We start from the raw sequence: 47,961 nt of genomic DNA, 5'->3' as shown, positions 1-47,961 counted from the left end.
CCTGCTGATTACGGATATTGGTATCGACCATATCCTTGATCACTTGTTTGCAGTCATTCCCCTCGCAAGTGCGGGCTTGGTGCGCAAAGTTGTCCAGCTCATTCACGCTCAGGAAGTTATTCTCAATCGCATTCTTCCCGGCCTGGGCACCGGTGACGGCGCTGCCGGTGGAGTCTCCCGAAATGCCGCCTGCCAGACCTGCTGCCAGAGTGGAGAGGGTGCTGATGGTCTGTTTTTCCTCTTCACTTAAGTCACTGACTTTAGCATTTTCTCCATGAATATGCTTCATCAGTTCCCGGGCGGCCAGTTCACCGCCCGCCGCTCCTGCTGCCCCCGCCAGCGCATTGTTACCGCTGACTTCGGCGGCTACAGCCCCCAGAATGGCATGGGCCAGTGTATTAGTCGCAATATCCACTTCACCGGTTTTCGGGTCGGTAGTCAGGTCTTTAATCACGCCAGCCAGGTAAGGGGAAGCGCCGCCCGCCAGTGCCTGACCAATATTTCCGCCAGCGAGTCCCTGAATGGCCGCAGTAGCAGCTTGTAAAGCAGTGTGGTATTTGCCACCGGTGCCAAAGCCAGATTCATTCAATGCCTGGTTATAGGCAGTCTTGTAAATCTGGTCTTTAATGAGTTCCGGGGTGATGTCGGTTTTACCTTTATCCTCCAGTGCCTTGATGGCCGCTTTTCTATCCGGGTCACTGATGTTCTCCAGTTTGGCGTGGGCGGCTTTGGTGGCGATAATGGCTCCTTCGGTACTGGCGATATCAATCACCTGCGCACTGATTTCGCCAATCAGTTGGGCCTGTTTCAGTCGTTGTTGCTCTTTCTCTTTGTCAAAGATAGGGCTGAGAGCATTGTTAGCATGGTCGGTATCCCGGCTCAGGGTGGTGATATCCTGTTGCTGGTTGTCTTTATCCCGGATAATCAGGGCGCCGTCACTGACTGCGGCATGGGTGGTGCTTTGGGCATGGCCTTCCCGGTTAGCGCCGCCCAGGGTATTGGCGGCCATGTTACTGAGCAACATGCCGCCTGCTGAACCGCCGGTGCTGACACTTACGCTGTGGTGTTCGGTTTTAAAATCCGCTTTGTTTTTTATATCGCCAAAACCCAGAGTACCGGTATCGAGGGTGTTTTTGTCTTTGTCTGCGGTACTGGCAATCACTGCGCCGTCAAGCTGAGTGTGTTCCCCCACTTTCACTTGATAGCCGCCTTGGCCGGCGAACAGTCCGGTCTGCTCCTGTACGGAGTCAAAGTTGCTGTGGATTTTGTCGCGGCTGGCGCTGAGGTTCAATGAACCACCTGAGCCGATAGTGGCACTAACGCCGGCACTGACATTCTGCTGCTTCATATCGTAGCGGTTGCTGTCCTGCTCGCTACTGAGTGTCAGGTGGCGTTTGACGTCGGCGGTAATTTGTTCGCCGCTGACCTGAGCGCCCTTAAGCGTGGCATCTCGGCCGGCATTGATGGTGACGGTTTGCCCTGCATCCAGCGTAGTTTCATTATGGCTGACGTCGTTACCGCTTTCACGGCCTTTGCCGTAGTTGGCGCTGGCGGAGAGGTTGATACCCGTGCCCCCCGGTCCGGCAGTGAAACCGACGCCCAGTGAGCCCCCGCGACTGCTGTTTTTGCCGGTAGTTTGTTCGGTGTTCTGGCTGGAGGCGAGCTGGATATCCCGGCTGGCATTAAGTTGCAGGTCTTTTCCTGCCTGCAACTGGCCGCCCTGAATGCGAATATCGCCGTTCTGATCTGGTGTCCCGGCAGCGGTGAGGGTGAGATTATCCCCGGTCATCAGGCTGCTGCCCTGTTGAGTGGTCTGGTGCTGTTTCAGTTCTGACCGGGAGGACTGGCTGCCGTAGGAGAGGTTAACCCCTATCAGATTGTTATTGGCTTTGTCGTCACCGCCTTTGGCGTTGGCCAGACGGGCTGCCTGAACAGCCTGTACCCCGCTAAGAGCGGCTTTGGTGCCTTGTAAGGCTTTGATACGGCTGTCACTTTCATTGTTGGCGGCTTGAACCGTTTGAACAGCGGAATTCAGGGCCCCGCCTGCGGTGCCGGACAATGCCACGGTCAGACCGCTTTGTTTCTGTTCGGTTTTGGTGATAGCAGTGTGACTGTTTTCCGCACTGGTGATGTTAATGTTTTGACCGGAAAGTTGCATATCGCGGCCAGCTACCACATCACTGCCGTGAAGGTTGAGCTGTTTTCCGGCGTTGAGCGTGACATCACCTTGGCTGCTACCTACGGTGCTGCCTTTGTTGAGGTTACTGTCGATGTCGGTGGTGGATTTTTGGCTGGCTTTGCCGACGGTGAAGCCGATACCCCCGGTGCCCATCAGGCCGGATTTTTTCTCTTGTTTGAAGTGAGTTTCATGACGGGCTTCATCCGCAGTAGTGATGGTGAGCTGATTGCCTGCGGCCAGATTAACATTCTGAGTGCCTGCCACGTTACTGCCGATGATATTCAGGTCATTCCCGGTTTGTACGGTCACGCTGTCGCCACTAAGCGTGGTGCTCTGCGCCCGACGTTCATGCACCTCATCATGGGTTTCGACGGAGGATTTGGAGAGTAAGCCTTTACTGGTCTGTTTGCTGTGTTCTATCAGGTCTGATGAAGCGGTGCCAGCATCTAGAGTGATGTTGTTCCCGGCTTGGGCGGTGAGTTGTTGACCGGCGTTCACATTAGCCGCGGTAGCGTTCAGGTTGTTACCTGCTCGCAGTGCTAGGTTGCCCGCGGTGGTTATCTGGCTGCCAATGTCACGCTCCTGAGTCAGATGGCGATAGTTGTCGCTCCCCCAGTCACTGTTTTCTGTGCGATGAGTGCGCAGGGTGTCCAGAGTCAGGTCGAGGCCTGCCGTTATCTCTGTCTTACCGTCTTTGCCAGCATTATCTACTTCACTGGCAGTGAGGCGGATGTTGTTCAGGGCTTTCAGCGACAAGGTGCCGTTGTCATTCTGGACATAAATGCCAGCCGGCCGATCCAGCCAGCGGTCAATATTATCTTCGCGCAGGGTAGAGGCACTGGTGATATCCCGGTTTGCCAGTGCAGAAACGCGGTCTCGGCCCTGAATTTGTCCGCCGAGGTTGGTGATATTCTGCCGGGCGGTTAAATCCACTCTGCCGCCTTGGATAAAGCCGCTATTGGTCAGATTGTTCGCCGTCAGTTGGGTGACTTCACGTCCGCGGATAGTGCCGCTGTTGGTGATGTCTTTTTGGCTATTTATTGTCACGTTTTTACCGGAGAGCAGGGCGCCGTCACCGGTCAGGTCACCTTTATTCACGCGAGCGTAGACCTGCGGCACGGTGACCACCTGCGTTGTGCCGTTCGGCAGGGTCACGGTCCGGTTGGTCAGCCAGATAATGTCCGAGGTGAGCAGCGCCATTTGCGATGGGCTTAAGGCGATGCCGGGGGTAAGTTGTTGCTGTTTGCTGAAAGCAACGCCGGCTTCCATTAACGCTTTAAACTGGGTTTCATCGTTGTTGTGGCCGGCCAGATAACGCTGACCGGTCAATTGGGTAATTTGATCACGTACCAGACGCTGCTCGTAGAACCCATCTCCTAGGCGTTTGTGCGCCTGTGCTGGGTCACGGGTTAACTGTTGTTGCATGTAATCCGTGCCCAGCCACTTTTTGTATTGGGTGAATTTAGGGTCGGTCTCCACTAAATAATGGCTGTCACTGCCCGGCTGTACGACAAACAGGCTGTTGTCCGGCAGGCGGGTATCTGGAGCAACGATACGGATAAGGGGTTCGACGCTTTGACCTTTGACGGTATCAGACGGTAGCGTCAGTTCAAATTGTTGGCCTGTTGGTAACACCAGCGGGCGATCATCTAATGCACCCCTGTTTGGTAGGGTGACAGTGGCAGGAGGTAGTACCCGTTCAGTTTGTTGAATTGGTGGAAGTACTGGGTGTTCAGTCAGTGCATCTCTGTCTGGTAGTGCCACTGCGCCGGACGATAATATTTGCTCAGTCTGTTGGCCTGTAGGTGAAAGTGTTGGGTGTCCAGTGAGTGCGTCTCTGTTTGGTAATGCCACTGTGCTGGACGATAATACCTGCTCAGTTTGTTGGCCTGTAGGTGAAAGTAATGGGCGATCAATCGGTATATCCCTGCTAGGTAGTGTGATGGTCTCTGTAGGGATAGCCACAGTAGTTCCTAGGCCGTTAACCTGCAATGGTCGGTCGTCAGTTTGTGTCGGGGTACTGAGTGTGATGGTGTTAATAGTGGCGTTTGTCAGCGTGACATTACCCGCTTCTGCCATTCTTGAGAACAGGCTAATTCTGACAGGTGCACTCTGAACACTACTTTCTTGCCTGTCACCTATCGTTATGCCGGTGGCGTCAGGACGGGTATTGCCTTTCCAGGCCAAGGCTTTCAGGTCGATAGTTTCGGTTATCGGTGCCGGGTTATAATCGTCCCAGTCTTTTCCTTGGGAGGTTTTGGTTCCTCTGAATCGACGTTTTTTCTTTTTGGCATACCAGCGGATTTCGCTGCCTTCATCCGTGATAATACGTTCTCCTTTGGTGGAGTTATTGTGCAGTTCGTCAATATCACCGCCCAGTGTTGCGCCTGCCACGATTTGGCTGTCGTTGTTGGTTAGCATTGTGCTGTTCAGGGTCATATTACCCCCGGCCAGGATTTTACCCGGGTCACTCTCTTTTATCTGGGTTTCATTGACGGTACGGGTATATCGGTACTCGTAAAACTCATCATCGCTGCTACCATCCGGCATAACAGCGGTATGTACGCCGTATTTGTTGCTGTAGGAAGTGTCTACTTGTGACCAGTCATAGCGGGTGGTGTGGCCGCTCAATACTGCTTCATGACGCTGGGATTTTTCCGTTTCTACGATATGTGTCACTAGGCGATCGTTGGTATTGCGGATAATAGCGGCATCAATCCTTAGGTTACCGCCGGCTTCAATAGTTGCCGCATGGTTTTTGAGTTTACCTGCTTGACTGGTCGCCGTTAGGTTCTCATCCAGTTGTCCGCCAATGCGCATATCACCCACGCTGTAAATTTGGGCATGATTAAGGTTGTTGAGCGTCCCGGTGGCGATATCCATTCGGTCTCGGGCGGCAATGACGGAGGCTTTGCCATCTTGCGCCGTGTTGTTGAGAGTACCTGTTTCGAGGGCTATTTGATCACCGTAAATACGTCCGGTGCCGGTATTGTTCAGTGTCTTAGTGGTGAGATGGGTGAGCTCGCCGTCAATCAATCCAGTGTTGGTCAGCGTATCGCGGACGCTGACTTCGGTTTTCTTAGCACTGATTTTTGCTGTTTGGGTGTTAGTGAGGTTTTTGGCCTCCAGATGTAATGTTTGCCCAGTTTTTATTGTATTGTCGTTGGTGATATTGCCAGCGGTTTTTAGGGATAAATTACCGTTGGCAGTGATATTGCCGGTGTTGTGGAAATCCTGTTTTAATGCGATCTCCATATCGCCTTGCGATGATACCTGTCCGCTACCACCTAAGGTGCTTGCTTTGATGTTGGCATTTTCACCCGCAATCAGGGTGCCTTGTTGGTTGTCAATGGATAGTTGCTGTGTTTCGTCCTCGATAATGAGCTGTTTGCCACCAGAGATCAGCCCCTGTGTATTATTCAGCTTTTGGCTGATGTTAGTTCGCAGGTGGTTGGCTCCCCGTAATGCGCCTTGGGTGTTATCCACCTGTTGAGCTTTAATTATCAGGTTTTGGGCTTCAATCCCTTGCTCAGAGGAATTGGTTTCTCGGTTGATCAGTTGTGCGGTGGTCAGTGTCAGTTGCTGATTACTGTGGATAAAGCCGCTGGTGTTGTTGGTTTTTGTCTGGATATCGAGTTTAGCGTCTCCCACGGCTTTGATTTGTCCGCGGCGGTTGTCGAGTTGTTGGGTATTCAGGTTCATGGTGTCTGTTGACAACAGTTTACCATCTTGGTTATCTGTATCGGCTTGCCCGGTATTGATAGTGAGCTTCCCGCCTTGAATATGTCCGTGTTGATTATCCAGTTTGCTGCTGGTCACGTTAGTGTTGTCATCGCCAGTAATATGGCCATGCTGGTTGTCCAGTAGCTGCCCGTTTGTGTCAATATTGACGGTTTTCGCTGACTGTAATGTTCCATTGTGGTTGGTAAGCTTCTGGCTATGAATGTCCAGTCCACTGTTGCCGACAATTTTTCCCTTGTTATTGGTGAGGGCGGTGCTGGTAATGTTGGTTTTGCCGTCAGCGGCAATAAAACCGATATCGTTATTTAACTCACCGATACCTAGCGTCAAATCTCCCAGAGCAGAGAATTCACCTGATTTATCTTTGTCACCGTTGTTATCCAAGCGTTGGCCTTGGGTGTTGAGACTCAGGTTTCCATCAGAGTGGACGGTGCCTTGTTGGTTGTTGAATGCTTGGGTGATCAGTTTTATCTGTTGAGTGCCAACAATAGTGCCCTGGGTGTTATTCACGGCAGCAGTATTTAGGGTTGCGATTTTACGACTGGTAATTGTGCCGGCCTGATTATGTAAATCACTACTGGTAATCAGTATATCGTCTTGGCTGTGGATGCCGCCCTGATCACCACTATTGTTATTAGTCAGGGAATGGCCGTGTGTATTGAGAGTCAGCTTACCTTTGGATTGCAACAGACCGCCACTGTTGTCAGTTTGGTTCACCGATAGTGTCAGCTCACTGGTTTCGCTAGAGAGTATTCCGCCCTGGTTTTTCAGTTCACCGCCAGTAATCATCGTTGTTCCTGTACCTTTGATAAGACCATCCTGGTTGTCGATTTCTCCGGTAGTTAGGGTTAATGTACCTTTACTGATAACGCCACCAGTTTTACCGCTTTTGCTAGTGGTCAATTTTTCTCCGTGGGTGTCCAGCGTCATATCGCCGGTAGACTCTATTCGTCCGCTGGTACTGTTAAGTTCTCCACTATCGAGTTGCAGATTTTTCTTACTGAATATGGTACCGGCTAGATTGTTTAATGCCTGTTTATGAGTATCAATGTGAGTTTCATCACCACGGATATAGCCGAGATCATTGGTGAGTTCACCTATAATCAGTTTTAGGCTGTCCTGCGCGATGATTCCATCAAGTTCACCGCTATCGGTATTAGTCAGTTTTTGCTGTTGGGTATCCAGTTTCAGGCTAGCAGTGGATTGTATCAGCCCTCGTTGGTTGTTAACTGCTTTCGTCGTTAGATCTGCCTTGCCCTGCGAGAGGATTTTACCCCCGACGTTTTTGAGGTCCTGGCTAGTCAGTGTAGTTTCACCTTTTGAGCCTATCACACCAGCAGTGTTATCGATTTCACCGGCTGCTAGGGTCAAGTCACTGCCGCTGCGTATGCCAAAGTCATCTCCGCTTTGCGTATTAGTTAGCTTTTGGCCGTGGGTGTTAAGCGAAAGGATTGTTTGGGATTTCAGCAAGCCGCCAGTGTTATTCAGTTCACCGGTATTCATGGTGAGTTGCTGATGTTGGCTGACTATTTTACCGTCAGTGTTATTAACGGTTCCTGATGATGTCACTTCAAGTTGTTGGTTGGCAGCCACAATTCCCTTATGGTTATCGATGGCACCTGCGGTCATTGTCAGCGTTCCTTGGCTTGATATGCCTTGTTTAGGTTGGCTGTTGCGGTTGATTATTGTGCCTTGTAGTCCATCAAGGAGAAGATTTTTACCTGCATGGATAAAACCAGCTTCATTATTGATGCCTTGAGCGGTCAGGTTGACATTGCCTGTACTGGTTACGCCTCTGTTTTTGCCGCTGTTGATGTTGGTGAACAAGCCACCTTGCGTATTCAGTGTCAGGTCACCGGCAGATTTTAGTAAGCCGCCGCTGTTGTCAGTTTGTTTCACCGTTAATGTTAGCGCATCTTTTTCGCTGGCAAGTATCCCGCCTTGGTTTTTCAGTTCACCGCCGGTAACGATCGTTGTTCCTGTACCTTTGATAAAACCCTCTTGGTTGTCGATTTCTCCGGTGGTGAGGGTTAATGTCCCTTTACTGATAACGCCTTTGGTATCGCCGCTTTTGGCGGTGGTCAATTTTTCTCCGTGGGTGTCCAGTGTCATATCGCCGGTAGATTCTATTCGTCCGCCAGTACTGTTGAGTTCTCCACTGTCGAGTTGCAGGTTTTTCTTACTGAATATGATGCCAGCCAAGTTGTTTAGCGCTTGCTGATGAGTGTTAATGTGGGTTTCGTTACCACGGATATCGCCGCGATCATTGATCAGTTTACCGGTAGTCAGTTCCAAAGTATCTTTTGCAACGATCCCGCCGTTTTTACCGCTATCGGTGTTGGTTAGTTCATGCTGTTGGGTATCTAATTTCAAGCTGGTTTCGGATTGTATCAATCCGCTTTGGTTGTTGACTGCTTGTGTTGTCAGATCGGCTTTTCCTTTCGAGAGGATTTTACCGTCGGTATTGTTGAGGTTTTGGCTAGTCAGCAAGGTTTTGCCTTGGGAATCTATCTTGCCAGCGGTGTTATCAATTTCACCAGCTTTCAAGGTCAGGTCACTGCCGCTGAGTATGCCGTGTTTCTTCCCGCTTTGCGTATTAGTCAGCTTTTGGCCGTGGGTATTGAGTGAAAGCGTTGTTTTGGATTGCAGCAAGCCACCGGCATTATTCAGTTCGCCGGTATTTAGTGCCAATTGTTGATGCTGGCTGACCATTTTACCGCCAGTGTTGTTAGCACTTCCTGTTGATGTCACGTTGAGCTGCTTATCGGCGATGATCCTTCCCTGTTGGTTATCGATGGTTCCCGCAGTTATTGTCAACTCTCCCAGGCTTGAGATCCCCTGTTTAGGTTGGCTGTTACGGTTGGTTATGGTTCCCTTCTGCCCGTCAAGGGTTAGGTTTTTATCAGCATGGATTCGGCCTGCTTCATTATTGATACCTTGAGCGGTCAGGCTGACATTGCCCTCACTGATTATGCCACTGGTTTTGCCGCTATTGATGTTGGTCAACAGACCACCTTGCGTATTCAGTATCAGGTCACCGGCGGATTGCAGTAAGCCGTCGCTGTTGTCAGTTTTGTTTACCGTTAATGTCAGTGCGCCTTTTTCGCTGGCAAGTGTTCCGCCTTGGTTTTTCAGTTCGCCACCGGTAACAGTCGTTGTTCCTGTAGCGATAATCACACCGCCTTGGTTGTCAATTTCACCGGTGGTCAGGGTCATTGTCCCTTTACTGATAACGCCGCCGGTTTTACCGCTTTTGGCGGTGGTCAGTTTTTCTCCGTGCGTGTCCAGTGTCATATCGCCGGTAGACTCTATTCTCCCACCAGTACTGTTGAGTTCTCCGCTATCGAGTTTTAGATTTTTCTTACTGAATATGGCGCCAGCCACATTGTTTAGCGCTTGCAGATGGGTGTTAATGTGGATTTCGTTACCACGAATATTGCCGCGGTCATTGATCAGTTTACCGGTAGTCAGTTCCAGGGCATCTTCCGCGATGATCCCACTGTTTTCATCGCTATCAGTGCTAGTTAGTTCATGCTGTTGTGTATCTAATTTCAGACTGGCTGCGGATTGTATCAGCCCACGTTGGTTGTTGACCGCTTGTGTTGTCAGATCGGCTTTTCCTTTCGAGAGGATTTTACCGTCGGTGTTGTTGAGGTTTTGGCTAGTTAACGTGGTTTCGCCTTGGGAATCTATCTTGCCAGCGGTGTTATCAATTTCACCAGCTTCCAGGGTCAGGTCACTGCCGCTGAGTATGCCAAGGTCATCCCCGCTTTGCGTATTAGTCAGCTTTTGGCCGTGGGTGTTAAGAGAAAGGGTTGTCTTGGATTGCAGCAAACCACTTGTGTTATTCAGTTCACCGGTATTCATGGTGAGTTGTTGATTCTGGCTGACCATTTTACCGCTGGTATTATCAACGGTGCCTGTTGATGTCACGTTGAGCTGCTTATCGGCGATAACTCTTCCCTGTTGGTTATCGAGGGTGCCCGCGGTTATTGTCAACTCTCCCTGGCTTGAGATCCCCTGTTTAGGCTGGCTGTTGCGGTTGGTTATTTTGCCTTGTTTCCCATCTAGAGTCAGGTTTTTATCCGCATGGATCCAGCCCGCTTCATTATTGATGCCTTGAGCCGTCAGCTTGACATTGTCTGCACCGATTATGCCCCCGGTTGTGCCACTGTTGAGGTTAGTCAGTAGCTCACCTTGTGTATCGAGTGTCAGATCACCCGCGGATTTCAACAGGCCGCCGCTGTTGTCGGTTTTTTTCACGGTCAATGTGAGTGTGCTGGTTTCACTGGCGAGGGTCCCGCCTTGGTTTTTCAGTTCACCACCGGTAACGGTGGTTGTTCCTCTACCTTTGATAAAACCATCTTGGTTGTCGATCTCGCCGGTAGTCAGCATCAATGTTCCTATACTGATAACGCCACCGGTATCACCACTTTTGGCAGTGGTCAGTTTTTCTCCGTGCGTGTCCAGTGTCATATCGCCGGTAGACTCTATTCTCCCGCCAGTACTGTTGAGTTCTCCGCTATCGAGTTTTAGATTTTTACTACTGGTTATGGTGCCAGCCACATTGTTTAGCGCTTGCTGATGGGTGTTAATGTGGGTTTCATCACCACGGATAGATCCACGGTCATTGATCAGTTTACCGGTAGTCAGTTCCAGGGCATCTTCCGCGATAATCCCACCGTTTTTACTGTTATCAGTGTTAGTGAGTTCATGCTGTTGTGTATCTAATTTCAGACTGGTTGCGGATTGTATCCGTCCGCTTTGGTTGTTGACTGCTTGTGTTGTCAGATCGGCTTTTTTCCGCGAGAGGATTTTACCGCTGGTGTTGTTGAGGTTTTGGCTGGTCAGCGTGGTTTCACCTTGTGAGTCTATCACGCCAGCGGTGTTGTCAATTTCACCGGCTTCTAGGATCAGATCACTGCCGCTGCGGATACCGCGTTTTTCTCCGCTCTGTGCGTTAATCAGTTTCTGGCCTTGGGTGTTGAGCGACAGAGTTGAGCCGGATTTCAGCAGACCTCCGGTATTGTCAACGGTCCCGGATGTCACGGTGAGTTGTTTATCCGCTTCTACAGATCCTTGATGGTTATCAATAGCATTTGCCGTCAGCGTTAAGTCTCCTGAGCTACGGATACCCTGATTAGGCTGGCTGTTGCGGTTGGTTATCGCTCCCTTCTGTCCGTCAAGGATCAGGTTCTTACCCGCATGGATTAGGCCCGCATCGTTGTTAACGCCTTGGGTCGTCAGCTTCATGTTGCCTGTGCTGATTATGCCTCGGTCTTTGCCGCTGTTGGTGTTGGTTAGCAGCCCACCTTGCGTATCCAGTGTCAAATCACCCGCGGATTGCAGTAGTCCACCGCTGTTGTCAGTGTTGTTTACCGTTAATGTTAGTGAGCTGGTTTTGCTGACCAGTTTTCCTCGTTGGTTGTGGAGTTCTCTACCCGTTATCGTTGTCGTCCCTGTTCCAGTGATGGTGCCATCGTGGTTGTCTATCTCGCCTGTCTTTAAAGTGAGTGTTCCCTTACTGGTCACGCCACCAGTGTCGCTGCTTTTTGCGGTGGTGAGCTTTTTCCCGTGGGTGTCTAATGTCATGTTGCCATCAGATTTTATTTGTCCACTGGTACTGTCGAGTTCTCCACTGTCAAGTTGCAGATTTTTCTTGCTCTCTATGATGCCTTTTGGGTTGCTTAGCCGTTGTTCATGGGTGTTGATGTGAATGCCATGACCAAGGATAACGCCCGAGTCATTAGTCAGTTTACCGCTGGAAATACGTAATGAGTCTTTGGCAATAATACCGCCAGTTTTGCCACTGTCGGTATTGGTCAGGGCTTGGTTTTGGGTATCCAGCAACAGGCTTGACTCTGATTGGATCTGTCCACGGGTGTTATTTAATGCCTGTGTGGTCAGTTCCGCCATCTGTTGTGATAAGAGTTGGCCGTCGGTATTGTCAACGTTACCGGCGTTAAGGGTGGTTTTTCCTTTAGCAGAGATGATGCCGGCGGTGTTGTTGATATCCCCTGTACGGAGTTCCAGATTGCCAGTGCTTAATATGGTGCCTTTTTTGATCTCTTTTTCGTCACCATTTTTAGTGTCTTTAGTGTTAGTCAGTTTCTGTCCATGAGTATTGACTATCATGTCATTGCCAGATTGTAACAAACCAGACGTGTTATCCAGTTCACCGCTGTTTAGGGTGAGTTTTTCTTGGGCAATAACTTGTCCCGCGGTGTTGGTGAATTTATGCCCTTTGGTTTGGCTGTCTATCTGTTGAGCCAGTAATGATCCTTGATGGTTATTCAACGCCTGACTTTTTGTGGTGAGCGTCGTTTTGGCTTCGATTCGTCCGTCAACGTTTTCAATGTTTTTCGCAATGATCAGCTCTGTGCTGCCACCGGTTGCAGCGATTTTGCCTTTGCTGTTATCCAAGGTAGTGGCATTGATTTTCAGGTTGCCATTGCCTTTAATCTCGCCATTTTGGTTATCCAGCGTATTAGCAGTCAGGGACATTTTGTCCTTGCCCTGTTGCTGCATTACTCCACTCTGATGGCTCAATGTGTCTGCTTTTATTGTAATTTTGTCGGCAGTAGTGACTGCTTCTTTATTCAGTTGTAGGTTGTGGGCTTGTATATCCAGTTCACCGTTGGAGAGCAGCTCGCCTCCGTCACCTATCCACTGATGGGTGTTGAGTGACAGTTTACCTTTACCGGCGAGTTGAATTGTCCCACCTTCCGTGTTGTTCGCCTCCTTGTGGACGGTTAGGTTCAGATCATCCCCATTATTGGCGATTTTTCCATGACGGTTGTCCAGATTGTTTGTGGTGATAGCCAGCCGTTTCCCCTCATTGAGAATGGTCCCGTTGTGGTTACTCAGTGTTTGGGTGTTCAGTACCAGCTCTCCTTTGCCGGTTTGATTAATTTTCCCCTGCTTGTTGGATAAGTCTGGAGTCGTTAAGTTGATTTCTCGTGCTACCAGTGTGCCGCCGTCATTGTTAAATTGGCCGGGTGTTTTAGCTGTAAAGCGGTCAGCGGTGACTGTAGCGTTGGCGGTGCTAATCTCTTGCTGATTGGCAGCGAGTTGAATGTTGTTGGCAGAAGTTTGGCTGCCGCTGAGATCAATTTTTTTACTCTGTACTTCCAGAGTATTGGTCGCCAGGTTTTGTCCATTGGCCTGAATTTGCTGTTTGGCGGTCAGTGTCAGCGATCCGGGCAGCGTGGCTTTCCCTTTATCATCAATTCCGGCGGCCAGAATACTGCCTTTGGCACTCTGTATCGACTCCGCTTTGATTGTGGTATGACTTCGTGCAGCAATTGTGCCACTATTCTCAATCCGTCCATCAACCGTGAGGCGGACTTCACCGGCGATTGCTCCGATGTGGCCGACGTTACGTACCCCTACACCAAATTCGGTACCCACCAGCACGATTTTATTGGTGTACATGCCACCGAGTGCGGCTACGTCCAGCGTAAATGATGGATTCTTGCTGCCGTCAGCAGATTTTTTCTTAATGTTCTGGTGAGCAGCATCAACGATATTACGTCCGGTTGTGATTTTTAGATCTTTCGCGTGCAGTTTGCCGTTGATTACCACCGAGCGGGCAATAATTTCGGTATAATTTTGTTGTGAACTGTCTATTCCCAGCTCTTCAATGCGCACTTCTCCCCGCTCAATATCAAAGCCTTTCAGTCGGCCTTGTTCCATCATGGCCTGTCCTGTGGTGAGTGTTGCGCGATGGGCGTTAATGAATCCACAACCGTTGCAGGTGATGCCCGCCGGGTTGGCAATAATCACGTCGGCTTTTTGTCCGGCGACTTCTATCCAGCCATTAAGTTTACTGGCGTTAATGCTGTTCACTTCATTGAGAATGATTTTGGCTTCCGCTTTGGCAAGCCACGGATTTCCTGCCACCATACCGCCTAGTTGAGTTTGGACAGCATTGTGACTGTTGTTAAGGATGACGCCTCGTTTATCGATATCAAATTGGCTGTAGGTATTACGCGAGATACCCGCGGCGTTAGGGGTCTGAATATCGATTTGTGGCGTACCGTTTGCACTGTTCAGGATAGTCGGTTGCTGATTACCCGGTGCTTGTCCGTCGGCTACAATATTGGCCTGCGCTGTTAGGGAGATGCAGCCGGTTGCCAATAACAAACTCAGTCGTAACGCTGTTAACCGGCAAAGGCATTGTGGTAATTGCCGACGACTGCGGCGGCGTACCGTACTACCTTGCCCGGAAGTTGCAATATCGGCCACGACCATCAACATGTTCCGGGCTTTGTTAAAGATAATACGATACAGATGCTTGTTCATTGTTTTTCTCCACTAACACTTTTTATCTGCGATAATTTTGGCTGCGTTGTTATTTTGAGTTAGTACTGCCAGTACAAACTGAATCCAGTTGTGACTGATGAGGTTTGAAAGCCATCCGGTTTGGATAGCGGGATACCGGCAAACAGGTCATAGCTCACGCCTTTAAGACTGCCGCGACAGCCCAAAACGCCGCCCGCCAGGTGTTTTCCCAGGCGCCGCTCATTTCCCGGCCCACCAATTTCGCCATAATCCATGCCCATATACAGGGAGTGACCATTCAGTGGCGTTTGCCATTCCAGTTCGTTACGGCTGTACCAACCATGATCTCCATTTAATGTGCGTTCACCATCAAACCCGCGTACTGTCCAGCGGTTGCCAATTGAAAATTGATCCTGTGTTGTCAACGTCCTGGCGCTTATTTGGCGCAGGTACTGGGTTTTGTAGATGAATGGCTGAGAAAATAGGGTAAATGGTGCCGAAAGTGCCGCAGAAAACTGGGTTGTTTTAAGTAAGGCAGTGGCTTCACCACGGGCCTCTTCTGGTGCGGGCTGAGCGCCAAACCAGCGGGTTCCCTGTTGGTAAGTTACTCCGGCATCCAGGGTCGCTCTACCAATGTAGTGACGATGAGATAATCCTAATTTCCAGCCAGCCGTTTCCCGGCTCTGTACGTCGATTTTCTGGTCATTAATAAAACTCTTGGATGTGCGGCGATAAATTTCACCGTTAATCGAGGTTCTCTGATTGGCGTTACGATGTAAGAGTCGGCTGAGTTGGATATTCAGGTTTTTGCTTTCGCCGCTGTATTTGTTGTCTTTATTTGGACTGGCTACCTTTTGGTAGTAATCATAATTACTGGCAGTGATGCCCGCCATCCAGTATCCCACCGGTAGGGAGTAGTGGAGGGTGTAGTTTTTGCTTCTGCGACCGGAAGGGGAGCGAATATCGCGTCCACCGGAGATATAAAATAGATCACTCAACGCAAGAGGATTATCCAGATATAAAGTTAATCCGCCTTGGTAACGCCCGGTAGTTTTAGAACCCGAATCGTCCAGATAGCTAGCTAGTCGCCAATGTCTTGACTGACGCCAGTTCAGCACGATATCGCTTTCTCCTAACTGTTCATTTGGTACAATTTCCATGTCAGCTTGAACGGTAGGAAAACGTTGTAAATTTTCTAATCCCTGCTCAATATCCCGTAAGTCAAGCAGCTCTCCTTCGCGGGGAGGAAATGTGGTTATCCGTTGAATATAATTGCCACTTTCAGCGGTATAGCGAATATGCCCAATTTTGCCCGGTATGATCATGAGTTTTAATGTCTTGGAATTAAGCTCCTGACTGGGCGCTAATACTCTGCTAGTGACATAGCCATGATTAATTAACCGGTTTTGTATCCGAGTCATTAATATATTAATCCCCTGGGTGCCCAGACATTGGTTTTCTCCCTGTTGGGCTAAACGTTTTAAAGGTAACCAGTGAGGAAAATGTTCCGTGCCTTCAAGAACAACATGCGTAATGGGAAAGCAGGGCGTATCGTCAGGAAATTTAGAAGGTACTGCTGTTTCAGGAACAGACAGACGAATATCCGCCGGTGGTGGTATTAATTGAGCTTCCAGTGCTTTCTGTCGTTCTTGTTGATGAATGAGTTGCTGATCTGAAATTTCGGCGGCTTTAACATCGGTAGTAACAATAAGAAAACTAGTAAAAATAATAATCTTTTTTTTCATTATTCTTTGGCATCCCGCACGCTTCATATAATTTTTGGGGCGCTATTAGTCATGAATTTGACTTAACAATCAATATGTAGATATTACTTAATGCTATAATTCATAAATATGGATTGTTATAAATTATCAATAAAAACAATTGGATATGATTTGTTATAAAATGAGCGATAATAAAAAATACTTTATTAATTAATTGGTTATGTGGGCGTTGCCAGATGCTCTAATTTAATTCTATATATTGGTAAATATGTGATATATGTCACTGATAATATTATTATGTAATTGAAGTTAAAGTAACATAATAAACTATTACTTTGGTTATTAAATAATGGGAGAGCTTGTTTCTTTCAGTTAAGATTGATGATTTTTTATTAGTTACAGCGTGTTTATTCGGCTATGAAATTTCTTGGCAAAGGAGGCTCTAGCAACAATTAAATGTTCCGAGCCATGCCCTAATTCCATCTACGAAGTGACTGAGATAATGGGATGGTAGAAATAACCGCCTCTATTAGTTTAAATATCAAAATGATTTAGTAAGAAATTTTCATCTTATTTCTCTTCTTCTTCATTTGCACTTGATTTACTGTTGGCTGTCAGTAAATAAGGCGATTGTTGCCATCGACTTGGCGTTAATTGCAATAGGTTATGTGCCAGAATAAAACCAATTGCTAAAGCGAGTAAGATCATGATCCGGAGTAAATTAGTCGTGTTATCCACCTGCTTGGACTCGGTTGCCAATTTGTGGGTATCTAATGTCAGGCGCAGAAAACCTTTGGGCTCATCTTTTCCTGGGATGGGGACGACTATCTGGTAGTTAAAGTAGCTGCCCGCTTTTTTACCATCCAAAGATAGACGATCCCGCACCGAGACGTTCTCTCCACTATGGGCAACCTGTGTTCCATTGTTAAGATAAACACTGGCATCAAGTATGCGGCTGTTTGTCGTTAGATGATGCAAATTAGCCAGTATCCGCTCATTATTAAGATCTTTGCTGCCACTCTCCATATAATCAGATAAGCTGAATGCGACTTGTTTTGCCAAGGTTTTTGCCAATTCCTCAAATTGATCCATCTGGGCTTGTTGGTGAGAACGGCTAAAATAAGAAACACCCTGCATTAGAAATACTAATAAAGCAATGCAAATCAAGATGATAGCTGTTTTATGCAGTCGGAATTTTAATTTAGCTTTGATCATAGTTATCTCTTCCAAGCTTTGGTCAACGCAATGTTGCCAGATGCAGTACAGAGAGGATAGTTTGAAGCACAATTTTTTGCTGTCAAATCATGTGGGATTACAGGAGTAGGGATTAATGTCTAATAACCTGGCTTATCACTATTTGCCGGAAGAGGTCCATAAGTGGCCGGGATTACCGCTTTCGTTAAGTGGTGAAGAAGTTATGCCGTTGGATTACCGAGCGGGTGACAGTGGTTGGTTGATATATGGCCGTGGCCTGGATAAACAACGTATTAGTAATTTTCAACATCGGCTTGGTGCTGCTATTGTCATCGTTTCTTCATGGCGTATTGATGATTATCAGGTAGTACGTATTGCCGGAAATTTGACGGCTCGTATTAAACGGCTAGCTGATGAGTGTCGGTTAGATGTGGTTCCTTTGGGGCAGATCCCACGGTTGCGGTCACCAGGTTTGCTAGTGATGGATATGGATTCAACAGCAATTCAAATTGAATGTATTGATGAAATTGCCCGTTTGGCTGGCGTAGGTGACAAAGTAGCCGAGATTACCGAGCGGGCAATGCAAGGAGAGCTGGATTTTTCTGATAGTCTGCGGGAGCGAGTTGCCCAGTTGGCAGGGGCTGATGCTGATATTCTGCGACAGGTTGTAGAAAATTTACCACTTATGCCGGGGCTGACCAGTCTGGTGCGTAAGTTACAATCTTTTGATTGGCATGTGGCAATCGCATCGGGTGGTTTTACCTATTTTGCTGACCATTTGCGCCAGAATTTACGTTTGGTGGCTGCGGTAGCCAATCAGTTAGAAATAAAAAATAGTAAGTTGACAGGTAAGGTTATAGGACCAGTTGTTGATGCTAAATATAAAGCTGCCACATTGGTGAAACTGGCAAAAAAACTGGATATCTCATTGGAGCAAACTGTCGCGATTGGTGACGGCGCTAATGACTTGAAGATGATCCGCAAAGCAGGGTTAGGTATTGCTTACCATGCTAAGCCGAAAGTTTATGCACAGTCGAAAGTGACCATCCGTCATGCTGATCTCATGGGAGTATTGTGTGTGTTAAGTGGCGGTCTTAAACACGAAGAGCGTTAATATACCCAATGGATTTCAAGATGCATCGCGACGGCAAGGGAGCGAATCCCCGGGAGCATAGAGAACTATGTGACCGGGGTGAGTGAGTGCAGCCAACAAAGAGGCAACTTGAAAGATGACGGGTATAGAATCTTTAGGAGTGCAGAGTGGCAAAAGCAGCAAAGCGGGCATTTGTCTGTAATGAGTGTGGGGCGGATTATCCGCGCTGGCAGGGGCAATGTAGTGCGTGTCATGCTTGGAATACCATTACGGAGGTGCGCTTAGCCGCAGCACCTTCCTCCCGTAATGAGCGGTTCAGTGGTTATGCGGGAGATGCTGGTGTCAGCAGGGTTCAGAAATTATCAGAGATCAGTCTGGAAGAACTTCCTCGTTTTTCTACGGGATTTAAAGAGTTCGATCGGGTGCTTGGCGGTGGTGTTGTTCCCGGTAGCGCGATTCTGATTGGCGGTAATCCGGGAGCAGGGAAAAGTACCTTATTGTTGCAGACGATGTGTCAGTTGTCTGCACAGATGAAAACTTTATATGTCACTGGGGAAGAGTCGTTACAACAGGTGGCAATGCGTGCGCACCGGTTGGGATTGCCGGCTGATAATCTGAATATGTTGTCAGAAACCAGTATTGAACAAATTTGTCTGATTGCGGAGCAGGAGCAGCCAAAGTTGATGGTGATTGACTCCATTCAAGTGATGCATATGGCGGATATTCAATCTTCGCCGGGGAGTGTCGCTCAGGTCAGAGAGACTGCCGCTTATCTTACTCGGTTTGCTAAGACTCGTGGTGTTGCCATTGTTATGGTTGGTCATGTGACCAAAGATGGCTCGTTGGCGGGTCCGAAGGTGTTGGAACACTGTATTGACTGTTCAGTGATGCTTGATGGTGAAGCAGATTCCCGCTTTCGCACTTTACGCAGTCATAAAAATCGGTTTGGGGCCGTTAATGAGCTTGGCGTATTCGCCATGACAGAACAAGGATTGCGTGAGGTTAGTAACCCATCAGCGATTTTCCTGAGCCGTGGTGATGAAGTTACCGCTGGCAGTTCTGTCATGGTGGTGTGGGAAGGGACTCGTCCTCTGTTGGTAGAGATTCAAGCGCTGGTGGATCATTCTATGATGACCAATCCACGGCGGGTGGCTGTGGGTTTGGAGCAAAACCGGTTGGCTATTCTGTTGGCTGTCCTTCATCGCCATGGTGGTTTGCAAATGTCCGATCAGGATGTGTTTGTGAATGTTGTGGGTGGCGTTAAAGTTGCGGAAACTAGCGCGGATCTCGCTTTACTGCTCTCTTTAGTCTCCAGTTTTCGGGATCGGCCGTTACCCCGTGATTTGGTTGTATTTGGAGAGGTGGGGCTAGCAGGGGAAATCCGTCCTGTGCCCAGTGGACAGGAGCGCATATCCGAAGCCGCTAAACATGGTTTTAAACGGGCGATAGTGCCTTATGCCAATATGCCGAAAAAAGCGCTGCCAGCGATGGAAGTTTTTGGTGTGAAAAAGTTGGCGGATGCGTTATCTGTTATGGAAGATTTTGGTTAAACAGGGAGGAGATATGGGGCAATTTGACTACCTTAAAGAAGCGATTAAACAGACAGGTTATACGTTGCAGCAGGTTGCTGATGCAAGTGGTATGACCAAAGGTTATCTCAGCCAGTTAATTAATGACAAAATTAAAAGTCCCAGTGCCCAAAAATTGGCTGCTCTCCATCACTATCTGAGGTTGCAATATCCTGTGCAAAATAAAACTGTTGGAGTGGTATTCGGCAAATTCTATCCATTGCATACTGGGCATATCTATCTGATTCAACGGGCCTGTAGTCAGGTGGATGAGTTGCATATTATCCTTTGCCATGATGAGCCGAGAGATCGGGAGCTGTTTATGAGCAGTTCCATGTCTCAGCAACCTACGGTGAGTGATCGTCTGCGCTGGTTGCTCCAAACGTTTAAGTATCAGAAAAATATTCATATTCATTCTTTTGATGAACAGGGAATTGAGTCCTATCCACATGGTTGGGATGTGTGGAGTGACGGCATGAAAGCCTTTATGTCAAAAAAAGGCATTAATCCAACTTATATATATTCCAGCGAAACTCAGGATTCTCCCCGATATAAAGAACATTTAGGAATTGAGACAATTCTTATCGATCCACAACGTTCGTTTATGAAAATCAGTGGTCGGCATATTCGCCAAGACCCATTCCGTCATTGGGAATATATTCCTACGGAAGTGAAACCTTTCTTTGTTCGTACCGTAGCGATTCTTGGTGGAGAGTCCAGTGGTAAATCTACGTTAGTTAACAAATTGGCAAATATTTTTAATACGACAAGTGCTTGGGAATATGGTCGTGATTATGTTTTTTCTCATCTGGGGGGAGATGAGATGGCGCTACAATATTCGGACTATGACAAGATTGCATTGGGACAAGCCCAATATATTGATTTTGCTGTAAAATATGCGAATAAGGTTACATTTATAGATACCGATTTTGTCACTACCCAAGCATTTTGTAAGCGATATGAAGGACGTGAACACCCGTTTGTTCAGGCATTAATTGATGAATATCGATTTGATTTGGTCATTCTACTGGAAAACAATACCCCTTGGGTTGCTGACGGTTTGCGTAGCCTTGGCAGCGAGCAGGATCGTAAAGAGTTCCAGCAACTGCTGGAGGATATGCTGAAAAGTAATAATATTGAATATGTCAATGTGGATTCACCCGATTATGATCAGCGTTTCCTACGTTGTATTGAACTCATTCAGCAACTTTTAGCGGCTAATCCTAAATGATACGTTAGTTGAATCGTTTATAATTAAATCTATATATAATATTTTATATGATAAATTAGTAAATATATATCTAATCACAATATGCATTGTGGCTGGATATTTTTATTTCCTGTAAGTAATAAAATATATAACAGCTATTAATATTTTTGATACTTCTATTGATTATTTATTTCTTGAATAAAAACAAGATTAATAATTAAATACTTCCCTGTTGATTTTTAAATAAAATTTTTTGTGTTTTTGATTGGTTGGAGAATAAGGATAAGGTTGATTTTTCTATTAATAATTTAATGTTAGAAGTATCATTGTTATTATGGTAATTAAATATTAATTTTAACATGTTGTTATGATATTAAGGTGTTTTTATCTATAAAAAATTATTTGTCTGATGTTATTTTTTTATTTGTACAAACAAGATAATGGCCTGTTGCTAATGAATGGTTGATAGGAATGGGTTGATCTTGTTTAGTAAAATTTTGATTTTAGCATACAGATAGTCATTTGAAATAGTCACTGGTAGAAATATTGATATACTTTCAATTGAGATATTTCTTATATGATTTTCCCTCGTTTGTGTAATCTTATAATGATGAATATCTGTATTTTTACGGATTGCTCTGGCTGTAAGAGTTACTGATAATGCCAGATTTCTTACACTATTAATTATGCTGAGATAATGAATTTGAATCAAATTGCTACGATTGAAGCCATTGATATTTCATATGGTTTTTCGGAAAGTAAAGCTAACCAGAAAATGATTTCAGACATCACTCTTTCTATTTTCCCAGGTGAATTTACTTTGATTAATGGGGATCTTTGTTCAGGAAAAAGTACTTTGCTGGCAATGATTTCTGGGTTATTGCCTCTCGACGGAGGAAAAATATTAATTGCTGATAATGAATTGGGGAGGATGAATAACTTCGAGTTAGATAGATTCCATTTGATAAATTGTGGTTTTATCTTTCAAAGAATTAATTTATCTAATGAACTTACGGTCTTGGATAATTTGCTATTATCTCTCTCTTGTGGAATCACGACCTCTCATCAGGAAGCAATAGTCAGGGCAACTAAGGCACTCAATATTGTTGGCCTGAAACACAAGAAAGATATATATCCCAAGGAATTACGTGATAATGAAAAACAACGGGTGGCAATAGCTGGCGCCATTGTGAAAAGCCCTCGGTATTTGTTTGCTGACGAGCCAACCCGTCATCTTAATAATTATGACTGCCAAACAGCTATTGATATCTTAAGTTTTATTGCTTATAACCAAAGAGGTACAGTTGTTGTGGCTTCACAGGATAATAGGCTTATTAAACATGCAGATCGTATTATTACTTTGAAAGAAGGAAAGATTATCCATGATACTTATCTTACACATAGCATAATGAATAAGACTATGAGTTTATATCTAAATAATTGAGTGGAAAACGGCCTGTTACCAGGCCATTTTCAATATGATTATTTGCTGATTCTCTTATATTTAATGCGATGCGGTTCCAGTGCTTCTGCTCCGAGAGTCCGCTTCTTATAGTCTTCGTATTCACTAAAGTTACCTTCAAAGAAAGTGACTTTACCTTCATCTTGATAATCAATGATGTGGGTTGCGATACGATCAAGGAACCAACGATCATGGGAAATAACCATTGCACAACCTGGGAACTCCAGCAAGGCGTTTTCCAGTGCGCGCAAAGTTTCAATGTCCAGATCGTTGGTTGGTTCATCAAGCAACAGCATGTTACCGCCGACTTGCAGCAGTTTAGCCAAATGTAGCCGTCCTCTTTCACCACCAGACAATTCACCGACACGTTTGCCTTGATCAACACCTTTGAAGTTAAAACGGCCAACATAGGCGCGACTTGGTAACTCAAAGTTACCGATACGCATGATATCCTGGCCGCCGGAGATCTCTTCCCAAACGGTTTTCTTATCATCCATGTTGTCACGGAACTGATCGACAGAAGCGAGTTTGACGGTTTCACCTAACGTGATGGTACCGGAATCGGGTTGTTCCTGGTTGGAGATCATACGGAACAGGGTAGATTTACCCGCACCATTAGGCCCGATAATCCCAACAATCGCCCCTTTGGGCAGAGAGAAGTTCAGATTATCAATCAGAACCCGGTCGCCATAGGATTTGGTTAGATTTTCCACTTCCAGAACTTTGTCGCCCAGGCGTGGCCCAGGTGGAATGAACAGTTCGCTGGTTTCGTTACGTTTCTGGTATTCAACGCTATTTAATTCTTCAAAACGGGCCAGACGTGCTTTACCTTTTGCCTGACGGCCTTTCGGATTTTGGCGAACCCATTCCAGCTCTTTCTCAATGGATTTACGGCGTGCGGCTTCTGTTGCGGCTTCTTGAGCCAGACGAGCATCTTTCTGTTCCAGCCATGAAGAGTAGTTACCTTCCCACGGAATGCCTTCACCACGATCAAGTTCCAGAATCCAGCCGGCAACGTTATCAAGGAAGTAACGGTCATGGGTAATTGCAACAACGGTACCTTCGTAATCGTGCAGGAAGCGTTCCAGCCATGCGACAGATTCGGCGTCAAGGTGGTTAGTGGGTTCGTCCAGTAGCAGCATGTCGGGTTTTTCCAGCAGTAAGCGGCAAATTGCCACACGGCGGCGTTCCCCTCCAGATAGATGCTCGATTTTTGCATCCCACGGCGGTAGACGCAGGGCATCAGCGGCGCGTTCAAGCTGGTTATCAAGGTTATGGCCATCGTGGGACTGAATAATTGCTTCCAGCTCACCTTGTTCTTTAGCCAGTTTGTCAAAATCGGCGTCAGGATCAGCATAGGCTGCATAGACTTCATCCAAACGGGTCAGCGCATGTTTTACCTCGCTAACCGCTTCTTCCACTGCTTCGCGGACAGTGTACTCAAGGTTTAATTTAGGTTCCTGCGGTAGATAGCCAATTTTAATTCCTGATTGTGGGCGAGCTTCTCCTTCGATGTCTTTATCGATGCCAGCCATAATACGCAGTAAGGTCGATTTACCGGCGCCATTAAGGCCAAGAACACCAATTTTTGCTCCCGGAAAGAAACTTAAGGAGATATTTTTCAGGATATGACGTTTCGGGGGAACAATTTTACCGACCCGATGCATGGTGTAGACATATTGAGCCACGTTGCTATAAGCCTCGCTATCTCTGATTGTTATAGTGCCTGTTTTGCGAAGCAAGTCGCATGAACAGGGCGTGTTGGTATTTGATTATATCAAGTTAGGTTATTTATGCTCGTCTGAGCACGATTTATCACAGTTTACCCGATTTAAGTCAATAAACTCTATAACCCAATTGCTCGAATAAAATGATCCTAGGTTGAGTTTGTTAAAGCGAATCAATTTATTATATAAAAAACTAACCTATTATGAATATGTGTTTATATATCTCATCATATGGAAAATTAATGTGGTAAGAGGTGGTAATTATATTATTATGGTGTTTATGCATTCGTAATATTAACCTGTTTGATTTTATCTCCCAGAGGAACGTGATAATGGCTAAGTGGCAATACCTTGCGATGGCTATAGGGTTGATTTTTATCTCTGTAGCAGCAAATGCTGATTCTCTGGAAAATCAGCGGCAGAGATATCAGCAGATTAAGCAAGCGTGGAATGTCAGTGATAGGGATGAAATCGCGAGGCTGATGCCGACATTGAAAGACTATCCTCTTTATCCTTATCTAGAATACCGGGAGCTGACTCAGGATTTGGCACTTGTCACACCAACGCAGATCCGTGATTTTATTGATCGTTACCCTAATCTGCCCCCTGCACGTTCTTTACCATCCCGTTTTATCAATGAGCTTGCACGCCGCGAAGAGTGGCGTGGGATACTGGCGTTCACTCCTACAGCACCGAAATCTATTACAGCTCGCTGTCATTACTATTTTGCTAAATGGTCTACAGGTGAGGAACAGGTTGCCTGGCAGGGAGCAAAAGAAATTTGGTTGAATGGGCGTTCTTTACCAGCCAGTTGCGATAAGTTATTTGATGTTTGGCAGCAAACTGGTCATTTATCAGTGAAACTGATATTACAGCGTATTAGTCTCGCGTTAAAAGCGGGGAATACGTCACTGGTCAGTTACCTCGCTAAACAATTGCCACTGGGATACAAAAGTATCAGTGAAGACCTGATTAAGTTGCAGAATGATCCGGCTACCGTGGCGGATTTTGCTAATCATACCGGGCCGACTGATTTTACCCGTGTAGCTACTTTAGCGGCTTTCTCGCGTTTCGCTCGTCAAGATCCGGAGCAGGCAAGAGCGATCATTCCATCAATTGTCAGAGTGCAAAAGATGAATGCAAGTGAACGTCAGCGGTTGAAAGATATTGTTGCCTGGCAGTTAATGGGGGATGTGAGCGATGAACAGGAAAAGTGGCGTGATGATGCGATCCGCGGTAGTCAATCTGTTGCATTGCTTGAGCGTCGTGTTCGGTTGGCATTGGGTCATGCAGATAAGCGTGGTTTGGCTCAATGGATAAAATTGCTGCCGTTAGAGGACCAGGGCAAAGAGGAATGGCGTTATTGGCGAGCCAACATTCTATTGGCACAGGGTAATAAAAGTGAAGGTGAAGCGATACTACGTAAGCTGATAGAAGGCCGTGGTTTTTATCCAATGGCTGCTGCGCAAAAACTGAATGTCAACTATCCGCTGACGATAAGTATCGCAAAAAAGCCAGATGCTGCCATTGCTTCAATACCTGAAGTGCAGAGAGTCAGGGAATTGATATATTGGCAAATGGATAATCTTGCTCGCATAGAGTGGAGCTATCTGGTCGCCAGCCAGGCTAAATTAAAACAACAGCAACTGGCGCGTTATGCTTTCAATCAAAAATGGGCAGCGCTTAGTGTACAGGCGACAATAACCGGAAAAATGTGGGACTACCTTGAAGAGCGTTTTCCATTAGCATGGCTGCGGGAATTTAGTCACTTCACTGTAAATAAAGGAATTTCTCAAAGTTATGCAATGGCGATAGCCCGCCAGGAAAGTGCCTGGAATCCGCAAGCTAATTCGCCAGTTGGGGCAATTGGGTTGATGCAGGTAATGCCAGAAACGGCAGAGGATACGGTTAAGAAAAATGGAATCCAAGGATATATGAACAGTAGCCAACTTATAAACCCGCTGACGAATATCGAAATCGGTACTGCTTATCTCGAATCGGTTTATCAGCGTTTTGGAAATAATCGGATACTTGCCAGCGCTGGCTATAATGCCGGACCAACTCGGGTAGATCGCTGGTTATCTGACAGTGGTGGGCGACTCGATGCGATAGCCTTTATTGAAAGCATTCCATTTTCTGAGACCCGCAATTATGTCAAAAGTGTTTTGGTTTATGATGTTTTCTATAGTCATTTCATGGGCAAAGCATCAAATGTGCTGACTAACGCGGAATGGCAAAGGCGTTATTGATTTATGGCAAACTATGTTATGCTGCTGTACTAGTTAAATAGTATGATGACTGATTAATTATGACGACAAATCATCTGACAGATCCAGCACTTTCGCCGCAAGATCATGAAGATTGGCAATGTTTCGTGACATTACTCCAACAGGCTTTTGCTGAAAATCTACAGCATCCGATTTTGCAGTTATTATTGACACCAGATGAACGGACAGCACTGGCTACCAGGGTACGCATTATCAAGGAGTTGATGAGTGGAAAAATGAGCCAGCGTGAGCTGAAAAATGAACTTGGAGTGGGTATTGCGACGATTACGCGCGGCTCTAATAGCCTGAAATTTGCCTCAAACGATGTTAAGGCTTGGTTGGAACAGCAATTACTGAAATAGCAGGCCGCCAATTGCGGCCTAGGCGGAATGTTTGTTTAACGGGCGTTCATCTCTTTATACATTTCATGATGTACGGGCACTAAAGCCAATATCAGAGCTTGGTGGTACACGCTGGTACGAGTCAGGGTGCCATCAGTGAAAAAGCCAATTGCACCATCTTTCTGCTTGATGTTATCAATACCTGTAAGGTAAGCCATTTCATGGCCTAATTCCCGACCTTCGCGGATACCATCAAGAATTTTCTCTGGTAGCATCAGACTGGCTGAACGAGATTCTCCGCGAATTTGCTGATATTCCACAACCATCCAGGCAAATGTCATATCGTCTTCAATACCCGCTTCCACACCTACCCAAAAGTCTGCTTCAGGGCGAACTTGTCTGGCCGCCATGACACGCTGACGGGCGCCAGTACGGGTTTCTGTGTTACCAATAGGTTGTTGTGGGACGCTACTGTCTACATTGATATCTTCGATCCGATAAGTACCTGGCCCAAAAACATCATCAAAGGCGAGACTAATGGCTTTAATTTTTGCAGGGTTGGTGGTTGCAGCAATAACGTGATACATAATAGATGAGTTATCCTTTGAACGAGTATTTACGCAGTATAACGGAAAATGAAAATGTTACAGGTATATCTTGTTCGGCATGGGGAGTCTGAATGGAACGCAGCACGTCGTATTCAGGGACAATCTGACAGCCCTTTGACTGAAACAGGCGAACATCAAGCCAGATTAGTGGCGCAAAGAGTAAAATCTGAAAGTATTACCCATATTATTACCAGTGACCTTGGACGTACACGTCGAACGGCGGAAATCATTGCTGAGGTTTGTGGTTGTGAAATTATTCTGGAGCCACGTTTGCGTGAATTGCACATGGGGGTTCTTGAACGCAGAAATATTGATTCATTAACATCGGAAGAAGAGAACTGGCGTAAGAAAGTCCTTGATGGCACACCTGGTGGACGTATCCCCAAAGGCGAATCTATGGATGAACTGGCTGTGCGTATGAGGGCTGCTCTGGAGGGCTGTCGTAATCTGCCTGTTGGTAGCCGACCGTTGTTAGTCAGTCATGGCATCGCTTTGGGATGTTTGGTTGGCACAATACTGGGATTGCCCGCACATGCTGAACGTCGTCTTCGCTTGCGAAATTGCTCTCTGTCCAGAGTGGATTATCAGCACAGTCCGTGGCTAGCGTCGGGCTGGATTGTAGAAACGGCAGGCGATATCACACATCTGGATACGCCCGCACTGGATGAATTACAACGCTAATGCTGGATAGGAATGAGATACTGAAATTCGATGATATGATTCGCCGCTTCCTTGTCTCTATCATTGGTATTGGTAAGATAATATCGTTCGATGTCGTATCCTTTCCTACGTGTCAGGTTTAGCATTGGCAGGCAAATACCATAGACGGTAAACAGGAAATCCTGTAAGCCATCTTTGGTACCGTAGTAACTAAATGAGACGTATTCTCCAGCCGGTAATGTAACAGGCTGGCTGCCTGCCACATCAAACTGGGCATATTGGGGTTCTACCGCTGTTGTGTACAATACGGTTTGTTCATCTTCTTTTTCTGGATTGGGAGTTGCATGGTGAAGGCCATAAAGTACAGGAGGTAACACCTCTGCATTTTGCAGATAATATGTCCAGAAATTGTGGCGCATTTCAGTACAAAAACTGGACCATTGTTCCAGCGTATAGGAACAGGTCTGTTCTATACCCACCAGTGGTTGTTCCTCTAGTGTGAGATAGGTTGCTTCGGGAATATACCTTTTATCCAGCAATATGGGCGGGCAAATACCCGTGGCACACCACTCCTCACTGAGTCGATAAAGTGCTGGTGTTTTATTGAATTGTTTTTTAAATGCGCGAGTGAAAGTTTGTTGGGAGTCAAACTGGTACTGTAAAGCAATATCCAGAATAGGGCGGCTGGTTAAACGTAAAGCAACGGCTGCCCGCGATAACCTTCTGGCACGGATATAGGAGCCAATAGCCTGGCCGGTAATGTCTTTAAACATACGTTGCAGGTGCCATTTAGAATAACCTGCTTTAGCTGCAACATTATTGAGTGATAATGGTTGATCTAAATGGTTATCTAGCCAACGTAATAAATCACGAATGATGCCGGTTTGATCCATACATCTCCTTAGTCATTAAGACCAAAAGAACAATATACCCGTTATCTTTCAAGTTGCCTCTTTGTTGGCTGCACTCACTCACCCCAGTCACATAGTTCGCTATGCTCCCGGGGATTCGCTCCCTTGCCGTCGCGATGCATCTTGAAATCCATAGGGTATATAAGAACCTATACTACTAGGCTATTTTGTTTGCCACTTGAACAGTCCCACAGAGTGGTAAAACGAATCATTCCTTGTACATCGTATGTCTGTTCTGATTTCTGCGTGCTGTTCGTGTTCATAATTTATTGACAAGCGTGGCATTCAACAATAACTCTACTGGATATGAGCACTAAGTGTAAAACAAGTCTTATATTTACAATAGGATACTTATTCGTATTATTATTTCACTCATTACTTTATGAAATTATATTAATGATTAATTATTTCTATTGATGGTATTACCGTCCTATTTGGTATCTCAGCGGTGAAATTTTACGCTGAATTAATTAAGGAATGAGACTATATATGTTAAAAATCATAAAGATACTCGTAACAACGGCATTGTTGTGCATACCTGTGGTGGCTCTGTCTGAAGAGATTGGCTCGGTAGACACTGTTTTTAAATTTATCGGGCCTGATCACAAAATTGTCGTGGAAGCGTTTGATGATCCTGATGTTAAAAATGTGACTTGCTACCTGAGCAGGGCAAAAACAGGTGGAATAAAAGGGGGTTTAGGACTTGCGGAAGATACTTCTGATGCAGCTATTTCTTGTCAGCAGGTTGGAGAGATTGAACTCACAGACAAGATTAAAAAGAGCAGCAAAAAAGGTCAGGTGGTTTTCCAGAAACGAACCTCACTGGTGTTTAAAAAACTTCAAGTCGTTCGCTTCTATGATGCAAACCGTAATGCATTAGTCTATTTGACATATTCCGATAAGATGATCGATGGTTCACCGAAGAATGCGCTCAGTGCTGTACCCATTATGCCGTGGAAGACGGTGGAAAATTGAGGGGCAGGATGGGTTCTTACAGGGATATCCCATCCTGTCATTGTTAGAGACTTACTGATATACCCGTTATCTTTCAAGTTGCCTCTTTGTTGGCTGCACTCACTCACCCCGGTCACATAGTTCGCTATGCTCCCGGGGATTCGCTCCTTTGCCGTCGCGATGCATCTTGAAATCCATAGGGTATAGGTTCAAGTTATGCTTCCAAATCACCACAGAAACGATAGCCTTCACCGTGAATGGTGGCGATAATTTCCATCGTATCTGGCGTCGATTCAAAATGTTTACGGATACGACGAATCGTTACATCAACAGTACGGTCGTGAGGTTTCAATTCACGACCTGTCATTTTTTTCAGTAAATCTGCGCGTGTTTGGATTTTGCCTGGATTTTCACAGAAATGAAGCATGGCGCGGAACTCGCTGCGTGGCAATTTATACGGCTCACCAGCTGGGCTTATCAGAGAACGGCTATTGATATCTAATTCCCAACCGTTGAATTTATAACTCTCAACTTGGCGGCGTTCCTCGCTGACATTACTCAGATTCATGGTACGAGAAAGCAGGTTGCGGGCGCGAATAGTCAATTCACGCGGATTAAATGGTTTGGTGATGTAATCATCTGCGCCAATTTCCAAGCCAAGGATTTTGTCTACTTCGTTATCACGGCCGGTCAGGAACATCAAGGCAACATTTGCTTGCTCACGCAGTTCGCGGGCAAGTAACAAGCCATTTTTGCCTGGAAGATTAATATCCATAATCACCAGGTTAATGTCGTTGTTTGACAGAATATGGTGCATTTCTGAACCATCGGTGGCTTCATAAACTATGTACCCTTCAGCTTCGAAAATGCTTTTTAGGGTATTGCGAGTGACAATTTCGTCTTCAACAATCAAAATGTGCGGGGTTTGCATGGTTGCTACCTAGAATCGCTTAAAAATAAATCAGAATGATTCAAACTACTCTTATCTCAGGATATTTACTGGTTATTATTTGTCATCACTGAAATTATAGCCCAAATCAGTAATAACATTTTATTGATATGTTTTACACTGAAAGTAAAAGTTGCTTTTCCTTTGGTGGGTATATACCCAAAAAAACTGGTTAAACAGTGTTATGTTAGTCCATTAACAGCAATATAACAGCTTGCAATGCATTTACCATCTAAAAAAACTACCTTTTATTGACGTACATCAAAATTGATTGTAGCACGTTAATATTATTTATATTGGTTATTTTATACCTTGTATTCTGTCATGCAAATGACAAATTCTTGTTAACGCACAGAGTGGTTTTGTTCGAAAAATAATCCCCCATGAGCTTGGCGGTGAACAAAAATAACTGATTTTTACGAAAAGATAAAATATATTGTTAATTTTGTTAAAAATGGATTTAATAACTAAAAGATTGGGTTCAGTAAGAAATATTTGTTTGTCTTGATGACCATGAAATGAATTATTCCAATATTAAAAATATCAAAAGCGTAAGGTTATTTAGAGAAAATGTTTGACTTTGCGCACAAATTCATTTAACCAATATAGGGTCGAACCCATTAAATGACAGACAGGAACCTATGCAAACTATCAGCCTGAAAACCACAATTATTACCACCACCGGAACCACAGGTTGCGGAGCGGGCTGACGCATATATAAAACAGAGAAAAAAGCCCGCATCCAAATCAGATGCGGGCTTTTTTTTGGCGCGGAATCAGGAGAAAAATGTTAATGCGAGTGCTTAAATTTGGAGGAACTTCGATCGCTAATTACCAGCGAGTGTTGAGCGTTGCCGATATTGCAGAGAAAAAACTTTCTCAAGGAGGGGTTGCGTTGGTGCTTTCTGCTCCGGCAAAAATTACCAATCATTTAGTGGCTATGATTGAAAAAACGGTAGCTGGGCAAGAGATCATTACCCATATGCACGATGCTGAGCAGATCTTTGTTGATTTATTACAGGGGGTGGCACAGGCACAACCCGGTTTTGCTTATGAACGGTTAAAAATGATGGTTGAGCAAGAATTTGCTCAATTGAAACAGGTTCTGCATGGTATTTCGTTACTGGGCCAATGCCCGGACAGCATTAACGCTTCCCTGATTTGTCGTGGGGAAAAACTCTCTATCGCCATCATGGAGTCTGTATTGCAGGCACGTGGTCACAAGGTCACGGTGATTGATCCGGTAGAAAATTTGTTGGCACAAGGTCATTACCTTGAATCTACGGTAGATATCAACGAGTCTACGAAGCGCATTGCTTCTCTGAATATTCCTGATGACCATATTGTTCTGATGGCTGGATTTACGGCTGGAAATGATAAAGGGGAGCTAGTTGTCCTGGGGCGTAATGGTTCTGACTATTCTGCTGCGGTTTTGGCGGCTTGCTTGCGGGCGACATGTTGTGAAATCTGGACTGATGTGGATGGTGTTTATACCTGTGATCCCAGAGTTGTGCCGGATGCACGGTTATTAAAAGGCATGTCCTATCAGGAAGCGATGGAGCTCTCTTATTTCGGTGCCAAGGTATTGCATCCACGGACCATTGCTCCAATTGCTCAATTTCAGATCCCTTGTTTGATTAAAAATACCTCCAATCCAGATGCGCCTGGAACACTGATCGGTGACGGGCAGAAAGATGAAAGTACGCCGGTAAAAGGGATTACCAACCTGAGCAATATGGCAATGATTAACGTATCAGGTCCTGGTATGAAGGGGATGGTGGGTATGGCGGCAAGGGTATTTGCTGTCATGTCCCGCAAAGGGATCTCTGTTGTGCTGATTACTCAGTCATCTTCAGAATACAGTATCAGCTTCTGTGTCCCTCAACGTGAATTGGAACGCGCGCGTCAGGCACTGAGTGAAGAATTCTATCTTGAGCTGAAAGAGGGGGTTTTTGATCCTTTAGATGTGATGGAAAATCTTTCCATTATCTCTGTTGTTGGCGATGGTATGCGTACCCTGCGCGGCATCTCTGCCCGTTTCTTCTCTGCATTGGCGCGCGGTAATATCAATATTGTTGCAATCGCACAGGGATCTTCTGAACGTTCCATCTCTGCGGTTATCGATAATGAAGTGGCAACGACAGCTGTTCGTTTGTGCCATCAGATGTTATTCAATACCGATCAGGTGATCGAAGTTTTTGTTGTCGGTGTTGGTGGTGTAGGCAGTGTTTTGATTGAACAAATCCGTCGTCAACAAACATGGTTGAAGCAAAAGCACATTGATTTACGGGTATGTGGTATTGCTAATTCACGGGCCATGTTGACGGACATGAGAGGTATTTGCCTTGATAATTGGCAGCAATGTTTATCAGAGGCTAAAGAACCTTTTAGTTTGAGCCGCCTGATCCGTTTAGAGAAAGAGTACCATTTACTGAACCCGATGATAGTGGATTGTACCTCTAATCAGCAAATTGCTGATCAATACGTCAGTTTCCTGAGTGATGGCTTCAATGTGGTCACGCCGAATAAAAAAGCCAATACTTCGTCAATGGCTTATTATCATCAGATTCGTAAGGCGGCAGAGAAATCTAAACGCAAATTTCTGTATGACACTAACGTAGGGGCTGGCCTGCCTGTTATTGAAAACTTACAAAACCTGCTTAATGCGGGTGATGAACTCATTCAGTTCAATGGCATTCTTTCTGGTTCTCTCTCTTTTATTTTCGGTATGCTGGATGAAGGAATGTCACTATCTCAGGCAACGTTACTGGCAAAAGAGAAAGGCTATACCGAACCCGATCCGCGTGATGATCTGTCCGGTATGGATGTTGCCCGTAAACTGTTGATCCTCGCTCGTGAATCAGGTTATGAACTTGAATTGGATGGTATTGATGTGGAGCCTGTACTGCCAGCCTCCTTTGATAGCCGAGGGGACGTGGATGCTTTCCTTGAACGTTTACCTTCTCTTGATCAGGTTTTCAACCAGCGGGTGGCAGAAGCCAAAGGGCAGGGAAAAGTATTGCGCTATGTTGGCATAATTGAAGAGGGCCGTTGTAAGGTGAAAATCTCCGCAGTGGATGGTAATGATCCGCTTTATAAAGTCAAAAATGGCGAAAATGCGTTGGCATTCTACACGCGTTACTATCAGCCAATACCGCTGGTACTGCGGGGATACGGGGCGGGTAATGATGTTACTGCCGCAGGTGTTTTCGCAGATATGCTGCGTACCTTGTCCTGGAAACAGGGAGTTTAATTGTGATTAAAGTCTATGCGCCTGCATCTATTGGCAATGTCAGTGTTGGGTTTGATGTACTGGGAGCGGCGGTCTCTCCAGTTAATGGTGCTTTATTAGGTGACTGCGTTACTGTCCGGGCAGCGAAGAGTTTCAGTTTGCGTAATGAAGGGCAGTTTGTAGGGAAGTTACCTGAGAAACTGGAGCACAACATTGTTTATCAATGCTGGCAATTATTCTGCCAGCGTTTGGGCAAACAATTACCAGTGGAAATGACGCTGGAAAAAAATATGCCAATTGGTTCTGGCCTTGGCTCCAGTGCTTGTTCTGTTGTTGCAGGTTTGATGGCACTGAACGAGTTTGCAGGTCTCCCATTTTATGAAAGCCAATTACTGGCAATGATGGGGCAACTGGAAGGACGTATTTCCGGCAGTATTCACTATGATAATGTCGCTCCATGTTATCTCGGCGGTTTGCAACTGATTATGGAACAAGGAGATGTTATCTGTCAGCCAGTACCTACGTTTGATGAGTGGTTATGGGTGATGGCCTATCCGGGCATTAAAGTTTCTACCGCAGAAGCCAGAGCAATTTTACCTGTGAACTATTCGAAGCAGGATGTTATCGATCATGGACGTTTCCTTGCCGGGTTTATTCATGCTTGTCATACACGGCAACCAGCGCTGGCAGCCAGATTGATGAAAGATGTGGTTGCTGAACCGTATCGTACTCAACTGTTACCGGGTTTTGCTAATGCGCGTGAAACAGCAAAACGGGTAGGGGCATTGGCGTGTGGTATTTCTGGTTCTGGCCCGACATTGTTCTCCATTTGTAATGATATGGCGACCGCAGAGGAAATAGCTGAGTGGCTGCAACAGCATTATGTTCAGAATGATGAAGGTTTTGTACACATTTGCCGTCTGGATCTCGCAGGCGCACGACAAATAGGGTAACTAATGAAACTGTATAACTTGAAAGACAACCGCGAGCAGGTGAGTTTTGCACAAGCAGTCAAACAGGGGTTAGGCGAACAGCAAGGGCTTTTCTTCCCGCAAGATTTACCCGAATTTAGTCGTGAAGAAATTGACCAACTGTTGAAACTGGATTTTGTCACCCGCAGCGGTCGCATTCTCTCCGCGTTTATTGGCGAGGAAATTCCGCCAGAACAACTGGCGACACGAGTTAAGCATGCTTTTACTTTTCCGGTTCCTGTGACCGATGTGGAAAATGATGTTGCAACGCTGGAATTATTTCACGGCCCGACGCTGGCATTTAAGGATTTTGGCGGCCGTTTTATGGCGCAAATGTTGGCACAAGTTGCCGGTGAGCAGCCAGTAACTATCCTGACTGCGACTTCCGGCGATACGGGGGCAGCAGTAGCGCACGCCTTTTATGGGCTGAATAATGTACAGGTGGTAATCCTCTATCCGCGAGGCAAGATCAGTCCGTTACAGGAGAAACTATTCTGTACATTGGACGGTAATATTCACACGGTGGCGATTGATGGCGATTTCGATGATTGTCAGGCGTTGGTTAAACAGGCGTTTGATGATCAGGAGTTGAAACAGGCTTTGTATCTCAATTCAGCCAACTCAATTAACATCAGCCGCTTGTTGGCGCAAATTTGCTACTACTTTGAAGCAATTGCTCAGCTACCAGAAGATAAGCGTGAACAACTGGTTATCTCTGTACCGAGTGGGAATTTTGGTGATTTGACCGCGGGTTTATTGGCAAAATCGATGGGATTGCCGGTAAAACGCTTTATCGCTGCCACTAATGTTAACGATACAGTTCCACGTTATCTAGAGGATGGAAAATGGTTGCCTCATCAGACCGTTGCCACGCTTTCCAACGCAATGGATGTGAGCCAGCCAAACAATTGGCCCCGGATTGAAGAACTGTTCTATCGTAAATCCTGGCCGTTGAACGAATTGGGATATGGTGTAGTCAGTGATGAGGTAACTGAAGAGACAATTAAAGAACTGGCTAAACTGGGTTATATCTCTGAACCTCATGCAGCGGTTGCTTATCGTGTTCTGCGTGATCAATTACAAGAAGATGAATACGGGTTATTTCTTGGTACAGCTCATCCAGCGAAATTTAAAGAGAGAGTGGAGCAGATTCTGGGTGAGGAATTACCATTGCCCAAAGCTTTGGCTGAACGGGCTGATCTGGAGTTGCAGTCCCATTACTTGCCGGCAGATTTTGCTAGGTTGCGATATTTCTTGATGGAAAGAGCACCCAAGTCATTATAAAAGTGGGCGCCGCACAGATCATGCGGCGTTTATTATTGATAATAAGCTCTTAATATTGTTCTGGGCGCTTAAATACCAGCTCATTCCCTTTGGATAACGATTCATCAAAGGCATAGCCATCCAGATTAAACTCCACCAGACGGTCAGTTTGCGTTAATTGGTTCTGAATAATAAACCGGCTCATCAGCCCGCGGGCTTTTTTCGCATAAAAACTAATGATTTTATACTTACCGTTTTTCTCATCGAGAAATACAGGTTTAATAATTTTACCGGCTAACTTTTTCGTATTCACGGATTTGAAATATTCATCGGAAGCCAAATTAACCAACACATTATCACCTTGTTGTTCCAGCGCCTCATTGAGCTTTTCCGTGATCAAATCCCCCCAGAAAGCATAGAGATCTTTACCGCGTTTATTTTCCAGTTTGATCCCCATTTCCAACCGGTAAGGTTGCATCAGATCTAACGGACGAAGTACACCGTAAAGGCCAGATAAAATCCTCAGATGATTCTGAGCAAAATCAAAATCCTTATCGGAGAAAGATTCAGCTTGCATACCGGTATAAACATCACCTTTAAATGCCAGGATAGCTTGACGGGCATTTTCTGGTGTGAAATCAGCATGCCATTCGCCAAAACGGGCTGCATTCAGACCAGCCAGTTTATCGCTGATACCCATCAGGCTAGCAATTTGGGCAGGTGTCAGTTTGCGACAAATACTGATTAACTGCTCTGACTGGTTGAGTAATGCTGGCTGACTATATTTTTCCGTGGCAAGTGGGCTTTCATAATCAAGGGTTTTTGCAGGTGAAATAGTAATAAGCATAATATCGTCCCGGTTGTTCAGATGAAGTTACTTTAACAAAAGATAGGATAATAAAGAATTAATAACGACGATAGCGGAAACTGTGTACGTGATATCTGTCGGGTAACAAGCTGATAATTTTGTACTTCATTTTATTGATCGATATTGAACTTAATGTTAAAAATATTTAAATAATTTATAATGGTATATTTTAATTTAAATTTATATATAAATTTAAATTAAGTTTTTATTAATTATTTAAATGTCAGCTTTTGTGCGTTTGATCGATTTTTTTTGAATTGTAATATAGTAATTATTCTAAAAGTAAGAGCACTTCTTGCAAATTTGTTTGTTATAAAACTAGAGGAATAGGTATGCAATCAACAGCTCAAAAACTATTTCAGCCCATATTTACTCGCAAAGCTGAACCTATAAAGTTATTTAGTGTTTCTCAAGACGATATTGGTTTCGAAGAAATTAATCAAATGATTATTGGGCGTATTAAACGTGATGCTGACCTGCTCATGAGTGTCAGTGAGAGTATCGCTCACATTTAAAATGAAAGCCTGCTGTATTCTAGCAGCGGGCTCTTTTTTGCGAGGTTGCTATGAAAAAACACACCGTGTTGCTTAAAGATAGATTAGATAAAATTCACGTGCTTTCTACAAAGTCCGGGATCCCATTGAGAAAATTCTTGAAGGAGAATTACATACCCCAAGATTCTATACTTTGCTATGTGAATGATAAAATAACAGATGATCAAAGTTATATAGTAAAAGAAGATGATAAAATCGTTTTGGATATGGTAAGGGCATATCAGCTCCCTGAATATTGCAGAACTTTACGTTTATGGGAAGATGATGGAGTCGAGGTGACTCAGGAAAATACAGATTCAATTTACACTAAGAGAATACTTTGGTTTAAAGAGAATGGCATTTGCGATCTAAAGCAAACACAATTTAATGAGGATAATTTCGTAAAATACATTGATGACATGTTTGTTCAGGGGATTCTTGCTAAGTCTTTGATTAAGGAAAACGATAAAATTATACTTGCCTTATCTGGAGGCAGAGATAGTCTGGCATTATTATATCTTTTAAGAAGAAATGTGGATAAATTGCCAAAGCATGAGTTAATTGGAGTTACTGTTGCTGATACGGCAGCGTCAGGTGCAGATGTTAAAGTGGCTGCTGAGGCTATCGCAAATTTGGGTGTAAGAGACTATACGATATTACCGCTTTCTTATGTTAATGAAACGATGCATTTTATAAATGGTTTTGAAAACGTTATTGAAAAAGTGCTTGTAACAAATGGACGTGGGCGTTCAATTGCTTTGTGGCATACTATTATGAGAGCTTGTGTTGAAAGATTTGCAAAAGAAAAGGGAGTTTTCAATTTATCGTTTGGCTACCATTTTGAAGATTTATTTACCAGTATATTTAGAACATATACTTTGGGAATATTATTAGGTGAGTCGGCTCCATTGAAAACATGGGGGGAGTTTACGCATGTATCACCATTATGGACAATAACTAAAAAAGAATTGACATTATATCTTAAGATTGTGGCTCCTGAACACCATTCGAAACAGGGATCGCCTACAGACTATGATAGAGGAGATCATAATAGGGATATAAATTACTTTATAGCTGATTTATTATCGGGTGTTTGGCCAGGGTTGGGATTCAACTTTTTTGAGTCACTTGAGAGATTATATAAAAATTATAATATAGAAAATCCTAAATATGATATATGTGATAATTGTGGAATTACATATACACATGCTTACGGTGATGATTTTGATAATAGGAAATTTAGGCACGTTTGTAATCATTGTTCTTATTTGATTGAAATTGGAGAAATACCATTGTTGAAATCGATTGGGTAAATAAAATATAAGTGGGATAAGATATGGAGAATAAAAATAAGCTATTATCCTCTGATATAATATCTATCTTTGGTACAGGAATAAGTGAAATAGCGCTTCTTTCACTTGTATATTCAATTACCAAGTCGGAGATAGATACATCTTTAATGGTATCTGTGAGATTAATGGCGAGTATATTAGTTTTTGTGGTTATTGGTGGGCTAACTGCTCGGTTTAATATGAGGGCTATTTGTATTTCTTCGGATTTATTTCGGGTAGTAACAATATTTCTTGCTGTATTTGTCAATAATATATATTTATTGTTTTTCATATCTTTTCTTCTATCATTTTTTTCAGGTTTGAATATATCAATAAGGTCAGTAGCATACCAAGCATTTGTTAGCTCAGAAGAAAGAGTGGCTTTTATATCAAAGCAACAATTCTATTATGGATTGCTCTCTATATCTTCTCCATTGATAGCTGGTTTTTTGATAAATATGATTTCAATACGCCCCTTATTTTTTATTGAATCAATGTGTTTTATTTTATCAATTATATTTCTCTTTTTTATCGGCGATTGGGGAACTAAAGTAAAGGAAAAAGATATTTCTATGAAATATGGTGGGTTAGAATATATTATCAAGAATAATACGCAGAGAAATATATTATTATTCAGGATAAGTATTTTAACTGCAATGGTGTCATATCAAGTAATTTCGACCTATATAGTGACTTCTAACTATACAACAATTTCCTCTTTATTTAGTGGGCCATATTCGTTTTCTTTTTCTGATTTGATTGCTTATTTTTCCTTTTTAGCTTCTGTTTCAATGTTATTTGGGTCTTATTTATCTGGTCGCTATTTTACTATAAGTAGAATAAAAAAATCTTTCTTTCTTGGTTCTCTATTGATTGCAATTGGGAGTATCCTTTGGGCTATGCCTTTATCAAAAATTGTCCTGTTATACTATACTCTGGGGACCGTGCTTATTTTTATCGGACTTTCTTTTTTAAGAATCTCTCTCTATACATCAGGGCAAGAGCTAACTCCAGAAAAATATTTTGCGAGAATAATATCGTCTTCGGATGCAATTTCAAGAAGTTACCAATCAGCCTTTGGTATTATAATAATATGGTTAATCCCTTTGCTAGGAAGTAGTGTTTTATTTGTCTTTTTTGCAATGTGTTCTTTAAGTTCAATTGTTGTTGCAAAGAAAATAAGTGCTGACGTTGAGAATAAACTCACATTAAAGTAGTTTATTTTAAAGGAAATTATTGGCAATGGTTTCAATTTACTGAATTTTTATCTCTGTGATGAGATCCTCAAACCAAGAGACTTTGCTAGCGGGGGGTCTGTAATGATGCTCTAAAGTTTAAAGGATTTGCTATCGAAAACGTTTGTAAATCAACCAAACATCCTCAATTGTTTTTACCGCCTTGCAGCAAGATCTGACCATGTTATTATCAACGGATGGCTCAGAAACAATGCCACAATTTCACGCATAACGATGAGATATGACAAAATGACCGATAAACTAACCTCCCTGCGTAAACTGACAACAGTAGTGGCAGATACCGGGGATATTGCGGCGATGAAGCTTTATCAGCCACAAGATGCGACAACTAACCCATCTCTGATCCTTAACGCTGCACAACTTCCTGAATACCGTAAATTAATTGATGAAGCAATTGCGTGGGCGCGTGAACAGAGCGATTCCCGCGAGCAGCAGATTGTGGATGCCAGTGATAAACTGGCGGTAAATATTGGCTTGGAAATTCTCAAACTGATCCCCGGCCGTATTTCGACAGAAGTTGATGCTCGTTTGTCTTATGACACTGAACGCAGTGTTGCTAAAGCTAAACGCCTGATTAAGTTGTATAACGAGGCGGGTATCAGCAATGATCGGATTTTGATCAAATTGGCTTCAACTTGGCAAGGTATCCGCGCGGCTGAACAGCTAGAAAAAGAGGGTATCAACTGTAACCTGACACTATTGTTCTCCTTTGCTCAGGCGCGTGCTTGTGCGGAAGCGGGTGTATATCTGATTTCGCCATTCGTTGGTCGTATCCTTGACTGGTATAAAGCGAACAGCGATCAGAAAGAGTTTGCTCCACATGAAGATCCCGGCGTCATTTCTGTGACTGAAATCTACCAATACTATAAACAACATGGCTATAACACTGTGGTTATGGGAGCAAGTTTCCGTAACGCTGGTGAGATTTTGGAATTAGCGGGTTGTGACCGTTTGACTATTGCCCCTGCGTTGTTGAAAGAGCTATCGGAAGCTCAGGGTGAAGTTGAACGTAAACTGAGTTATACCGGTGAAATTAAAGTGCGTCCAGAGCCATTGAATGAAGCTCAGTTCTACTGGGAACATCATCAAGATGCAATGGCAACAGAAAAACTGGCGGATGGTATCCGTAAATTTGCTATCGATCAGGGTAAACTTGAGAAGATGATCGCTGATCTGCTGTAATAATAGGTTATAAGCTATTCTTTTAGTGTCAAAGGCGGCATAATTAGCCGCCTTTTTGCCATCAGTTAATTGAGGTTTGTATGAATGAATTGCGCATTGGCTTGGTATCCGTCTCTGATCGTGCATCGAGTGGGGTTTATCAGGACAAAGGGATTCCGGCATTGTCCGAGTGGCTGAAAAGTGCGATTACCACCCCTTTTCAGATAGAGGCTCGTCTGATCCCGGATGAGCAGATCATCATTGAACAAACCTTGTGTGAGCTGGTGGATGAAATCGGCTGTCATCTGGTTTTGACCACTGGTGGAACGGGTCCGGCACGCCGAGATATGACTCCTGATGCCACATTAGCGGTTGCAGATCGTGAAATGCCGGGCTATGGCGAACAGATGCGTCAGATTAGTTTGCAATTTGTTCCAACGGCAATTTTATCCCGTCAGGTTGGTGTTATCCGCAAGCAGGCGCTGATTTTGAATTTGCCGGGGCAACCAAAAGCAATCGCAGAAACGTTGGAAGGCTTGAAAGACGAAAATGGCAAAGTTCTGGTATCCGGCATTTTTGCCAGCGTGCCATATTGTATCCAATTGCTGGATGGCCCATATGTGGAAACCAATGATAAGGTAGTCGCGGCTTTTAGACCGAAAAGTGCTTGTCGTTAAGCAATGGGTTGATTAGAGAATCAAAAAATCAAACTTTTATCCGCCACCTATCATCATCTACCGGTTGAGGTTTTGGCTCAGGAAGATAAGGTTCTTGCTAAATCAATCAGCGAGGCTGAGTTTTTCGGGTTAAGGATACCTTTAAAACCGACTGGTAGAAATTGCGTTAACCACGGATAAGCTTTATCTGCGTGCGTTGCATCAGGCATGTTGTGCAGTGCAATATTACCTAAACCGGCCATTAATTCAGGGGATGTTGTGATCACGTAAGTGGCAATGCCCGGCACAACAACCAGGAAAGGCAAAATGAGTTTCAGAAAGGCGGCGAAAACAATTCCTTTCTGTGCTTCCTGAATTGATTTTTCGGCAAGAGTACGCTGAATAATGTATTGGTTGAAGCCCCAATAATAGAGGTTTGCGACCCATAAACCGCCAATCATTACAGCAATACCAGGCAAGTTTATGAATTCAGGGTTACTTTTATCCAAAATCATTTCAAAGTGCCCCGGTGCCGCATCAGCCATTTTTGCAAATCCGGCCATCATGCCGTCACTACCGCCAATATAACTGATAGCGATAAATGTTGTGAGCAATCCACCTAATATCAGGAAGAAGACTTGAATAACATCGGGCCAAACTTGTAAACGTTACCATTTGGTGGAGATGTAATCAGAATCACAAAATTGTTATTAAATATCCTATTTGTAACTTATCTTAATTCTTAATAATTTGTTTTAATTAATAGATTAAGTAAATTTACTGTGACTTTTAACTCATGTTTGCAGAATATGTTAAAGTTGAACACCTTATCTGTATTTTAGGTTTATATTTAAACTTTTTGTGTAACCGTTTACATTTGCGTGATTGGTATCTCAGATTAGTGTTAATGTCCGTTGTTAAACTGTGTCCAGCCCAAGTATTAATAAAGATTTTCACAATCGGTGTTGAAAAATATACCCAATGGATTTCAAGATGCATCGCGACGGCAAGGGAGCGAATCCCCGGGAGCATAGAGAACTATGTGACCGGGGTGAGTGAGTGCAGCCAACAAAGAGGCAACTTGAAAGATGACGGGTATATAAAAAGTAGAGACTGCTATGCCCAAAATTGCATTCAATCCTGTTGAACATCCCCATCGTCGTTACAATCCGCTAACCGGGCAATGGGTTTTAGTCTCTCCTCATCGAGTGAAGCGGCCGTGGTGTGGGCAAGATGAGCAGCCATTGATAGATAATATTCTTAACTATGATGAGCAATGTTTTCTTTGCCCATCAAATACACGTATTTCCGGTGATAAAAATCCTGCTTATCAAGGAACCTTTGTTTTTAATAATGATTTTTCGGCTTTAATGCCCGATTCACCTGATGTGCTCCAATCGTCTCACCCGTTATTTAAAATACAAGGAGTACGAGGATTAAGTCGCGTGATCTGTTTTTCTCCTGATCACAGTAAGACATTGCCTGAATTGCCGGTTAAACATATTCGTCAGGTAATTGATACCTGGAATGAGCATATTGAAATACTGGGTAAAGAATATCTTTGGGTTCAAATTTTTGAAAATAAGGGTGAAGTAATGGGATGTTCTCAGCCTCATCCACATGGACAAATTTGGGCAAATAGTTTTCTGCCAAACGAAATTGAACGTAAAGATAAACAGTTACGTAACTATTACCAAGAACAAGGTTCCAATTTACTGATGGATTATGTTCAGGCTGAATTAGCTGATGGTGAACGGGTGGTGGTCGATACAACCCATTGGTTGGTGGTTGTGCCTTATTGGGCTGCATGGCCCTATGAAACCATGTTATTACCTAAAGTTCATGTTCGTCGTATGAATGAATTAACGGGTGAACAACGCGATGATTTGGCGGTTGCGCTTAAAAAGCTTACCAGTCGTTATGACAATTTATTTCATAGCTCTTTTCCTTATTCAATGGGTTGGCATTTTGCGCCGTTTTTTGCACAAGGCAGCGATATTGAACATTGGCAACTGCATGCACTTTTCTATCCGCCATTATTGCGATCGGCTACTGTGCGAAAATTTATGGTGGGCTATGAAATGTTTGCTGAAACACAACGTGATTTAACGGCAGAGCAAGCTGCTCAGCTTTTGCGTGCTGTGAGCGATGTACATTATAAAGAGCAGCAATGCTCATTATCGAGTGGTTGATACCATATTTGAGAGTAATGTGATGGAAACTTTAATTAATCGCGTTAAAAATGTTTTTGATTTAGTATTTCATTATACGCCGACACATATTATTCAGGCACCGGGTCGGGTTAATTTGATTGGAGAGCACACGGATTATAATGACGGCTTTGTATTGTCCTGTGCTATTAATTACCAAATCGTGGCTGCTGCGGCGAAACGAGAAGATAATATTATTCGTGTTGTTTCGGTTGATTATAATAATCAGTTAGACGAGTTTGATATTAGCCAATCTATTATATTTCATGAAAGTAAAATGTGGGCTAATTATATTCGCGGTGTTGTAAAGTGTCTGCTCAGTCGTGGGTATATATTTAACGGGGCAGATATTGTGGTAGTGGGTAATGTGCCACAAGGGGCGGGATTAAGTTCATCGGCTGCACTGGAAACAGTTATTGGTCAAACAATTAAAAACCTTTACCACTTAGCCATTAGCCAAACAGAAATAGCATTAAATGGGCAGCAAGCTGAAAATGAATTTGTCGGTTGTCATTGTGGCATTATGGATCAATTGATTTCCGCACAAGGTAAGAAGGATCATGCGTTATTAATTGATTGTCGTCATTTAACCACGCAAGCCGTATCTATGCCGAAAGATATTGCAGTTATGATTATTAATTCAAATAAAAAACGGGAATTGGTTGGCAGTGAATATAATGTTCGTCGGACTCAATGTGAACAAGCAGCCGCACTATTTGAGGTTAAAGCTTTGCGGGATGTGGCATTAGATGAGTTTGAAAAACGTCGTGTTGAGCTGGATAGTGTAGTGGCTAAACGTGCACGCCATGTGATCACGGAAAATGAACGTACACTTTTGGCAGCAAAAGCATTAGCAAAGGGTGATATGCCATTAATCGCGGAACTTATGGCGCAATCACATCAGTCAATGTGTGATGATTTTGAAATTACCGTACCTGAAATCGATACCTTGGTTGATATTGTGAAACAAGTCATTGGTAAACAGGGTGGAGTGAGAATGACTGGTGGTGGGTTTGGGGGTTGTGTGGTGGCTTTAGTTCCACAAACTTTGGTTGATGTGGTTAAGGCTGCGGTAGAACAACATTATTTTGCGTTGACAGGTCTGAAAGAGGCCATTTATGTGTGTCAGGCTTCGGACGGTGTAAATCTGGTTGAAACACTGTAGGCAATAAAATGACAGATGCTTACTTTGAATTATTGAACGCTTCAATGACACAAAATGTTGCTTGGGATGGAAAGAAAACAAATCTTGTCTGCCTTTCCAATGTTTCAGGTTTTTCTATGGTGCTGATGGACATTGGCGCTTCGTGGTTAAGTTGCCGTGTACCTTTAATAGCGCAGGGGTAAATATCATCGGCTTTTTCTACCATCTTTTCCTCTGAAAATAACGGACTGGAAGAGGAGAAAAAATTTGCCTTCTTCCAACCCGCGGTTTATTACGGTTTTATCTCGCCAATGGGCAGAATAGTGCGTCCATACTGCTCATTCAGCACTTCCGCCATTGCCAGATAAAATGCGCTGGCACCACATATTATCCCTTCATAACCGGCAATCGTCAGAAGAGTGGTATTTCCGGTAAAGTTGCCAATCGCTAACAAAGCGAACAACAGTGTCAGGCCACCAAAGATAAACTGTAGTACGCGGTTAGCCTTGAAGGTGCCAAAGAACATAAACAGAGTAAACACACCCCATAGGCCAAGATATACCGCTAAATATTGGCTGCTGGTGGCTTCTGCCAGTCCCATTTTAGGCAGAAATAATAACCCGACCAGACTGAGCCAAAACAACCCATAGGAGGTGAAAGCCGTTGCGGCAAAGGTATTGCCTTTCTTATATTCAAAAATCCCTGCCAGTACTTGAGCCAGGCCGCCGTAGAAAATGCCCATACTCAGGATAACGGATGCCAGTGGAAAGAGACCTGCGTTATGCAGATTAAGCAGAATGGTTGTCATGCCGAAGCCCATTAGCCCTAAGGGGCCGGGATTAGCCAATTGATTCGCGCTCATAAGTCCTCTGAAAGAAAATCATAAAAGTCATAAATAGCAAAGGAGGCGAATCATAATGATCTGTCAGCAATGAAACAATAATCTTTGAAATAATAAAAAGGTTTTTTTTTCGCATCCCCCCTTGATGATAGCTTTAACGACCCCATCTTATAATCAACCGCAGTTGCTAATCGCTGTCCTATACAGCCGGTGTTATAAGCAAGGGTGAGGAATCGCGTAGAGGCATAAAAATGGGTGCCATTGAAAAGCAGAAAGTCATCCTCATATTGATTAGCAACTTGACTGATTACGAATTTCTTTGGAGGCGTTTAGATGGGTAAAATTATTGGTATCGACCTGGGAACTACCAACTCTTGTGTAGCTATTATGGATGGCACGACAGCTCGTGTGCTGGAAAACAGCGAAGGTGATCGCACAACCCCTTCCATCATTGCTTATACCCAGGATGGTGAGACTCTGGTTGGTCAACCGGCTAAACGTCAGGCTGTTACTAACCCGCAAAATACGTTGTTTGCTATTAAGCGTCTGATTGGCCGTCGTTTCCAAGACGAAGAAGCGCAACGCGATGTAGCTATCATGCCATACAAAATTATTGCGGCAGATAATGGCGACGCATGGCTGGAAGTGAAAGACCAGAAGATGGCTCCTCCTCAGGTTTCTGCTGAAGTTTTGAAGAAAATGAAGAAAACGGCAGAAGATTATCTGGGTGAGCCAGTGACTGAAGCGGTAATCACCGTACCTGCATATTTTAACGATGCTCAGCGTCAAGCAACCAAAGATGCTGGCCGTATCGCAGGTCTGGAAGTAAAACGTATTATCAACGAACCAACCGCTGCTGCACTAGCTTATGGCTTGGACAGAGAAGTAGGTAACCGTACTATCGCGGTTTATGACCTTGGTGGTGGTACTTTCGATATCTCTATTATCGAAATCGATGAAGTTGATGGTGAAAAAACATATGAAGTGCTGGCAACCAACGGTGATACTCACTTGGGCGGTGAAGACTTCGACAGCCGTATGATCAACTACTTGGTTGACGAATTTAAGAAAGATCAGGGCATTGATCTGCGTAACGACCCATTGGCAATGCAACGTCTGAAAGAAGCAGCGGAAAAAGCAAAAATTGAACTCTCTTCTGCACAACAGACCGATGTGAACCTGCCATATATCACCGCAGATGCAACCGGTCCTAAGCACATGAATATCAAAGTGACCCGTGCGAAACTGGAATCACTGGTAGAAGAGCTGGTTAAACGTTCTATGGAGCCTGTACGAGTCGCATTGCAAGATGCCGGCCTGTCAGTTTCTGATGTGAACGATGTCATTTTGGTGGGCGGTCAGACCCGTATGCCAATGGTACAGAAAGTGGTTGCTGACTTCTTCGGTAAAGAGCCACGTAAAGATGTGAACCCTGACGAAGCGGTAGCAATGGGTGCTGCGGTACAGGGCGGTGTTCTGGCCGGTGATGTGAAAGATGTCTTGTTGCTGGATGTTACACCACTGTCTCTGGGTATCGAAACAATGGGTGGTGTTATGACTTCCCTCATTGTGAAAAACACCACGATCCCAACCAAACACAGCCAGGTGTTCTCTACGGCAGACG

The 47,961-nt window shown here is 44.5% G+C and carries 31 protein-coding genes and 1 other annotated feature (1 of these 32 cut by a window edge); of the genes, 21 read left to right on the top strand and 10 right to left on the bottom strand.

Features of this window, described 5'->3' with window-relative positions; genetic code table 11:
- The 3 genes from AACQ83_RS06635 to AACQ83_RS06625 all read right to left on the bottom strand — a co-directional run.
- A partial coding sequence (locus AACQ83_RS06635; RefSeq protein WP_112886939.1) for a hemagglutinin repeat-containing protein occupies nt 1–14,224 on the bottom strand: 14,224 nt, incomplete at its 3' end.
- A 59-nt stretch (nt 14,225–14,283) separates the two neighbouring features.
- A complete protein-coding gene (locus AACQ83_RS06630; RefSeq protein WP_192880977.1) occupies nt 14,284–15,948 on the bottom strand; it encodes a ShlB/FhaC/HecB family hemolysin secretion/activation protein in 1,665 nt (554 codons plus the stop codon).
- Nucleotides 15,949–16,497: 549 nt separating this feature from the next.
- On the bottom strand, nt 16,498–17,142 hold the full coding sequence (locus tag AACQ83_RS06625; RefSeq protein ID WP_112876412.1) for a YtjB family periplasmic protein: 645 nt from the start codon (nt 17,140–17,142) through the stop codon (nt 16,498–16,500).
- Between the two features lie 115 nt (nt 17,143–17,257).
- On the opposite strand from AACQ83_RS06625, the gene serB reads away from it, so the two are divergent.
- The 4 genes from serB (at nt 17,258) to AACQ83_RS06605 (ending at nt 22,436) form a co-directional block, all read left to right on the top strand.
- Nucleotides 17,258–18,235: a phosphoserine phosphatase gene (serB, locus tag AACQ83_RS06620; protein ID WP_112876413.1), complete on the top strand. Its 978-nt coding sequence runs from the start codon at nt 17,258–17,260 to the stop codon at nt 18,233–18,235.
- A gap of 146 nt (nt 18,236–18,381) precedes the next feature.
- On the top strand, nt 18,382–19,764 hold the full coding sequence (gene radA, locus AACQ83_RS06615) for a DNA repair protein RadA (protein ID WP_112876414.1): 1,383 nt from the start codon (nt 18,382–18,384) through the stop codon (nt 19,762–19,764).
- A gap of 13 nt (nt 19,765–19,777) precedes the next feature.
- Nucleotides 19,778–21,013 carry a multifunctional transcriptional regulator/nicotinamide-nucleotide adenylyltransferase/ribosylnicotinamide kinase NadR gene (gene nadR / locus AACQ83_RS06610; RefSeq protein ID WP_112876513.1) on the top strand — a complete coding sequence of 412 codons (1,236 nt, stop codon included), beginning with the start codon at nt 19,778–19,780 and terminating at the stop codon, nt 21,011–21,013.
- Nucleotides 21,014–21,689: 676 nt separating this feature from the next.
- Entirely contained in the window at nt 21,690–22,436 is a 747-nt protein-coding gene (locus AACQ83_RS06605) for an ABC transporter ATP-binding protein (protein WP_112876415.1), read from the top strand.
- A 38-nt stretch (nt 22,437–22,474) separates the two neighbouring features.
- On the opposite strand, the gene ettA is transcribed toward AACQ83_RS06605, so the two are convergent.
- Nucleotides 22,475–24,142 (bottom strand): energy-dependent translational throttle protein EttA, encoded by a 1,668-nt coding sequence (gene ettA / locus AACQ83_RS06600; RefSeq protein WP_112876416.1) that lies wholly within the window; start codon nt 24,140–24,142, stop codon nt 22,475–22,477.
- A 371-nt stretch (nt 24,143–24,513) separates the two neighbouring features.
- On the opposite strand from ettA, the gene sltY reads away from it, so the two are divergent.
- Nucleotides 24,514–26,430: a murein transglycosylase gene (gene sltY / locus AACQ83_RS06595; RefSeq protein WP_112876417.1), complete on the top strand. Its 1,917-nt coding sequence runs from the start codon at nt 24,514–24,516 to the stop codon at nt 26,428–26,430.
- 59 nt (nt 26,431–26,489) lie between these two features.
- Nucleotides 26,490–26,810 carry a trp operon repressor gene (trpR, locus tag AACQ83_RS06590; RefSeq protein WP_011144939.1) on the top strand — a complete coding sequence of 107 codons (321 nt, stop codon included), beginning with the start codon at nt 26,490–26,492 and terminating at the stop codon, nt 26,808–26,810.
- A 35-nt stretch (nt 26,811–26,845) separates the two neighbouring features.
- Here trpR and yjjX read toward each other — a convergent pair whose 3' ends face one another.
- Nucleotides 26,846–27,376 (bottom strand): inosine/xanthosine triphosphatase, encoded by a 531-nt coding sequence (gene yjjX / locus AACQ83_RS06585; RefSeq protein WP_112876418.1) that lies wholly within the window; start codon nt 27,374–27,376, stop codon nt 26,846–26,848.
- A 54-nt stretch (nt 27,377–27,430) separates the two neighbouring features.
- Here yjjX and gpmB point away from each other — a divergent pair, with 54 nt between their 5' ends.
- Nucleotides 27,431–28,078 (top strand): 2,3-diphosphoglycerate-dependent phosphoglycerate mutase GpmB, encoded by a 648-nt coding sequence (gene gpmB, locus AACQ83_RS06580; protein WP_112876419.1) that lies wholly within the window; start codon nt 27,431–27,433, stop codon nt 28,076–28,078.
- On the opposite strand, the gene robA is transcribed toward gpmB, so the two are convergent.
- Nucleotides 28,075–28,950 carry an MDR efflux pump AcrAB transcriptional activator RobA gene (robA, locus tag AACQ83_RS06575; protein WP_036777055.1) on the bottom strand — a complete coding sequence of 292 codons (876 nt, stop codon included), beginning with the start codon at nt 28,948–28,950 and terminating at the stop codon, nt 28,075–28,077. The genes gpmB and robA overlap by 4 nt on opposite strands.
- Before the next feature lie 507 nt (nt 28,951–29,457).
- Here robA and creA point away from each other — a divergent pair.
- Complete coding sequence (gene creA, locus AACQ83_RS06570) at nt 29,458–29,943, top strand: protein CreA (protein WP_112876420.1); 486 nt, start codon at nt 29,458–29,460, stop codon at nt 29,941–29,943.
- 193 nt (nt 29,944–30,136) lie between these two features.
- Here the strand turns inward: creA and arcA are convergent, their stop codons facing one another.
- A complete protein-coding gene (gene arcA / locus AACQ83_RS06565; RefSeq protein WP_011144944.1) occupies nt 30,137–30,853 on the bottom strand; it encodes a two-component system response regulator ArcA in 717 nt (238 codons plus the stop codon).
- Between the two features lie 659 nt (nt 30,854–31,512).
- On the opposite strand from arcA, the gene AACQ83_RS24560 reads away from it, so the two are divergent.
- The 4 genes from AACQ83_RS24560 (at nt 31,513) to thrC (ending at nt 36,358) form a co-directional block, all read left to right on the top strand.
- Nucleotides 31,513–31,581, top strand: a complete 69-nt coding sequence (locus AACQ83_RS24560; protein WP_110882773.1) for a thr operon leader peptide — start codon at nt 31,513–31,515, stop codon at nt 31,579–31,581.
- Nucleotides 31,520–31,639, top strand: a sequence feature (Thr leader region). (Overlaps the previous gene by 62 nt.)
- A gap of 25 nt (nt 31,640–31,664) precedes the next feature.
- A complete protein-coding gene (gene thrA / locus AACQ83_RS06560) occupies nt 31,665–34,124 on the top strand; it encodes a bifunctional aspartate kinase/homoserine dehydrogenase I (protein ID WP_112876514.1) in 2,460 nt (819 codons plus the stop codon).
- Between the two features lie 2 nt (nt 34,125–34,126).
- Nucleotides 34,127–35,056, top strand: coding sequence for a homoserine kinase (gene thrB, locus AACQ83_RS06555; RefSeq protein ID WP_112876421.1), 930 nt, complete (start codon nt 34,127–34,129; stop codon nt 35,054–35,056).
- A 3-nt stretch (nt 35,057–35,059) separates the two neighbouring features.
- The gene (thrC, locus tag AACQ83_RS06550; protein ID WP_112876422.1) at nt 35,060–36,358 is read left to right on the top strand and encodes a threonine synthase; all 1,299 of its coding nucleotides are present in this window, start codon (nt 35,060–35,062) and stop codon (nt 36,356–36,358) included.
- 49 nt (nt 36,359–36,407) lie between these two features.
- Here thrC and yaaA read toward each other — a convergent pair whose 3' ends face one another.
- The gene (gene yaaA, locus AACQ83_RS06545; protein ID WP_112876423.1) at nt 36,408–37,184 is read right to left on the bottom strand and encodes a peroxide stress protein YaaA; all 777 of its coding nucleotides are present in this window, start codon (nt 37,182–37,184) and stop codon (nt 36,408–36,410) included.
- A 353-nt stretch (nt 37,185–37,537) separates the two neighbouring features.
- Between yaaA and AACQ83_RS06540 the strand changes: the two genes are divergently transcribed.
- From AACQ83_RS06540 to mog, 5 genes are all read left to right on the top strand, one after another.
- Nucleotides 37,538–37,720, top strand: a complete 183-nt coding sequence (locus AACQ83_RS06540; RefSeq protein WP_088374870.1) for a hypothetical protein — start codon at nt 37,538–37,540, stop codon at nt 37,718–37,720.
- A 50-nt stretch (nt 37,721–37,770) separates the two neighbouring features.
- Nucleotides 37,771–39,051, top strand: coding sequence for a hypothetical protein (locus AACQ83_RS06535; RefSeq protein WP_112876424.1), 1,281 nt, complete (start codon nt 37,771–37,773; stop codon nt 39,049–39,051).
- Between the two features lie 23 nt (nt 39,052–39,074).
- On the top strand, nt 39,075–40,286 hold the full coding sequence (locus AACQ83_RS06530; RefSeq protein WP_112876425.1) for an MFS transporter: 1,212 nt from the start codon (nt 39,075–39,077) through the stop codon (nt 40,284–40,286).
- A 267-nt stretch (nt 40,287–40,553) separates the two neighbouring features.
- On the top strand, nt 40,554–41,507 hold the full coding sequence (gene tal / locus AACQ83_RS06525; protein WP_112876426.1) for a transaldolase: 954 nt from the start codon (nt 40,554–40,556) through the stop codon (nt 41,505–41,507).
- 80 nt (nt 41,508–41,587) lie between these two features.
- Nucleotides 41,588–42,163 (top strand): molybdopterin adenylyltransferase, encoded by a 576-nt coding sequence (gene mog, locus AACQ83_RS06520; RefSeq protein ID WP_112876427.1) that lies wholly within the window; start codon nt 41,588–41,590, stop codon nt 42,161–42,163.
- A 77-nt stretch (nt 42,164–42,240) separates the two neighbouring features.
- On the opposite strand, the gene AACQ83_RS06515 is transcribed toward mog, so the two are convergent.
- Nucleotides 42,241–42,756, bottom strand: coding sequence for a sodium:solute symporter family transporter (locus AACQ83_RS06515; RefSeq protein WP_240000717.1), 516 nt, complete (start codon nt 42,754–42,756; stop codon nt 42,241–42,243).
- A gap of 504 nt (nt 42,757–43,260) precedes the next feature.
- Between AACQ83_RS06515 and AACQ83_RS06510 the strand changes: the two genes are divergently transcribed.
- From AACQ83_RS06510 to AACQ83_RS06500, 3 genes are read left to right on the top strand one after another with little or no spacing between them, the layout of a single operon-like run.
- Complete coding sequence (locus AACQ83_RS06510) at nt 43,261–44,334, top strand: UDP-glucose--hexose-1-phosphate uridylyltransferase (RefSeq protein ID WP_112876430.1); 1,074 nt, start codon at nt 43,261–43,263, stop codon at nt 44,332–44,334.
- Between the two features lie 22 nt (nt 44,335–44,356).
- The gene (galK, locus tag AACQ83_RS06505; RefSeq protein WP_112876515.1) at nt 44,357–45,517 is read left to right on the top strand and encodes a galactokinase; all 1,161 of its coding nucleotides are present in this window, start codon (nt 44,357–44,359) and stop codon (nt 45,515–45,517) included.
- 8 nt (nt 45,518–45,525) lie between these two features.
- The gene (locus tag AACQ83_RS06500; RefSeq protein ID WP_192880978.1) at nt 45,526–45,699 is read left to right on the top strand and encodes a hypothetical protein; all 174 of its coding nucleotides are present in this window, start codon (nt 45,526–45,528) and stop codon (nt 45,697–45,699) included.
- 89 nt (nt 45,700–45,788) lie between these two features.
- Here AACQ83_RS06500 and satP read toward each other — a convergent pair whose 3' ends face one another.
- Nucleotides 45,789–46,358 carry an acetate uptake transporter gene (satP, locus tag AACQ83_RS06495; protein ID WP_112876431.1) on the bottom strand — a complete coding sequence of 190 codons (570 nt, stop codon included), beginning with the start codon at nt 46,356–46,358 and terminating at the stop codon, nt 45,789–45,791.
- Nucleotides 46,359–46,670: 312 nt separating this feature from the next.
- On the opposite strand from satP, the gene dnaK reads away from it, so the two are divergent.
- Nucleotides 46,671–47,961: the 5' portion of a molecular chaperone DnaK gene (gene dnaK / locus AACQ83_RS06490; protein ID WP_112876432.1), read on the top strand. The gene runs 620 nt beyond the window's last position; only the first 1,291 of its 1,911 coding nucleotides appear in the window; its start codon is at nt 46,671–46,673; the stop codon falls past the right edge of the window.

The organism is Photorhabdus sp. S10-54 (assembly GCF_963878145.1).
In the GTDB taxonomy this organism is placed as follows: domain Bacteria; phylum Pseudomonadota; class Gammaproteobacteria; order Enterobacterales; family Enterobacteriaceae; genus Photorhabdus; species Photorhabdus kayaii.
Note: the sequence above shows the minus strand (reverse complement) of the source record. Positions and strands in the feature narration are given on the sequence as shown.

Excerpts from the sequence above, each read along its gene's own strand:
- AACQ83_RS06630 (WP_192880977.1), bottom strand. The coding sequence starts at position 15,948 with ATGAAAAAAAAGATTATTATTTTTACTAGTTTTCTTATTGTTACTACC.
- AACQ83_RS06625 (WP_112876412.1), bottom strand. The coding sequence starts at position 17,142 with ATGATCAAAGCTAAATTAAAATTCCGACTGCATAAAACAGCTATCATC.
- serB (WP_112876413.1), top strand. The coding sequence starts at position 17,258 with ATGTCTAATAACCTGGCTTATCACTATTTGCCGGAAGAGGTCCATAAG.
- nadR (WP_112876513.1), top strand. The coding sequence starts at position 19,778 with ATGGGGCAATTTGACTACCTTAAAGAAGCGATTAAACAGACAGGTTAT.
- AACQ83_RS06605 (WP_112876415.1), top strand. The coding sequence starts at position 21,690 with ATGAATTTGAATCAAATTGCTACGATTGAAGCCATTGATATTTCATAT.
- sltY (WP_112876417.1), top strand. The coding sequence starts at position 24,514 with ATGGCTAAGTGGCAATACCTTGCGATGGCTATAGGGTTGATTTTTATC.
- trpR (WP_011144939.1), top strand. The coding sequence starts at position 26,490 with ATGACGACAAATCATCTGACAGATCCAGCACTTTCGCCGCAAGATCAT.
- yjjX (WP_112876418.1), bottom strand. The coding sequence starts at position 27,376 with ATGTATCACGTTATTGCTGCAACCACCAACCCTGCAAAAATTAAAGCC.
- gpmB (WP_112876419.1), top strand. The coding sequence starts at position 27,431 with ATGTTACAGGTATATCTTGTTCGGCATGGGGAGTCTGAATGGAACGCA.
- robA (WP_036777055.1), bottom strand. The coding sequence starts at position 28,950 with ATGGATCAAACCGGCATCATTCGTGATTTATTACGTTGGCTAGATAAC.
- creA (WP_112876420.1), top strand. The coding sequence starts at position 29,458 with ATGTTAAAAATCATAAAGATACTCGTAACAACGGCATTGTTGTGCATA.
- arcA (WP_011144944.1), bottom strand. The coding sequence starts at position 30,853 with ATGCAAACCCCGCACATTTTGATTGTTGAAGACGAAATTGTCACTCGC.
- thrA (WP_112876514.1), top strand. The coding sequence starts at position 31,665 with ATGCGAGTGCTTAAATTTGGAGGAACTTCGATCGCTAATTACCAGCGA.
- thrC (WP_112876422.1), top strand. The coding sequence starts at position 35,060 with ATGAAACTGTATAACTTGAAAGACAACCGCGAGCAGGTGAGTTTTGCA.
- yaaA (WP_112876423.1), bottom strand. The coding sequence starts at position 37,184 with ATGCTTATTACTATTTCACCTGCAAAAACCCTTGATTATGAAAGCCCA.
- AACQ83_RS06540 (WP_088374870.1), top strand. The coding sequence starts at position 37,538 with ATGCAATCAACAGCTCAAAAACTATTTCAGCCCATATTTACTCGCAAA.
- AACQ83_RS06535 (WP_112876424.1), top strand. The coding sequence starts at position 37,771 with ATGAAAAAACACACCGTGTTGCTTAAAGATAGATTAGATAAAATTCAC.
- AACQ83_RS06530 (WP_112876425.1), top strand. The coding sequence starts at position 39,075 with ATGGAGAATAAAAATAAGCTATTATCCTCTGATATAATATCTATCTTT.
- tal (WP_112876426.1), top strand. The coding sequence starts at position 40,554 with ATGACCGATAAACTAACCTCCCTGCGTAAACTGACAACAGTAGTGGCA.
- mog (WP_112876427.1), top strand. The coding sequence starts at position 41,588 with ATGAATGAATTGCGCATTGGCTTGGTATCCGTCTCTGATCGTGCATCG.
- AACQ83_RS06510 (WP_112876430.1), top strand. The coding sequence starts at position 43,261 with ATGCCCAAAATTGCATTCAATCCTGTTGAACATCCCCATCGTCGTTAC.
- galK (WP_112876515.1), top strand. The coding sequence starts at position 44,357 with ATGGAAACTTTAATTAATCGCGTTAAAAATGTTTTTGATTTAGTATTT.
- AACQ83_RS06500 (WP_192880978.1), top strand. The coding sequence starts at position 45,526 with ATGACAGATGCTTACTTTGAATTATTGAACGCTTCAATGACACAAAAT.
- satP (WP_112876431.1), bottom strand. The coding sequence starts at position 46,358 with ATGAGCGCGAATCAATTGGCTAATCCCGGCCCCTTAGGGCTAATGGGC.